The organism is Sphingomonas mali NBRC 15500, assembly GCF_001598415.1.
Taxonomy (GTDB): Bacteria; Pseudomonadota; Alphaproteobacteria; order Sphingomonadales; family Sphingomonadaceae; genus Sphingomonas; species Sphingomonas mali.
In genome coordinates, this window is the sequence record NZ_BCYX01000028.1 from 1 (window position 1) to 53,900 (window position 53,900).

Genomic DNA, 53,900 nt, shown 5'->3' on the forward strand with positions numbered 1-53,900 from the left:
AAGCCCCTCCCCTTCAGGGGAGGGGTTGGGGTGGGGCAGTCACGGGCGACGCGCTCTGCGAGGCATCCCCCACCCCATCCCCTCCCCTGAAGGGGAGGGGCTAGGATCAATCCAGCGCCCAGCGCGCGACCGGTTCGTATCGCGCGCCTTCGCCGGTCAGATGGCTTTCGTAGAGCGTCAAATGCCCGAGCTCGAACGGCTCGCTCGAAAACGCCGCGTGATCGGCGATCCAGCGCTCGATCGCCGGCCCGACGCCGGCGCTGCGCGGAATGCGGGCGAGCGTGACGTGCGGCAGATAGGCGCGTCCCTCGGGCGCCAGGCCGAGCCGGACCAGCGCCTGGTCGACCTTCTTGTGCAATCGCGCCAGATCGTCGTGCGGCGTGATGCCCGCCCATAAAGCGTCGACCCGCCCCTTCTTGTCGAACGCGCCGACGCCATGGATCGCCACGCGCGGCGACGCCGCATGGACCTGGCCCATCGCCAGCGCGACGTCCTCGGCCATCGGGCGATCGACCTCTCCGATATAGCGGATCGTCACATGGAGCTGCTCGTCATCCTGCCAGCGCGCATGCGGCACGCCGGCCATCGGCTCGCTCAGGCGGCGGCGAATATCGGGCGGCGGACGGAGCGCGACGAACAGGCGGTGCATGGCCAAACGTACTTAACCCATTTGCCGATTGTTTCCGAATGTTGCTGGCTGTCGTGTTTCGCTTGAATAGCGCACCAGGACCTACGATATTGGCCCCATCCGGCCGTTGTGGCCGGGCAAAGGAGTTTTCGATGGCCAATTGGTCTGATCCTCGTTCCGGCATGGCGCCCTTCGGCGCGGCGGTCGACACGCGCGGCGCCGCGTATGACGAGGGACTGCGGGCATATATGCTGTCGGTCTATAATTACATGGCCTCGGCCGTGCTGCTGACCGGCGTTGTTGCGTTGGGCGTCTATGCCTCTGGCGCCATCCAAGCGCTGGTCAATTTCCAGACCGGCGGATTGTCGGCGCTGGGCTGGATCGTCACGCTGGCGCCGCTCGGGATCGTCTTCGCGATGAGCTTCGGACAGCAGCGGATGGCGACCGGGACGCTGCAGGCGCTGTTCTGGGCCTATGCCGGCTTGCTCGGCGCGTCGCTCTCGACGATCTTCCTCGCCTATACCGCCTCCTCGATCGCGGGCGCGTTCTTCGCCACCGCGGCGGGCTTCGCTGGCCTCAGCCTCTACGGCTACACCACGAAGCGCGATCTGTCGGCGTTCGGGACGTTCCTGATCATCGGCCTGGTCGGCATCATCGTCGCCAGCCTGGTCAACATCTTCCTACAGTCGGGACCGCTCGGCCTGGTGATCAGCGTGGTCGGCGTGCTGATCTTCGCCGGCCTGACCGCGTGGGACACGCAGCGGACCAAGGCGATGTACAGCTATGTCGCGGGCACGCCCGATGAGGGGCGGGTCAAGATCATGGCCGCGCTCAACCTGTACCTCGATTTCATCAACATGTTCCTGTTCATCCTCCGCCTGTTCGGCTCGAACCGCAACTAAACGGCGGGCGACAGCAACGCGAAAATGGGCCCGGCGAAGCGATTCGCCGGGCCTTTTCGTTGGAACATCACCCGTCGCCCATACGTTTTGGTTGCGTAACATCAGGCCCGTGCGGGCCGAGTAGGAGGGTGACGTGACCGACATTCCAGCGACCGATCGCGATCGGCAGGGCGACAGCGCCGAGCATGTCGCACAGGACCCGCGCCAGGACGCCGGCCAGGACAAATCGATCGAAAAGCGCCTCAAGAAGGATCCGGAAAACGAGGATGCCCAGCTCGATCGCGGCCTCGACGAATCGATGGACGCGTCCGATCCGCCCTCCGCGACGCAGCCGGGCGACAAGGGCGGGCCGCCCAAATCGTCGGGATTTGACGAAGCCGCAGAGGCGGAGCGCCAGCAGGACAGCTGATCTGCCAACGCCGGGCGCGTAACAAAGCGTTGCCCAAAACCCTCACTTTCTTGTCGATTTGCGCGTCTGGCTCGCTTCGTCGCAAACTTTGTTGCGCCGCAACACGGTCTATGATTCCATGCTTAACGCAGGGCGACGAGGCGTTAAGCATGGCGTTAACCATCTGAGCGCATCATGCCCTTCCATTGGTAAGCGGGTGGGGTGTTCGAGATGAGTGCCAGCAAGAGACCGGCCGACGGCGCGATGACATTGGCCGAGATTAAAGAATTCGCGGGCTTTTCAGCAGCGACGCAGCGTTATGTGCGCCGCAGCCTGGATGTCGGGCTCGAGCGTGAGGATGCGCTGTCGCGCTGGTCGCGCGATACGGTGGAGGCGGCATCGATTCGCGCCCAGGCGCGGGTCTATGACCGGCTCGACGAGATTCGCACGATCGTCCCCGACGATAGCGGCCTCGATTCGGTCGAGATTTTCATGGCGCCGCTGATCACAGTCAGCGCGTTCGACCTGGGGCAGGGGCGGCTGACCAGCTTTTCGGCCTATCGCTTCCTCTACGAGCGCCTGATCGGTGCCGAGGTCCGGCCCTGGCTGCCCGGCGCGTTCTGCGCGGCGGCGGCATTGCCGCACCTTCACCCTGATCTGCGCCGCAAGCTGCTGCAGTCGATCAGCGAGGCCGCGGCTACCGCTTCCGGCTGGTCGAACCGTCAGCCCAGCTTCTTCCCGGCCTGGGTCGAAAAGGTCGACACCTCGGCAGCACTGCCGAACTGAATTCCTCCAGGCGGGCCTGACGCTGCTCAGCGACAGGCCCGCCACCCGCCGCGCGGCTGCTCGTCGAGATGCAGATGGTCGTGATGCGCGGCGTTATAGTCGGGCGACAAGGTGGTCGAGAACAGCCCGCACGCGCCATCGCGAACCTCGCGCAGGAACCCCGCTTTCTCGTCATCTCCCTGCCAGTCGCGCGCGACCGTGATCCGCCGCCCGTCCGCCAGCACGAACCCCGCGATGTCGATCGCCCGAGCATAGGAATGCTGGCTCAGATGCGTGCTGCCCGCGATCGGGCGACAATTATATGTCCCGAAATGCTCGAACGTCGCGACGCGGCTGCCGAAATGGCGCAACGCGGCCGGCTGGACGACATTCCATTCCCACATCGATAGCGCCGCGGCGACCGAGCACGCCATGCCTGGCTTGGCCGGATCGAACCCGATCGCGCGCGCGCCGCCGGGATCGAGCCGCACGGCATCGGCATAACCGCATTGCCCTTTCTCGATCGGCTCGAGTTCCGCGAAGTGCACGCCGGCACGCTCCAGCAACATCCGGCATTGCGGATAATCCCCGTCGAGCGCGGCCAGTTTGCTGCCCGTGAACAGCCCGACGGGCTGGCCGAGATCGAGCGGCGTCCAGGGCAGGTCCTGCGGCCGGTTGCGAAAATGGAGCACGCCGAGCACCAGGACGAACAATGCGGCGAAAAGGGCGAGCATGGCCCAGCCGCGCCGTTGGGCACGGCGCGCACGGCGCCTGCGACGGCGTGTCATCCCCGCATTGCCGAATGCAGGATTTCGCTCGTTACCGGGTACCCCAGATCGTCGGGAATGCAGAGATGCGGCACGCCCTCACGCTCTTCGCTCCACGGCGTGATCGTGCGCGGCGGAAAGGCGCGCGCGTCGGCGACCGCGTCGTCGAAGCTGGCATATTGCGCCAGTCGTTCGAGATTGCGGCGCGTCGGGAAGATCACCGTCGCGCGTCCGGCATCGCATTCGGCGAGCACCTCGGCCGCGCTCGCCCAGAAAAGGCGCGCGTTCTCGGTTGCGTCCACTGTCGCCGCGGCGACATTTTCGGGCGCACGCGCGAGATAAAAGCGCGTGTCGAAGATCCGCATATGGGCGTGCGCAGGCAGCCAGCGGGCGAACCAGGTCAGGGCGTCGAGATCGACCGACAGGCCATGGCGATCGAGCAGCAGTCCGAACGCCTCGCCGGCATGAAGGCCCTGGCGTAGCGCGATCAGCGTCGCGGCGTCGGGCGCCGGGCTGAGCCCCACCGGCACGCCCGCTTCCTCGATCGTTTCGCGGATCGCCGCGATCCGTGCCGGCGCATCCTCGGCATCGCGACTGAGTTCCGCGGCCAACGCCCGGTCACCCGGATCGACGCGCCCGCCCGGAAACACCAGCGCGCCGCCGGCGAACACCATCGCCTTGGCGCGCTCGACCATCAGGATCTCCGGCGGCATGCCGCCGCGGTCGCGCAGGAGGATCAGGGTCGCGGCGGGGATAGGTGGCTGGCTTTCGGGCATTGCGGCCAACTTAGGCCCTACCGAGCCCGTCGCAACCTCTTGCCGACCTTTCCCCCACCCGATTGCTCACGGACGGCGTCCTGTCTCCGTCAGATCCTAGAACAGCCCCGGCACCTCGCGCTGCGGCGTCGACGGCCGGTCGGGCGTCAGCAGTTCGCGCGCCTGTTCCGTCACCGGCAGCTGGGCCCTGGCTGCCAGTGGTGGCCCGCCGGCCGTGCTGGTGCTGGCACTCGCTGTGACTGCGGTACAGCTCTTGCCTTCCAGATAATCGAGCGCACGACGGGTCGATTGCTCGTTCGGGTCGCCCAGCTGATACGAAATGTCGTCGCTCGCCTGGCAACTCGCCTCCATGAAGCTGGCGAGCCCGTCATAATAGGCGCCGTTATGGGCCGCGTTCTGGATAGCGAAGGCGATCACGCGGAAACGATCGTCGCACGCGGTCTTGTCGATGGCGATCTGGCCGACCGGCTTGCCATAGGTGTTGGACCCGATCAGCGCGGCATTGGCGTGGAGGTAGGGCACCATGCCGTTGATCACGAGCTCGCTCGCCGACGCGGTCCCGCCGCCGCCGATGAACGCGATCTTGGTCGGCGCGATCGACTGCGACATCGGCGTGAAGGTGTGGTTGCTGTTCTGCGCCGATTTTTCGGGGCGGAAGGTCATATATTCCCAGACGTCGGTCGGCGCGCGGTTGGCTCCCATCAGATCGCCCATCAGATCGGCGACCGAAATCAACCCGCCGCCATTGTAGCGCAGGTCGACGATGATGTTCGTGATGCCGTTGGTCCTGAACCGCAGGAAAGCGTCCTTCAACGGCTGCTCGGCCGGATTGATGAAGGTCCTGAGGTTGATATAGCCGAATTGCTGTCCGCCATCGGAAATGATCTTGACGCCATAGCGGCTGGACACCGGATCGAGCGCGAAAGCGGTTTTGGTCACGGTGACGGTGCTGGTCGTGCCCGTCAGCGACGTTATCCGAAGCACGCGCGAGGTGCCGGCGGTGTCAGGGCCGAGCGCGTCGATCAGCCCGGCGGAGCCGGACGCCGCCATGATGTCGCTGACGTTGCGCAGATTCGAACTGCTCGTGCCGATCGCGACGATCTCGGTGCCGCGATCGATTCCGGCGTTGAGCGCGGCCCCGCCCTCGAACGCTTCGGTCACGAACAAGCGGTTGCTACTGGTCAACCCCAGGCGGACACCGAGACCGGCGCTCGATCCCGAATTATAATAGGCGTCTTCCTGCGCGATCGACGTCAGATAGGTGAAATACCGATCCTTGTGCTGCGCGCGCGCGGTCGCGGTCAGCGCGTCGACATAGTCCTCGACCGACGCATAGGGCGTCGGGTCCAGGCTGGCGGGCAGCGTATCGGGGAACAGATACCATTCCTTGAGCTGCGCGAAAGCCCAGTCCTGGCGCTCGCGCAGCGTGCAGCCCGCGGCGGTCGGAGTCGCGGTCGGTGTCGGACTCGGGGTGGGCGTCGGGGCTCCTCCGCTTCCGATCGTCGATCCGCTACCGCCACCACCACAACTCGAAACCATCGCGAGCGCGGCGATCGCGCTCAAGCCCCTGCCAAAGCGGCTATTCCTCATACGACCCCCTCTCAACACGGTGCCCTTTACGAGCCCCGGCACCATCCTGCGCCGGTCGTCGACAGTTGCCAAGGGGCTGAGGGGGCGTCATTTCGTCCATTGTGGTACGTAAGATCATCCATATCGACATGGATGCCTTTTTCGCCTCGGTCGAACAGCGCGACGATCCGGCGCTGCGCGGGCGACCGGTGGCGGTGGGATCGGCGACCGGGCGAGGCGTCGTCGCGGCGGCGAGCTATGAGGCGCGGACGTTCGGCGTGCGATCGGCCATGCCGTCGGTCGTCGCGCTGCGCCGATGCCCCGATCTGATCTTCGTGCCGCACCGGTTCGACGTCTATCGCAGCGTGTCGCGCCAGATCCGCGACATTTTCGAGGAGTACACCCCGCTGGTCGAGCCGCTGTCGCTCGACGAAGCGTATCTCGACGTCACTGCCAATCTGCGTGAGCTGCCCTCGGCGACCGCCACCGCGCGGGAGATCCGCGCGCGCATCTTCGAGGCGACGGCGCTGACTGCCTCGGCGGGCATTTCGTACAACAAGTTCCTCGCCAAGCTCGCCTCGGATCATAACAAGCCCAATGGCCAGTTCGTCATCCCGCCGGGGACTGGCGCCGATTTCGTCGCGGGGCTGGAGGTCGGGCGATTCCATGGCATCGGGCCGCGCACCGCCGAAAAGCTCAACCGGCTGGGGATCGTCACCGGCGCCGATCTGCGCGAGCGCGATCCGGCGTTCCTCCAGGCGCATTTCGGCAAATCGGGGCTGTGGTATCACAAGATCGCGCATGGCGAGGACGATCGCGAGGTCACCCCCGACCGGCCGCGCAAATCGTCGGGATCGGAAACCACGTTCGAACAGGATCTGACCACGCCGGACCAGGTGCTCGAGCAAGTCCGACGGATGGCCGACCAGGTCTGGGCATGGTGCGAGCGAACAAGGACGACTGGAAAGACCGTGGTGGTGAAGGTCCGCTACGCCGATTTCCGCATCGTCACGCGGAGCAAGACGCTGGGCGGTGCTATCGCCAGCCATGGTGATCTCATCGCGGTTGCCGAGCGGCTGGTGGCGACGTTGTTCCCGTTGCGGGCGGGGATCAGGCTGGTGGGGGTGACCTTGGCGACGCTGGAGGAAGAGGGGGCAGGGGAGCCGGAATTGGATTTGCTTTCCGACGTTTGATTAAACGCCTCCCCGGCGAAGGCCGGGGCCCAGTTTCGCGCCGTCTATTGGTGCGCGATTCATTCTCGTCGATAATTCGCCGCGGCTGGGCCCCGGCCTTCGCCGGGGAGGCGGCGATGATCTAGCCCAGCGGTTCCATTCACCGAACGAACACCCTGAACTCCGCGCCGCTTTCGGGCCCTTCGCCGACCTCGATCGTCCAACCATGCGCGATCACGATCTGGCGTACCAGGTTGAGGCCGACGCCCGTTCCCTTGGCCCGCGTCGTGAAGAACGGCAGGAAGATCTCGGTGCGCATTGCCTCCGGCACGCCCGGGCCGCGGTCCGACACCAGGATACGCGTCCCTGCGCCGTCCCCGAGCAACCGCAGCTCGACCAGCAGATGCTCGTCGCGCTCGCGCGTCGCCTGGGCGGCGTTGCGCAACAGATTGATCAATGCCTGAGCGAGCAGGTCGGGATCGGCGTCGAGTTCGAGATCGTGCGTCACCTCGGTTTCGAGCCTGATATCGGGCCATTCGGCGGCGAACAGGCGTTCGAGGTCGCGGACGAATGACGCCGCCTTGAACCGCTGGCGGCGCGGGTCGGGAACATGCGCCACGGCACGGTAGGAGCGGATGAAATATTCCAACCCTTCGGCGCGTCGCGCGAGAGTCCCGGCGGCGGTGCGCGCGAGGTCGAGATCGGGCTCCTGCTCGGCCAAGACCTCCGCCGTGCTCGACGCCAGCGAGGTCACCGGCGTCAACGAATTGAGGATTTCGTGAGTCAGGACGCGGACCAGGTCGGTTTGCGCCGCCATCTCGATCGCATCGAGCGTGCCCTGCACGGGTTCGACCGTGATCGCGCGCGTCGTCAGCCCCAGCCGCTCGAGCGACGCATTGCGCACGATGGCGCGTTGCGGCCCGGTCGCCGATCGCAGCAACAGCAGTTCGGCGGCGGGAGCGGCGCCATCGGCCAGGCGCGCGGCGAAGGTTTCGCCATAAACGGTGAAATCCTCCGGCCGGGTGCCCTGATGCGCCGCGAACAGGCGCCGCGCCGCCTTGTTGACCAAGGTCACGCCGTGATCGGCATCGACCGTCAGCAGCGCCACCGGAACATCGTCGGTCAAGGCTTCGAGGAACCTTAACTCCTCGACCGTGCGATCGCGCTGCGCTTGCAGTCCGCGCATCGCCGCGTCGAGCGCACCGCCCAAGGTATCGAACCCGGCGCCGCCGCGTCCGTCGAACCGCGTCGAAAAATCGCCATAGCGCAAGGCTTCGACGAACCGCGCAACGGTGCGATTGGTGCGGTCGATATGGTGGAGGAGGCCGGCCACCATGCCGAGTACGAGCAAGCCAGCGACGATCCTGACCGCGGCAAGACCTGGGGTTGCGATCGCCACCGTCAGGGCGATCAGCGCGAACAGGCAGGCGACCAGCCAGCCGACCAGGGTCAGCGCGAAGCGGCGGTCAAAGCCCATGCTTCTCCATTCGACGATAGAGCGCGGCGCGCGACAGGCCGAGCTCGTGCGCGGCGGACGAGATGTTGTAGCCGTGCTTCTTCAGCGCTTCCTCGACCAGCCGGCGCTCGACGCGATCGAGATTGAGATCCGACACCACCGGCTCGGCGGTGACTCGTGGTGTCGCCGCCGGGGCGAGGGCGAAGGCATCGCTCTCGAGCAGGCCGTCGCCTGCGAGGATTACCGCGCGCTCGACCGCATGACGCAGCGCGCGGACATTGCCGGGCCAGTCATGCGCGACCAGCGCTCCCAGCGCTTGTGGGGACAATTCGGGGCGCGGCCGTTTGTACCGTTCGGCATAAAGGCTGAGATAATGGTCGATCAGCGCCGGCACGTCCTCGCGGCGATCGCGCAGCGGCGGCAGGTCGATCTCGACCGTGTTGAGCCGGAACAGCAGGTCCTGACGAAACTGGCGCTCGTCGCGCAGCATCGCCGGGGTCATGTTGGTCGCCGCGATCACCCGGATATCGACCGGGATCGGCTGGTTCGCCCCAACCGGGGTGACCTTGCGCTGTTCGAGCACGGTCAGCAATTTGGGCTGCAGATGGAGCGGCAGATTGCCGATCTCGTCGAGGAACAATGTACCGCCATCGGCCGCCTGGATGCGGCCGACGCGATCGGTGCGGGCGTCGGTGAACGCCCCTTTGACGTGGCCGAACAATTCGGAGTCGATCAGCTCGGTCGCGATCGCACCCAGGTCGACCGTCACCATCTCGCGGTCGGCGCGATGCGATTGCTGGTGCAGTGCGCGCGCGACCAATTCCTTGCCGGTGCCGTTTTCGCCGAGCACCAGGACATTCGCTTCGGTCGGCGCCGCGCGCGCGATCAGCGAATGGACGCGCGCCATCGACGGTGCGCTGCCGATCAGCGGCGACGGCCCTCGGGCCGAGTTCGACGAGGCCGGCGTTGGTGCTGGCGCGTCGGCGGCGGCGCGCGATCGGCGCAGCGCGGCGGCGGTGCGCACCGTCTGGACCAGCCGCTCATTCTCCCACGGCTTGGAGACAAAATCGGTCGCGCCGCGCTTCATCGCCTCCACCGCGACGTTCACCCCGGCATGCGCGGTGATCATCACCACGATCGCCTCGGGATCGTTGGTCAGCAGCCGGTCGAGCAATGCCAGCCCTTCGCGCGCATCGGTCGCGCCGCGCGCGAAATTGGCGTCGAGCAGGATGACGTCGGGCTGGCGCCCCGCAGTGGCGGCGATCGCGCGCTCGGGCGACGACACGGTGATCAGCTCGCGGAACAGCCCGCGCAGCGCGAGCCGCGCCGCCACCAGGATATCCTCGTCGTCATCGACGATGATGCAGAGATCGAATTCCGGTGTCGCCATTGCCCGCTTCCGTACAGCCACTGTCCGAATACGGACAATCAATTTCCGTGCCAGCGTCGAGCAATGGGTTGGTTCGGAGACGAAAAGGCATTTGGCACGCATCCTGCTGAGCTGGGATCAGACCAACAAGGTGGACAGATCCGATGAAAGACACGGCAGCCAACCGCAAACTCCTCACGGTGCTCGTGTTACTCGGCGCGAGCTGGGTGCTGTTCTTTCAGCCGGCGTCGCACTGGAGCGCCGCGATCCAGATTTCCTCGGTCCGGATCGCCTTCTCGCTCCAGAGTGACACTGTCCGTTTCCGGACACCCGTGTCCGGAAACGGACACTCTTTATTCCTGCTGCAGATCGGGAGCGAGCGTTCGTGAATATCGCGTCGTTGAAGGCGGCGTCGTCCGCCACCACTGACCGGGCGGTCAGCGGCAGCCAGATGGACAAGGTGGTCGAGCGCCGCGGGCTGTCGCGCAACGTCAAGATTGCGATCGGCGCCGGCGCGGTGCTGGTGCTCGCCTCGCTGTTCTGGTGGTTCATGCCCGGCGCGGGATCGCAGACGGTGACCAAGAACCGGCTGACGATCTCGACCGTGCAGACCGGGCGGTTCGAGGATTTCATCCCGCTGCGCGCCAAGGTGACGCCGCTGCTCACCGTCTATATCGATTCGATCGAGGGCGGCCGGGTCGACAAGGTGCTGGTCGAGGACGGCACCGACGTCGTCGCCGGCCAGCCGATCGCGATGCTGTCCAACGCCGAACTTCAGCTCTCGACGCTCGCACGCCAGACCGAGGTCGAGCAGCAGATCAACAATATGCGGAGCCAGGAGCTCGCGCTGTCGCAGACCCGCTTGGCCAACGAACGCGCGATCCTGGACGCACAGCTCGCGCTCACCACCGCGCGCCGTCAATATGAGCGCGAGGCGCCGCTTGCAGCGAAGGGCTATGTGTCGGGCAAGCAGTTCAACGACACGACCGACAATTACCAATATCAGCAGCGCCGCCTCGCCGTGCTTCAGCGCAGCCAGGCAAGCGACGAACGGCTGCAGTCGGGCCAGCTCGATCAGCAAAAGGCATCGATGAAGTCGATGTCGGCGGGTCTGGGCATCGCCCGCACCAATCTCGACGCGCTCAACCTCAAGGCGCCGGTCACGGGCAAATTGTCGGGCTTCTCGATCCAGATCGGCCAGTCGCTCCAGCGCGGCGAACGGATCGGCCAGATCGATTCGCCGGGCAGGAACAAGCTCCAGGCCGGCGTCGACGAATTCTATCTCGGCCGCGTCCAGGTCAATCAGTCGGCGAGCGTCGACTGGAACGGCAAGACCTTCCGCGCGCAGGTGATGAAAATCTATCCCCAGGTGCAGAACGGCCAGTTCCAGGTCGACCTGCAATTCCTCGGCGACGAGCCGCAGGGTGTGCAACGCGGCCAGACGCTGCAGGCGAAGCTGACCCTGGGCGATCCGGCGCCGGCCAAGCTGATCCCCAATGGCGCTTTCTACAACGAAAGCGGTGGCGCCTATGTGTTCGTCGTCGCGCCCGACGGCAACACCGCGGTCAAGCGCCGGGTCCGGCTCGGCCGCCGCAATCCCGATTTCATCGAAGTGCTCGACGGGCTCGATGCCGGCGAGCGCGTCATCACCAGCCCTTACACCGGTTTCGCCGACAAGGATCGGCTCGACCTTTCGAACGCGAAGGAGTGAATACCATGCTGCATATGCGCGCGTTGTCGCGGACCTACCGCACCGACACCGTTGAGACGACCGCACTCGACGCGATCGACCTCGACATCATGCCCGGCGAATTCGTCGCGATCATGGGGCCGTCGGGCTGCGGCAAGTCGACCCTGCTCAACCTGATGGGCATGCTCGATAGCCCGACCAGCGGCAGCTATGTGTTCGACGGCAAGGAAGTTGCCGGCCTGTCCGAATCGAAGCTCGCCGACGTCCGCAAGGCATCGATCGGATTCATCTTCCAGAGCTTCAACCTGGTCGACGAATTGTCGGTGCGCGAGAATGTCGAGCTGGCGCTTCTCTATCACTCGGTCCCCGCTGCCGAGCGCCGCCGCCGCACCGAGGACGTGATGGACCGCGTCGGCATTGCGCACCGCGCGCGGCATTTCCCCAGCCAGTTGTCGGGCGGGCAGCAACAACGCGTCGCGGTCGCCCGCGCGCTTGTCGCCGAACCCAAGTTGATCCTGGCCGACGAACCGACCGGCAACCTCGACACCAATCACGGCGAGGAAGTGATGCGGATGCTCCAGACGCTCAACGCCCAGGGCTCGACCATCGTCATGGTCACGCACTCACCCTCGCATGCCGATTACGCCAGCCGCGTCGTCAACATGCTCGACGGCCGCATTCTCCAGGAACGCCGCCGCGCGGCTTGAACAGTAACGGGGAGGGAGAGGATCGGCGCCGATGCTGGGCCATTATCTGCTGATCGCGATACGCATCCTGATGCGCAACCGCGTCTATGCCGCGATCAATATCGGTGGCTTGGCGCTGGCGCTCGCCGGCTGCGTGCTGATCCTCGGCTATATCCGGTACGAGCAGAGCTATGACGGCTGGCTGAAGGACAGCGGCCGCTTGTTCCAGGTCCAGACCACGATCCGTCCGCCCGGCCAGCCCGATGTGCGGACGCAGGGGAGCCCGTTCCCGGTCGGGGAGCAGCTTGCCGCCGGATTCCCGCAAGTCGAAGCGGTCACTTCGCTATCGGCGGGCAAGACCGTGACCGAACGCGACGGGCAGCCGGTGTTCATCGACGCGACGACGGTCGATGGCAACTTCTTCAAGGTCTTCGGTCTGCCGTTCGCTTACGGATCGGCGGCGACTGCCTTGCCCGACACCAATTCGATCGTGTTGACCGAGAAGGAGGCGATCCGCCAGTTCGGCACCACCGACGTGCTGGGCAGGCGCTTCACGCTCGGCGCGGGGCCGGGCAAGCGCGACTATAAGGTGAGCGGCGTGCTGCGCGATCTCCCGCGCAACACCAGCCTGCGTATCGGCGTCATGTATCGCGGCGATATAGCCGACATTCCCATCGAGCGCCGCGGCTGGGGCAATTTCGATCAGATTCATTACGTCAAGCTGCGGGCCGGCGCCGACGCGGCGATGGTGAACGCGGCACTCCCGGGCTGGGAGAAACGTGTCGTGCCGACCGGCACGATCGACGGCAAGCAGTTTTCCATGGCCGATGTGTTCGACCTGCGATTGGAGCCGGTCACCGGCGTCCATCTGGGCAAGGCACAGGAAGCAGCGCTTACGCCGGCGGGCGATCCGCGCGCGCTGGTCACGTTCGCTGTCGTCGCGCTGCTGACGCTCGGCATGGCGGTGATGAACTTCGTCAATCTGACGACCGCGCGCGCGCTCCAGCGGACGCGCGAAGTGGCGTTGCGCAAGGTGCTCGGCGCGCGGCGGCGCGAGCTGATCGCCCAATTCATGGCCGAGAACGTACTGATTGCCGCGGTAGCGGTCCTGATCGCGATGGCGATCGCCGAACTCGCGATACCGTGGGTCGCGCGTGCGATGGGGGCCGATATGCAGCTCCACTATCTGGGCAAGGACGGCATGCTGCTTCCGGTACTGGCATTGTTCGCGATTACCGGCCTAGCCGGCGGGCTATATCCGGCACTCTATCTGAGCAGGTTCAAACCGGCGGCCGTGCTCAACGGCAATCGTGGTTCGACCGAAACCGCCGGCAGTGGACGGCTGCGTATGGCGCTCGTCGTCGTTCAGTTCGCCATCGCCATCGGCCTGGTGACCAGTACCGCAGTGATCTGGTCGCAGACTCGCTTCGTCGAGCAGGTCGATCCCGGCTTTCGCCGCGACGGGTTGATCCAGATCGCCAACGCCTGGCGCTATACCCAGGGCGGCGAATATGACGCTGCGCGACGGGCGATGCTGGCCATCCCGGGCGTGACCAAAGTAGGGCGGACCGGGCTCGGACCCGGCGATAGCGCCCCGAAAATGGTTTGGCTCGCCCGCACGCCTGGCGCGTCGCAATATGCCTCGCTGACGGCCTACAATATCGACGCGGATTTTCTGCCGACGATGGACGTCAAGCTGCTTGCCGGGCGAATGCTCGGCGATCGCCAGGCCGCCGATCGCATCGCGGACGAGACGCCGGCCCAACTCGCCACTCGAGGGATCAACGTGGTGGTCAACCGTGGGGCCGCGACCAAGCTTGGATATCGCGCCCCACAAGCCGCGATCGGCCAAGTCGTCGACGTCTGGTTCAACGGAGCGGCCAAAGTGCCCGCGACGATCGCCGGCGTGGTCGAGGACACGCGGTTTGGTACTGCCCGCGATGCGGTCGACCCGATCGTCTACGCCTATAACCCTGGCCTCACCAATCAGGTATTGGTCCGCTACGCCGCTGCGCGTCCCGGCGAGGTGATGGCTGCGCTCGCCAAAATATGGCGACGGTTCGAGCCCGAAATCCCGTTCGAGGCGCGCTTCACAGATGACGTCGTCCGCGAACTTTATGCCGCCGAACGCGCCCGCACCATATTGTTCGCGAGCTTCTCGCTGCTGGCGATCGTGATTTCCTGTCTCGGCCTCTACAGCCTCGCCGCCTTCGCCACCGAGCGCCGCACCAAGGAGATCGGGATCCGCAAGGTTCTGGGCGCACGAAGCCGCGACATCGTTCGCCTGCTCGTCGCGCAGTTCAGTCGGCCCGTGCTGATTGCCAATCTCGTCGCCTGGCCGGCCGCGTGGTGGGTGATGCGCGATTGGCTCAACGGATTCGATGCGCGCATTGCGCTCACGCCGACGCCGTTCCTCATTGCCGGCGGCCTCGCCCTTGTCATCGCGGTCGCGACGGTCGCCGGGCAGGCGATCCGCGTCGCGCGCCGCAATCCCATCCACGCTTTGCGCTACGAATAGGAGAAGCCATATGTGGCGCAACTACCTCACTGTCGGCATCCGCTCGCTGCTCAAGAGCCGCCTCTATGCCGCGGTCAATATCCTCGGCCTGGCGATCGGGCTCGCGGCATGCGTGCTGATCCTGCTCTACGTACGCTACGAGCGTAGTTACGACGCGTGGCTGCCGGGCGCCGACCAGGCGTTCCAGCTTCAGACCTATTACCACCCGACGCCGCAAGGCGGCGAGGAAATGTACCTGCAGGCCAGCTCGATCCCGGCGGGCCGGGCGCTGGCGAAGGACTTCCCGCAGGTCGAGAAGGTGGTGTTCGTACGCGCCTTCTCGCCCGTCGTGATCCAGGATGGCGATCCGTCGCAGACCAATATCCGGATGGTCGACGGCAACCTCTTCGACATCCTGCAAGTGCCGTTCGTCGAGGGTGACGCGCACACCGCGCTCAACGACACGCACTCGCTTGCGATCAGCCAGAGCGAGGCCAAGCGGCGCTTCGGCAAGGCAGATCCGATCGGCAAGACGCTGACTGTGGTCGATAACGCCGGCAACGTGGACTATCGCGTCACCGGCGTGTTCAAGGACATTCCGAAGAACAGCAGCTTCAGCGCGGTGATGGTCGCGCGCTTCGATATCGACGTGCAATATGCCGACCGCACCCAATCGCTGAGCAACTGGGACAATCAGGACGGCTATTTCTACGTCAAGCTTCGTCCCGGCAGCGACGCCGCGGCGATCAATGCGCAAATCCCCGCCTGGGAAAAGCGCAACATCCCCGACCGGGTTAGCAACGGCCAGCGCTACAATCCCGGCGATGCCCAGACCTATCGCCTGGTCAACATCCGCGACGTCCATCTCGGCAAGGCGCAGGCCAATGCGATGACCCCGGGCAACGACGCGATGACCGTCGCGACCTTCGCGGTGATCGCGTTGCTGGTGCTCGGCATGGCGTGCGTGAACTTCGTCAACCTCGCCACCGCGCGGGCGTCGCAGCGGGCGCGCGAAGTGGCGCTGCGCAAGGTGCTGGGCGCGAGCCCGCGCCAGCTGATCGTCCAGTTCATCGGGGAATCGGTGCTGGTGTCGCTGATCGCGTTGCTCGTTGCGTTTACCGCGGTCGAATTGATCCTACCGTTCTTCAACCGCTTCCTCGATGCCGATATCCGGCTCCACTATCTGGGGCTCGACGGCGTGCTGGTCCCCGGCATGGTCCTGGTGCTGCTGGTCGGCGTCTTCGGCGGGCTTTATCCGGCGATCTATCTGTCGCGGTTCGAGCCAGCGAAGATCCTCAAGGCCAACAAGTCGGCGGCCGATGCGCAAGGCTCGGGCCGGCTACGCAATTTGCTGGTCATCGGACAGTTTGCGGTGTCGATCGCGCTGATCGTCTGCACCAGCGTGATCTATACGCAAACGGTCTACGCCCGCACCGTCGATGCCGGCTATCACCGCGACGGCCTGCTGCAGATCGACAACCTCGGCTTCAAGGGCGTCAACGACCAGCAGGCGTTGTCGATGGTCGAGCAGATCCGCCGCCTGCCCGGCGTGCGTGCCGCGGCGGCGACGCAGATCGCGGTCGCCCCCGGCAACAATTCGGTGAGCGCCTATACGCTGCCGGGCAGCACGTCGTCGGTCGAACTCGGCACCTATGCCGTCCAGGAAGGATTCTTCCAGGCGATGGGCATGCGCCTGCTGGCGGGCCGCGGTTTCTCGCTCACCTACGGGCGCGATGACGCGACCACGCCGTTTCCGGTGAACCCCGATGCCGAGCGCGCACTGGTGGCGCGGGGGCTCAACATCGTGATCAGCGAAAGTGCGGCGCATCGCCTGGGATTCGCCGACGTGCGCAATGCGATCGGCAAACAGCTGTCGGGCGCGCTGACCTTTCCTGAGTTCGGATCGGTGCCCTGTACGATCGTCGGCGTCGTGTCAGACGCGCGTTTCCGGTCGCTGCGCGAGCCGTTGCAGCCGATCGTCTATGTCATGCAACGCACCGGGTTCGGCCAGATCGCGGTGCGCTATTCCGGGGTCGCCCCAGGCGCGATGCGCGATGCGGTCGAGCAGATCTGGCGGCGTGTCGCGCCCAACGTTCCGTTCAAGGCGAGCTTCGCCGACGACCTCGTGCGCGCGCAATATGACCGTGAGACCGCGCGCGGCGAGTTGTTCGCGGCCTTCGCCATCCTCGCGGTGGTGATCGGATGCCTGGGCCTGTTCGGGCTCGCCGCATTCACCGCCGCGCGGCGCACCAAGGAGATCGGCATCCGCAAGGTGCTGGGCGCGCGCACCCTCGACATCGTGCGACTGCTGGTCTGGCAGTTCAGCCGGCCGGTGCTGATCGCCAATCTGATCGCCTGGCCGGTCGCCTGGTGGCTGATGCGCGACTGGCTCAACGGGTTTGACACGCGGATCGCGCTCGGCCCGACTCCTTTCGCCGTCGCCGGCGCGCTGACGCTCGGCATCGCGCTGGCAACCGTCGCGGGTCATGCGATCCGCGTCGCGCGCACCAACCCCATCAACGCTTTGCGGTACGAATAGGAGAGTCCCGATGTGGCGTAATTACCTGACCGTCGGCATCCGTGCTCTGCTCAAGAGCCGCGTCTATGCGGTCATCAACATCGTCGGGCTGGCAATCGGCCTGGCGGCTTGCCTGCTGATCCTGACCTATGTCCGCTACGAGTTCAGCTATGACCATTGGCTGCCCGAAGCCGAGAACACCTACGAGCTGGCGACAGAATATCTGCCGTCGCCGGGCGGGCAGCAGCCCGGCACGTCGCTGACCACCGCCTATGTCGCCGGCGGCGCGCTCAAGAAGGACTTCCCTCAGGTCGAGCGCTTGGTGTGGGCGTCGTCGCAGAACGTGACCTTCCTCCAGGATGGCACGCCGACCGCCGCCAAGAAGGCGCTGATCACCGATGGCCCGCTGTTCGACGTGGTGCGCGTGCCTTTCGTGCGCGGCAATGGCGCGACCGCGCTCGATGATCCGCATTCGATCGTGCTGAGCGAGAGCGAGGCCGGTGCGCGGTTCGGCGACAGCGACCCGCTGGGCAAGACGATCACCGTCTCCAGCGGCGACATGACGGCCGATTACCGCGTGACGGGCGTGTTCAAGGACCTCCCCAAGAACAGCCATTTCGACATGACCACGGTCTTGCGGATCGACCCGGTGGATTATTTCCGAAAGACACCCGATGTGGTCACCTCCTGGACCTGGTCGAACGGAGAGATCTACGTCCGGCTTAAGCCGGGTAGCGACCCCAAGGCGATCCAGGCGCAATTGGCCGCCTGGAAAAAGCGCAACATCCCCGACGATGTCGGCAGCAATCCGGTGACCAATCCCGGCCAGTTCGAGGATTTCCACCTGATCAATGTGCGCGATCTCCACCTTAGCAAAGGCACCGGGCAGGGGCGGCCCAACGGCAATCGCCAGTCGGTACTGACCTTCGGCGTGGTCGCGCTGCTGATCCTGGCGATGGCCTGCATGAATTTCACCAACCTGGCGACCGCCCGTGCTTCGCAGCGAGCCCGCGAAGTCGCGTTGCGCAAGGTGCTGGGCGCTAGCCGCCATCAGCTCATCACCCAATTCGTCGGCGAATCGATGCTGGTTTCGTCGATCGCGATGTTGATCGCGCTGGCGCTGGCGGAACTCGCCATCCGGCCGCTCAACGCCTTTCTCGATGCCGACATGACGTTCCGCTATTTCGGTCTGTCGGGCATCCTGCTTCCCGTCATCGGCCTGACAGTGCTGGTCGGGCTGGCGGGCGGCCTATATCCCGCTTTCTATCTGTCGCGCTTCGAGCCGGCGCGCATTCTAAAAGCCAACAAGTCGGCGGCCGATGCGGAAGGCAGCGGGCGGCTCCGGAGCCTGCTCGTCATCACCCAGTTCGCGGTGTCGATCGGGCTGATCATTTGTACCTCGGTCATCTACGCCCAGACCGAATATGCCCGTAATCTCGACGCGGGATACAAGCGTGACGGGCTGCTCCAGCTCAACGGCATCGCCCGCGCGCCGGTAGAGGCGGCCGCGCCGACGCTGCTCCAGGAACTGCGCAAGCAACCCGGTATCGTCGACGCCGCGCGCGTGTCGCTCGGCATCGCGTCGGGCAACAATTCGACCACCGACGTCAACGTGCCGGGCGGCAAGCCGGTCACGTTGGGCGTCTATGGCGTCGACACGCATGCCTTCGATACGTTGGGGATGCGCGTACTTGCGGGGCGCAATTTCTCCGAAGCGGTCGCGATGGACGATTCGACTCTGCCGAATCCGCCCGATCTCAACGCCGAAAAGGCGCTGACAGGGCGCGGCGTCAACGTGGTCCTGTCCGAATCGGCCGCCCGGCGTCTTGGCTTTGCCTCGCCCGCAGCGGCGGTCGGCAAGCAGGTCCAGTATATCATCGCCAGCAACGAGGCGGGGGCGGTCACTGCCAATGTCGTCGGCGTGGTTAGCGATGTCCGATATCGCTCCGCGCGCGATCCGGTGCAGCCGATCATCTATTATTACATCACCAGCGGTGCCTTCAATCAGCTGATGGTGCGCTTCAGCGGCGATCCGCGAACGGCGCAGGCGACGGTCGAGCGGGTGTGGAAGCGCTCGGTGCCTGGCTTGTCGCTCAATTCGCGCTTCGTCGAGGACATCATCCATGACCTCTACAATATCGACGAGAAGAGTGCGCAATTGTTCGGGATGTTCGCCATCCTGGCGGTGGTGATCGGCTGTCTCGGCCTGTTCGGCCTGGCGGCGTTCACCGCCGAACGCCGCACCAAGGAGATCGGCATCCGCAAGGTGCTCGGCGCACGCACTCGCGACATCGTGCGGTTGCTGGTCTGGCAGTTCAGCCGGCCGGTGCTGATCGCCAATCTCGTCGCCTGGCCGATCGCCTGGTGGCTGATGCGCGGCTGGCTCAACGGCTTCGATACGCGAGTGACGCTGACGCCGCTGCCGTTCGTCGAGGCGGGTTTGCTGGCGGTAATCATCGCGGCGGGGACGATCGCCGGGCATGCCGTGCGTGTCGCGCAGGCGAGCCCGATCAAGGCATTGCGTTACGAATAGGGTTCAGGGGAGGGCCTGAAAACTGCGGCGCCGGGGCGGAAACGTCCCGGCGTTTTCTTGTGCCGGTATCGGGATGTTGAGGAGCGGCGGGCTTCCCGCACTCGCTGTCGCTTGTGAATTTTCCCGGCGAACGTCCCCCGGACGTTCGCTATGTCGGGAAAATTGGTCGGGGAAAGAGGATTCGAACCTCCGGCCCCTGCCTCCCGAAGGCAGAAAAATGGGCCTTTCTGGGACTTAATGAAATCAATAAGCCATTATAAAATATTGACATTTGGTCCCATCCGATCCAGCGTTTTCCAACCATGTTTTCCGTACTTTTTCCGTACGGAATGAACGAGGGGGTCGGCGATGGCGCTGGATTTGAGCAGGGTAAAGGAACGCGAAGCACTTCCCTCACGGCGTGAGCCGCATTGGCAGCGCATTCGACCCGGTTGTTTCTTGGGCTATCGGCCATCGGCGCGCGAAGGCCTCGGTACGTGGATTGCACGTGCTTATGATGAGGATCAGCGCGGTTATCGGCTCAAAGCGTTGGGAGATTTTGGCGATCTGCCGGGGCGTGATCGGTTTGCGGCTGCGAAGAAGGAAGGCGAGGCTTTCGCGGAGTTAGTCGAAGCGGGCGGCCAGACAGAGGAGACGGTCGAGACCGTCGAAGACGCCTGCCGCCGCTATGCCAAGATGAACCCCGAAGCCGAGGGGAGATTCAGGCGGCACGTTTATTCTGACGCCATCGCCAAATTGAAGCTGGCGAAGGTAAGGCGCAATCATTTGAAAAGTTGGCGTGATCGACTGGAGGCAAAGCCAGCGCCAGTCAGCCGGCGAAAAAAGGGCCATCCGCTTACCCGCCCACGCGCGCCATCGTCGGTCAATCGCGACATGGCGATGCTCCGGGCGGCGTTGAACAAGATACTTGCACCCGGTGCTCCCGATACGGAGGCTGCGTGGCAGGAAGCGTTAAAACCGATCAGAAATGCTGATCGGCAAAGGACCCTCTATCTGGATCGCGATCAGCGCCGCGCGTTGCTCGCAAATGTTGAGGCCGAAGCCGAGCCGTTTGTACGAGCGCTCTGTTTGCTTCCCTTGCGACCTGGCGCCGTCGCCAATCTCACCGTCGCCGATTTTGACGATCGAACCTCGGAACTGAGCATCGGGAAGGACAAGAGCGGAAAACCCAGACGCATTCTGATTCCATCGGCGGCGGCCAAACTATTTGCCGCACAGGCGAAGGGCAGGTCGCCCAGTGCCCCCTTGTTCGCGCAGGCTAACGGTAAGGCATGGAACAAGGACGCCTGGAAAAAGCCGATTACCGACGCTGTGATCGTGGCGAGGTTGCCCATGGGTGCCACCGCCTACACGTTACGGCATAGCACGATCACGGACCTCGTAAATGGCGGACTTCCGTTACTGACCGTGGCGCAGATCAGCGACACAAGCGCCGAAATGATTGAGCGGCACTACGGCCACCTTAGCCGTCACGCCGCAGCAGAAGCGTTGGCTGGGCTCGCACTTTAGCCGCCCATTACCGGACCCGGCGGAGGGGATTGGGAACCTAAGGGCTTGGATGATCGGTGACGGTGTAGAACATACGATGACGCATCCAGCGGCGACGGCGGCCTCTGGCCAGCCGGTGCAGCGCGCGGCGTGTTCTCGTCCTGTCAGCTCGACAACTTGCGTTTCTCGATCTTGGTCAGCCGCCAATTGATATCGTGATTGCCTCTCGCTGCTGCACGCAAGAGCGGGAGGGATTCGAACCAATTCAATAAATGGCTGATTTACCTTGGTTCTGATCGATCCGCTTTTTACCGATACCTGGGAATATACCCCGGAAAGGCCAAAAAACTTTTCCGCCTGAAAACCGATACTTGTCAGCTCAGTTCGACGGAGTGCACGGTATTCGAACCCACGATACAAAGCAAGTTTCGGCCATACGGGAATGACCGGCTCTGGGACATTTCTGCCGGTCACCGGTAATGTGGCGAACGGCGGCTCTTATCAAATGCCGACGTTCAGTGATCGCACCTCATGATATCATGCGCCGACTGAAATTGGGCCGCTTGCCGACCGGCAGCTTTGGACGAGCAGGCTGCTAAAGCTGACGACGCTCTTCCTGGCTAGACAACATAGGTAACGGAGTTGCGGCTAGTATTACGGCAACCGTTTCGTCTGGCTGGTCCCACATAGGGAAATGTCCGCTGGCTTCGAACCAGTGCAGATCGGCGGAGGGGAAGGCGCGTTTTGCCCGAGCTGCCTGCCTCGGCAGACACAGCCGATCATGGCGGCCCCAGCCGATAACAATTCGGCGAGAAGGATCGGCGGCCGGACCAGGTTGCTCAGGACCGCCTGCAAGGTCACGGACCAACGCGTCAAACGTCGGCGTTCTGCTCAGGCCCTCTAACTCCGTCGCAACGACGGTCGGATCGAGCGCCCAAGGGCGCGCGGACAGCTGTGCCAGCAACGCGGTGCGCGACGCGGCGTTCTTGCTCAGCATCGGCAAGGCCGGCCGGATAGCGCGAAGCAGCCGCCCCGAAACGCCTATGGTAGTCTTGAAGAATGTGCGTTCCCAGCCGCGCCAAAAGCCGCCCGGATCGAGTGCCACAACGTTGCCGACGCGGCCCCGCCGAGCGAGTTCAAGCACGATCCGTGCGCCCATCGAGCTGCCGACGACATCGATCCCGTCCAGTCCTTTATCGGCAATGTAGCGCTCGACGCTACCGACGAGACCGTTAAAGGTCCCGCTATCGCGTTCTTCCGGCGTAGCGCCATGTCCAGGGAGGTCGATCGCAATAACCGTACGTTCGGCGCCGAGGGCCTCCAAGATCGTGCTCCAGGATTGCCAGCTTCCGCCGAGACCGTGAACAAGTAGCAGCTTGCGGCCGGAGCCGCGTTGGACCTCGTACATTCAGGGGATACTCCGGGTGATGGAGACGCTGAACGATCAGGATCAGCCTTTGGGGCCGACCCGCGCCCTTCGGCGGCTTGCAGCACACAAAAGTCCGGCCGCAATGACCGAGATCGAGGCGCTTAGCCGCCGCCTCGCGGTCTCGAGTGAGCGGCCGCTCATCGCATTTTAGCGCTTATGAGCGACCGCTCGTCAAAGACACTCAAGCCAGACCCGACTTATCCAGCCCAAAGGCCTTGTCCTGCGAACCAGGCACCGACTGGAACGCGATCGAGGCGCGGTTCCAGGCGTTGATCACCATCACCATGTACGTGAGGTATACCAATTCGTCTTCCGTGAATTGGGCGCGAGCCTGCGCGTAAATCTGGTGCGACACGCCATATGGCGACAGGCGAGTGAGTGCTTCGGTCCATTCCAATGCAGCGCGCTCGCGGTCGCTGAACAAGGGTGACTCTCGCCAGATCGGGACGTGATGAAGGCGAAGCTCGCGCTCGCCATGCAGCTTGGCCTGCTTGACATGCATGTCGAGGCAGAAGGCACAGCCATTGAGCTGTGACGCGCGGATCTCGACCAAGCTCAAGACTGCCTGCTCAATTGTCCCCTTCTTAAGCGCGAAGGTAAGCTCAGTCAGCTTCTGCGTAAGCGCCGGCACTTGGCGCATGTGATTTAACCGTTCGGACATGGGGTAACTCCAATATGTTGCGAGTGGGTCAGGCCTTGGCTTTCACCGGCAAGCGGAACGGCGCGCCGAGCCGGTTGAAGGCGTTCATCGCTGCGATCGCAATTGTCAGGTCGACAAGATCACGCGGTTCGAACATCGCTGCCGCGGCGGCATAGGCCTCGTCGGAAGCATGGGTCTCGCTGACCCGCGTTACCTCTTCTGCCCAGGCGAGCGCCGCGCGATAGCGGGGCTCGAACAGGTGCGGCACTTCCGCCCAGACCGGCAGCAACACGACCTTGTCGAGCGGCATGGTCTTGAGCAGGTCGCGGGTGTGCAGATCGATACAATGCGCGCAGCCGTTGATCTGCGACACCCGCAGGAAAACGAGGTGGATCAGTTCTTCCGGCAGGCTGGTGCCGGTCATTAAATAGTGGTGTACACCGAACAGCGCCTGTGCGCCTTTGGGCGCCACCTCGTGCCATACGAGCCGCTTGATATCGTTCATGCCGTCATCCTTTCGCTGCAGCGTCCAATCGACGCTCGCTGCACTGACGACGCGGACTGCGGCGGCGTGACATGGCGCATGAAAAATTTCGAATTTTTCGAAGGCATGTCACATTGCGCCTGCCTGTCTCGTCACATCAGGCAGGCTAAGGAGGCGGCACACGATGACGAGCAACGAAGGCGAGGCGACGGCTGGTCGGCCGGTCAATCAGGCCGCGCGCCTTTCCGATTTTCAGCGTGAGCGTAAGCGGCTGATCCGCCTGGCGTACCGGATGCTTAGCTCGTTCAGCGAAGCCGAAGACGTCGTGCAGGATGCCTGGTTCCGATGGGAACAGGTCGACGGGCGCGTCGATTCACCGGCCGCCTATCTGACCCGGGTCGTCACCCGACTGTGCCTCGACCGCCTGAAATCAGCGCGTGCGCGACGCGAGCTTTATATTGGCCCGTGGCTGCCCGACCCGATGATGGAGTCCGGCAATCCTGAAGAGACGATCGCCGACGACATCACCGTGACCCTGATGTTGGCCATGGAACGCCTGTCGCCGCTCGAACGTGCAGCCTTCCTGTTGCACGATGTATTTGACACGCCGTTGAATGAAGTCGCCGTGACGCTCAACCGAAAGCCGGCCGCGGTCCGCCAGCTGGCCTCGCGTGCGCGCAAGCATGTTCAGGCTGCCCGGCCGCGCTTCAATGTCGAGGCGGCCGAGGCGAGGCGGATAACGCAAGCCTTCTTCGATGCCAGCCGCGACGGCGATACCGCGGCGCTTGCATCGCTGCTCGCCCAGGATGTCGAGATCCATTCGGACGGCGGCGGCAAGGTCCTGGCCTTCCGCAACATCATTCGTGGCCTTGACCGCGCGCTGCGCCTGTTCGCCGGGCTGCGACGCAAGAACGCGCCCACACCGCGACTACTGCACACCGCTGAGATCGATGGCCTGCCCGGCTATGTCAGCATCGATAGGGGGGTGGCTCAAACGACCGCCCTCGATATACGCGACGGCAAGATCACCGCGATTTACATCGTCCGAAACCCCGAAAAATTGCAGCATCTGACCCGCGATATGATCGACGGCGCGACGTCGGCTTCCGGGGCGGGTGAGACTAGTCCGCAGTGACCGCTATTGGGGCGCATTGCTGCCAAACGGTGTCACGCCGACCGAGCGGCAGGTTTGGGCAGAAGCTGCCGTTAAAGCGCGACCCGCGAGCGACGCATCTTGGTCGAAAGCAGACGAGGCTGACCCTGAGGCATCATCCGAGGCATGCTTGCGGCACTGCCGAGAAAATGTCTTCCTCGATCGGACACTTATGATCCGAAAGCGACAGCGGGCATGTCTTTCGAACTCGGCAGTCAGAGCTTCCGTTTCTTTCCCTCGAAGCCGTCCTTCACGTCGTCAATCCAAGAGGTGATCTCCCGATCGCTCCAACGGGAGGCGAAGGGCGAGACTTGTAAGGTGCGGGGAATTTCCCTTCTGAGATCAGTCTGTAGTTCATCGACTTACCAAGGCCGACGCGGCGTTTCACCTCATCCAGCTTGATGAAACGATCCGATGATGGGCCGGCGCCGTTCATCACGTCGCTCAGCGGTCCGGGTTTTCCACGGAATAGAACATCGGATTGCGTAGCCAGGCGTTGATCGCAGATTCGCGCCAACCGGCGCAACGAGTGCTGATTTGGACGTTTTTCGGGAACGTGCCGTCCTGCATCTTGCGGTACATGGTCGAGCGGCTGAGGCCAGTCCGGTCCAGGACAGCATTGATCCTCAGAATCCGGTCGGGGTTGTCAGTCTGCATGATTTCACCTCGTATCGAATGCGGCGTCGTGGTGTTCTCTCGGGCACCACTAGAACTCCGCACAGTCACCCGAACAACGGCGCTATTCGGCGCGTAAGGGAGTGCTGCGGCCGGATACGGCCAGCTTTGGCGGCCGAGGCGATCAACGTTGCGCAGCAAGAACGATGACAGGGGTCTCAAGGCGTCTCAGGCCTGCGGCCTGACCGCGCTCTATGCCGCTTTGCGCGGCACCGAGCCGCTGTTCGCGTCTCGGCCCATGCGGGTGACGATCACATGACGTGAGCGCCGGAGCTATGCTCCGGCTTGATGGTCATCGCGCTGGCGCGATGGCGTGTGCCTGCCGGCACCGGTGTGGCGGGATGGGCGTCGCTGCCCTGTGGTCCCGCCGCGGCGTGCCGCAACCCCTTCGGGGTCTTCCACTTCGTTCCAGCCTGAAGGTGCTGCCCGCCTCGTTCGGCGGGACCTTTGGTCCGCTCCTGCCGCCCATCCCGCCCTTCCGGCGCCGGCTGCGGTGGTCTGAGAAAGGAGCAAGGAAGATGAAGGATCGTCAGAGCCTCTACGCGCAAGTGACCGACCGCGTGATCGTTGAACTCGAGCAGGGACGGCTTCCCTGGGTGAAGCCATGGGATGCCGCCGCTTGCGGGTGCGCCATGCCCGCCAATGGGGTTACTGGGCGACGCTATTCGGGGATCAATGTGTTGATCCTTTGGGCAGCGGTGATCGAGGGCCGCTACGCCTCGCAGCGCTGGCTGACCTATCGGCAGGCCGAGCTTGTGGGTGGCCATGTCCGCAAGGGCGAGCGCGGCACAACCATCTGTTATGCCGACCGCTTCACGCCGAAGGGTGAGGAACAGAAAGCGCGCGATGAGGACCGCGACGCGCGGCAAGTGGCGTTCCTCAAGCGGTTCACCGTGTTCAACGTCGATCAGTGCGAAGGCCTCCCCGAAGACCTGACCCGCATCATCGCGCCGACCGAGCTTGCCGACCTGCTGCCGTCAGTGCAGGCGATCATCCGCGACAGTGGTGCAGACATCCGGTTTGGCGGGGGCGAAGCCTATTACGCGCCGTCCGCGGACTATGTCGCGGTACCGCCGCAGGCCGCATTCCCCGAGCCGATCAACTGGTATCGCACCATGCTCCACGAGCTTGGCCATTGGACCGGTCACCCGTCCCGGTTGGACCGCAATCAGCAGGGGCGTTTCGGGAGCCCGGATTATGCCCGCGAGGAGCTGGTCGCGGAGATGGCGAGCGCCTTTGCCTGCGCGTCGCTGTCGATCCAGCCGACCGTGCGACATGCCGATTATATCGGTAGCTGGCTTGCCGTGTTGCGTGAGGATGAAAAAGCGATCTTCCGGGCGGCAAGTGCTGCCAGCAAGGCGGCGGACTTTCTTCTTCGCTTCGCTCCGAACGAAGGGGAGGCGGGGCAATGACCTCCCGCAGCAAGCGAGCGTTGGAACGGACTCTGGCCCTCCATGAGGAAACGGCGGAAGGCACGGCTGACCCAGCCGAACTGGCCAGGCTGGACCATGCAGTGCGGCGCGTGCCGCGAAGGCAGCGCGAGATATTCCTGGCGGTTCGCCTCGATAACCTCAGCTATGTCGAGATTGCCGATCGCACCGGCCTGACCGTCGCCCAGGTCGAGCGGCTGTTCGCCGAAGCGCTCACCAATCTCTCTCGCAATCTCGACGATTCGCGCCGCCATTGGTGGCGCCGATGGCTCGGCTGATCCGCATGACCTCGCCCGGCATCGTGCCGGGCGAGGTTGGCGCCATGCTCCTCTATCTGTAGGACGAAAGCGTGAAGACCGATCTCGATCATTTGCCGCAATCCAAGCAGCAGGAGCTGGAGCGTATCCAGCGCATCCTGCTCGAGGAATTCGAGGTCGCGATCGGCCAGGCGACCAAGCTGCACAAGCGCGACGGCAAGGTCTACAAGATCATCCTGTTCGGCAGTTACGCGCGCGACGACTGGGTCGACGAGCCCGAGAACGGCTATCAATCGGACTATGATCTGCTCGTCGTCGTCAGCCACGAAGACCTGACCGACATCGCGCATTACTGGTATGTCGCCGAGGATCGGATCCTGCGCGATCCCGCCATTGCGCGGCCGGTCAACATCATCGTCCATTCGCTCGACGAGGTGAATTCGGCGCTCAAGCGGGGCGAGTATTTCTGGGTCGATATCGCGCGTGACGGCATCGCACTTTACGAACTGCCCTGCCATCCGCTTGCGACGCCGATGCCGCTGACGGCGGCAGACGCATATCGGATGGCGAAAGAGTATCTCGAACACTGGCTCCCCAGCGCTGATACCTTTTTGCAGAACGCTCGTGACAACGTTGCAAGAGGTCGGCCGGTCGAAGCGGCCTTCTTGCTGCACCAAACGGCCGAGCGCTTGTACATCTGCTTCCTGCTTGTCCGGACGCTGTATTTCCCGCGCTCGCACAACATCAAATTCCTGCGCTCCCTTAGCGAGGATAAGGAGCCTCGCCTTGTCGACGCTTGGCCGCGCGCAACGAGGGTTGATCGCAGCCGGTTCGAGCGCCTCAAGCGCGCCTATGTGGAGGCGCGATATTCGACGAGCTACGCAATCACCAATGAGGACCTGGACGCGCTCGCAGCATCGATTGCGCGCCTGCGCGGCATCGTCGTCGAGGTATCCGAAGAACGGCTCACAGAGCTAAAATCGCAAGCCGGCGCCTGACCGGTCGCGACGGCGTGCCGCGAGGTCTAGACGAGATGGACCGCCGCCCATAATGCGCCGCCGCCAATTAGGGAGCACCATTGATGAACACGACTGACCTCGCTGAACACATCGCCGCCGCGCACGACGTTTCGAAGGCCGACGCGCGCAAGATCGTCGATGACGTGATCGCAGCGATTGCTGACGCGGCTGCGAAGGGCGACGAGGTCGCGCTCAACGGATTCGGCAAGTTCAAGGTCAAGCATTCGCCCGCTCGCCAGGGACGTAACCCTTCGACCGGCGAGCGCATCGATATTGCGGCGTCCAAGAAGCTGACCTTTGCGCCTGCCAAGGCGCTCAAGGACAAATTGAACGGCTGATGGGGATTGATGCGGTCCGAGCCTTTCTGGAGGCTCGGGCACCCGACATCGCCATTATCGATCAGGCCTCGAGCACCGCGACCGTGCTCGAGGCCGCTGCCGCGCTTGGCGTGGCACCAGGACAGATCGCCAAAACGCTCTCGCTGCGGGTCGGCGATCGCGTCGTGCTGGTCGTCGCTTCGGGCAACGCACGGCTCGACAATCGCAAGGTCAAGGTCGCGCTCGGCGGTCGGCCGCGCATGCTTGCCGCCGACGAGGTCGAGCGGCTGACCGGACACCCTGTTGGCGGGGTTTGTCCGTTCGGATTGGCCGAGCCGCTTCCCATCTATTGCGACCTGTCGTTGCGACAATTCGCGGAAGTCTATCCGGCCGCCGGCTCGCGAACCGCATCGGTGCGCTTGAGCCCCGACCGCCTCGCCGAACTGGTCGATGCGGAATGGGCCGATCTCTGCTCGCTGCCGTCACCGGTCTGACGTCCGGGCCTCAGCCTGATCGGCTGCGGCATCGCCAAACGCACGCTTCCCGCGTCGACGCCAGAGCAACAATTGTGACCCGCGATCCTCGCCGCGCAGTCTGGCGGCTGCTTCAACCAGGACGCCGAGTAGGACCGCGCGGTCGTCATCGGTCAGTTCAACCAGACCGGACTTGGCAACCAGGCCGCCAAGCTCGATCAGTTGCCGCGTCCGCTCGCGCCGCTTCACTTGCCAGTCTCGCGTATCGCTACGCGCCCGGCGCGCCAGCAGGCGGTTTCGTGTGACCGTCATTCGCCGCGCCGCCGCCCGCGTCGCGATCAGCGCCGCCAGCATTGCGCCGCGACTGCTGAAAGAACGCAGCGCCGCGCTTGCGCCAGCCCTCCTTGATCGCTGGGTCCTTGCTTTCGACCGCAGCGATCAGCGCGCCGGCCAGTTCTTCGACCGGAAACGCGTCGGCGCCGGTTGCGATCACCAGTTCGCCGAGTTGGTCGCGCTTGCGGTCCCGGAGCTGCCTGGCCTTGTCGTTCAGTGCTTTCAGCTCTGCGTCGAAATCGCGCGGTTTGCGCATCGTCCGTCCTTTCCATTGCATTGGTCGGACGGCCCAGTTATCGCTCAGCTCGATCAGCCGCAATGCGTTGAAATGTCCTGGGATTACCGCGTCCCGAGATAGATGAAATCTTTCGAGGGCGCGCTTATACGTCGTGCCGACGTGCTCGAATGGGAGTAATTGGACGATCGCCATGGCGATCTACCATTTCTCCGCAAAGGTCATCTCCCGCGCCAACGGATCGTCGGCGCTTGCGGCTGCCGCGTACCGCTCGGCGTCGCGATTGCACGACGAGCGCCTCGACCGACATCACGACTTCTCGAACAAGACCGGCGTCGTCCATTCCGAGGTGATGCTGCCCGACGGCGCGCCGGAACACCTCTCCGATCGCGAGAAACTGTGGAACGAGGTCGAGGCGGCCGAGAAGCGGATCGACGCACAGCTCGCACGCGAGATCGAGTTCGCCATCCCGCGCGAGATGACCCAGGAGCAGGGGATCGAGCTGGCCCGCGACTTCGTCCGCGAGGAGTTTGTCGACCGCGGCATGATCGCCGATCTCAACGTCCATTGGGACATTGGCGCCGATGGGCTCGCCAAGCCGCACGCGCATGTCATGCTGACCATGCGCGAGATCGGCGAGGACGGCTTCGGCCCCAAGGTCCGCGAGTGGAATCGCACCGACCTATTGGAGAAATGGCGCGCGCGCTGGAGCGAGCACGTCAACCAGCGATTGGCCGAGCTCGATATCGACGCGCGGGTCGATCATCGCTCGCTTGAAGCCCAGGGCATCGACCTGGAGCCGCAGCACAAGATCGGGCCTGCCGTATCGCGGATGGCGGCGCAGAGCCTGACCTCCGAGCGGCTCGAAGAACATCATGCGATCGCTCGCGCCAATGGCGAGAAGATCATCGCCAATCCCAATATCGCGCTCGATGCGATCACGCGGCAGCAGGCGACGTTCACTCGTCGCGACCTCGCGATGTTCATTCACCGCCATAGCGAGGGGAAGGACCAGTTCGATCGGGTGATGGGTGCGGTGCGCGCAGCGCCGGAGCTCGTCGCTCTCGGCAAGGATGGGCGCGGGGAAGAACGGTTCACCAGCCGCGACATGATCGAGACAGAGCGCCGGCTGGAGCGCGCCGCTGACCGCTTGGCCGAACGTGTCAGCCATGGTCTCCCGGCGGCCATGAAAGGGGGGATTATCGCGGCCGCCGGGAGTGACGGCCTGCGTCTTGGGGAAGAGCAACAGGCCGCGCTCAAGCACATAACCCGGCCGCATGACCTGGCAATCGTCACGGGCTATGCGGGTACCGGCAAGTCAGCCATGCTGGGCATCGCGCGCGACGAATGGGAGCACGCCGGCTATCGCGTCCTGGGTGCGGCGCTCTCAGGCATCGCCGCCGAGAATCTCGAAGGCGGATCGGGGATCGCGTCGCGCACGATCGCCAGTCTCGAGCATCAATGGAGCAGCGGACGGGAGTTGCTCGACGAGCGCTCGGTCCTGGTCATCGACGAGGCCGGGATGATCGGCACGCGCCAGATGGAGCGGATTGTCTCCGAAGCCGAAAAGCACGGCGCGAAGGTCGTGCTGGTTGGCGATCCCGAACAGCTCCAGGCGATCGAGGCCGGAGCTGCGTTCCGCGCGCTTGCCGAACGTCACGGGAGTGTTGAGATCACCCAGGTTCGCCGCCAGCGCGACGACTGGCAGCGCGATGCGACCCGCCATCTCGCGACCGGCCGTACGGCTGAGGCGATTGCGGCATATGATGACCGCGGGCAAGTCCACGCAACTGATACTCGCGAGCAAGCGCGTGGCGACCTGATCGATCGCTGGGATCGCGATCGCGCTGCCTCGCCGGGCGCGACACGTATCATCCTTACTCACACCAACGACGAGGTCGGCGCGCTCAATATCGCAGCGCGCGAGCGGCTTCGGTCGCGACGCGCGCTTGGCGAAGACGTAGCGATCCGCGTCGAGCGGGGCGAACGAACGTTCGCTCGCGGCGACCGTGTCATGTTCCTCAGGAACGAACGCAGCCTGGGCGTGAAGAACGGTACGCTTGGAGAGGTGCGATCGGCCACGCCAAGCCGGATGGCGGTCTTGCTCGACGATGGCCGATCGATCGCGTTCGACGTCAAGGACTATGCCGCCGTCGATCACGGCTACGCCGCCACCGTGCACAAGGCGCAAGGAATGACGGTCGACCGTGTCCATGTGTTGGCGACGCCGGGGATCGATCGCCACGCCGCCTATGTCGCGTTGTCGCGGCATCGGGACAGCGTCGACCTACATTATGGCCGAGACGACTTTGCCGATCGGGGCAAGCTGATCGCCACGCTGTCGCGCGAGCGCGGCAAGGATATGGCATCGGATTATCTCGACCTTGGGAATTCCACACCAGTTGCTGCCTCTCCCTCGCGTGCGTACCCAGCGCCGATCGAACCGCGCGAGCAGCCGCGCTCGACGCTTACCCGCCCGGGTCATGAAAGATCTGACGTTCCCGCGCTATCCGACGCGGTCGCTCGACATGGCAGGATCGTCAGTGCGATGCGCTTCGCGCACCGGGTCGGCGATCCCTATTCCGCCGAACAGCGGAGCGAACTGGCTGCCAGTCGCGCGGCGCTCGAAAGCATCGCGCAGCATGGCGCGAACGACCTCGAAGCGGCGTTCTCCGCCGACCATCGACTGATCGGCGAGGCGTCCGCGGGGCGGACGCAATCGGTCATCCGCGCAATGCAGCTGGAGACCGAAATGCGCAACGATCCCAATTTGCGCGCCGATGTATTCGTGCAACGCTGGCATGCGCTTGATCGGCAGCGCCGGCTGTTGATGCGCGAACAGGAAACGGGCAAGGCAGCGAGGGTTGCGGACTCGATGATCGGTATGGCCAAGGGCCTTGATCGCGATCCCCAGGTGGAGTCGATCCTGCGCAATCGACGCCAGGCACTCGGTCTGCCCAGTGCCGTCAAGCAGGGGGTGGGGAGAGAGCTTGCCGACATGATGGCGCGAACACGATCACGTGGTCTGGATATCGGCATGTGATGACGAACGGCCGCTACGCGCCCCAATTTGGTCGTTAACGCGCGTCCGCCGGAGCCCGAAAGCGGTCCTTCGCTCAGCGCATCGCCTAATGTCGCTAGCGCCCTATTTCTTGCCGTCAGCGCCGTCATTGCGTTGCCCGCCCGCGGGCAATCGTTCACCGTCTGCGGCAAAGGGTGGCACGCGCCACATGTTCGGACGTTGATACGACCCATCGGCAGCCGCAGAATCAACGACGCTTCGATTAGAGAGACCGGTTATGAAACTTGCGCAAACCGGCGCACTGCACATTGCGTATGATGAGGTTGGCTCCGCTGATGGTTGGCCGGTCGTGCTTTCCCACGGTTTTCCTTACGACATATGCGCCTACGAAGCCGTTGCGCCGCTCCTTGCCGCCGCGGGAGCGAGAGTATTCATGCCCTATCTTCGGGGCTTTGGGCCGACGCGGTTTCGACATGCCGAAACGATGCGGTCCGGACAGCAGGCAGCATTGGCTTCAGACCTGATCGGCCTGCTGGATTCGATTGGAGTCGAACGGGCGATTCTCGCCGGCTATGACTGGGGCGGTCTCGCCTCCTGTGTTGCGGCAGCCCTTTGGCCCGAACGCGTGGCGGGCCTTGTGTCGCTCGCCAGCTATGACGTGATCGACATCGAACGAATGCGGCACCCGTTTCCGCCCGCTCTGGAGTCGGTGATGTGGTATCAGCATCTCTTCCAGACCGAGCGGGGTCGCGAGGGTCTCGCCGAGAATCGGCGCGACCTTTGTTGGCTCTTGTGGCGACAATGGTCCCCGAACTGGAACTTCGATGAAGCGACGTTCGAGCGTACCGCGCTATCGTTCGACAATCCCGACTTTGTCGACGTTGTCATTCATTCCTATCGTTTCGACTTCGGACTTGCGGCAGGGGACCCGGCCTATGAGGACCTCGAAGTGCGTCTTCGGAAGAAGCCGAAGATCTCGGTTCCGGCGGTGACGCTCGACGGCGAAGATGATCCGCTGAAACCGGGCGGGACGGCGGATCAGGCAGACATGTTCACTGGGCCGCATGAACATCGGACGATCGCCTCGGGCCACAACCTTCCTCAGGAACGCCCGAGTGCTTTCGCTGACGCCGTGCAAAAGGTCCGCAAAATGTTGATCGAAAGCGGCTGAGACCGGAAGCTGCCGGGACGCTTCACCATGCTCAGTCGTTCGCGTCGATATCTGTCAGGTGGGTGCCACCGAACGGCGGGAATCGGGTGGTTGGAAAGCAGTTCGGCGGCTTTGCGGCGGACGACTCGGCGAAGCCGCCGTTGACAGATCGCCTCAACGAAGCACGGTATTAGGATCCACCAGACGAACGTCATGCATCTGGTTGAGATACGCCTCGTAATATCCTTTGTGCGAGGCTCCCACAATCGCCAGCAGCCGCATACCGGGGTAGCGGCCGAGCACGTCGCGGATGTTCGCCACCATGCGCAGGTTACGCGTTTCCCAATAGCCTATATAGTGCCGTCCGAATTGTTGCGGCGAGGGCTCGGCGAGCGCCGCACCGAAGTCGGATCGGTACGTCAGAGTGGGGGCGGCCGCAGCATTGTACGCACGATACATGTTCAAAATGCCGTCCGGCCGCGCCAAGTTTTTCTTCAATCGAGCGTCTTCGGCCTGTCGGGCATGGGTCGCCGGATTGTCCCATGCGCGTCCGATCGCGTCGGCGGAGGCCTTTCGCTCCGCTGGATCCGCGCTGTCGGGCGTGTCGGCAGAATGATCGTCCACGCTCCAAAGGCGCTCCAATCCCAGGCGAGCAGCGAGCACAGCGGACACCAAGTTCGTCTCATTAGGACGACTTTCGGCCTTGTTGAGCATGTCTACCAGTTCATCGTTCAGTCCGTCACCCGCGCGTCGTTCGGCCAGAGGCAGCCTGAGCCACTGCACCAGTGCCGAGCCAGGTTCCCCCGCCGCCAAAAAGACTGCCGCTAAATGCCGACGCTGCGCAGGTGACGGCGCAGGCGGCCAAGCGGTAAGGAGGCGCTCAACTTCAGCATTGGCACCGGGCACATCCAGGCCAGTCGCCCGACCCGCCGGACTAGGGTCGGGACAGTATCTCTGGACCGTCTCTGCATATCGCGATGGATAGCGGCGCAGATTGTCGCATTGAATGCCCGAGAGGTTCTCGGTGGCAATCCCTGTCGGACGCCACGACGCGAGCCGATCGAGAAGCGGCGACAGCATCGCCGGCGATAGCGTTTCCGAAAGTCCTGATAGATGGCCTGTTCCCAGGACAAGCACTTCGTTCGGGGCGCCGACGGGCGGCCCTTTCAACGTCTCTGGACGAAAGGATGGCCTGTAATCCTGCGCACGGGCGGCACCTAGCGAAAGGAGTAGGAAGACGATCGCTCCGGCGAGCGAAAGATATGCCGAGCGGCCGGAGATGAAGCATCTGGGAAGTGACATAGATCCTTACTACACTTAGTGAGTTGCTTGCGCAACACACCGAGCCTGCATGCGATCCTCGGAGCAAGAGGACCGTCTGGTCCTGGCAAGGCACCAATTCTCGCCGCAGTGGCTCGCTAAGATAAAACCGCCACCCTGCCGGAGGGAAGGTGCGAGGGAAGCTCAGGCCGGTTCGTCAACCCGCGCTTGCAGGAAAGTAGATTTGCAACTGGAACACTGCCGGCGGCAGGCTGGCCGGTTGGCCCGCTAGATCGACCAGCGGACGATGGCTTGCTGCGAGCAGGGGTGCCGCAGCGTCGCGGAAAAAGCCGCTATGGACAAGCGGTGACCGGAACGCACCAGCCCCGGTTTGGCCCTCGACGACCCCGATCCCAGTGTACCCGGCCGCACCAAGACGCGCCGCCAAGACGTCGATGGTCAACGCGTTCAGCCGCTGAATATATTGAGTGACGCAATCGGAGCACTGCACTTCTGTGGTGGTGCGCCATCGCGCGAAGGTCTCAATGCGGAGTTCGTCATACCGGGTCACGCCCGGCTTGCAGAATCGGGTTTCCGCCCATTGGCGCAAGGTACCATCCGCTCGGCCGCACGCGCGAGTCGATACCACCACTTGGCTCGGAAACAGGGGGTTGGACGCAGCGGACCTAGCCCCGGCGGCTTCGATGAATTCGGCAAGTGTGGCGGCGCCTCCCGGCGTGGCGGCTCTGTCCAGGCGCTCGATCAGGAGCGGAATGATCTGGTGTAATTCGAGATTGGTTTCGAATCGACGCTCGGTCGAGATAGCATTAGCAGCCGCGCTCTGTGTCGTTGGGCGAGAGGGCCCAGCGCTCGACAAAGCGGCGTCAGGAATGTCGATCGCGATCGGGTTGGGTTGGCTGCCCGGCGCATAGGGCGAGTATGCCCAAGTCCGTCCAGGCGAGGCTGCCGGCTCGACCGACATACAACCACTCGCCGCGAGCCCCAGTATTACGATCGTCAGCAAACCTCGCGCCCGCTGGAGGTTGGTGCGGAGTGGAACGGTATGTCCGATTACATACGACCGATTCGAAGAAATACTCTGGCCCACCAACACCCTCGCGAAGAAGCAATGCAAAACCCCATGAGATCGTGACGATGTACTCGCTCTCTTCTGGTAGCACTTAGTCGAGCCCGAACAAAGATGACCATGCAAACTTTCAAGCGTTAAGGTGCGACCGTTTTGGGCCCGCGTCACGGCGGAGTGCAGACCGCTAATAGGTGCTAGCTCCCGTTCGGGTGAGTCTGATCCCGAAGGGCAACTATCGCGCATTCGGCTCCCGAAATCGGACTGGCAACTAACGGCCCAAGTTCCGCCGTTAGAAATGTGCCGCGGCGAAGGGCTGCTTCTGGGCCGCTTGCGGACTCGCGGCTTTTAGGTTCGAACCTCCGTAAAGCCGACAATGATTACCGCCTTTGCACGAGCGTTGTGGCCAACGCACGGCCTGCTAAAACTGAGACTGCGAACAGGCACAAACCAAGATGCATGCGGGGTGCGCGACTTTCATATGATTCACCCACATCAGAACGGCGGCCCCAAACAGCCGCGTTCCATCCGGCTTCCGTCGAATCGCGCGCTAATCCAGTCGACGATCTGGTTCGCACTTGGCTGCGTAGACGGCAGATGAGAGGGCGCCAAACAATCGCTACCTCCCGGCACGCTTAGCACGCGTTGGAACAACGCCGTTGACTCAAGGCATACAACGGCCCGTAAAAAGGCATGGTCTGTTATGGTGAAAAAAACTTCTACTTGGAGTCAGCATGTCCCACCGACCCACGAACAACATCGTCGTCGAGCCGAATACGCGCCGTCAGGGAACAACCCGAGCAACTATCCCGAGCCGTTTGCCTCTATGATGAGCGGTCGAACTAAGGGAAGCGGGCTGCCAGTGATATAGACGCGATACCCGCATTGAATGAGGACCTGTAACTCCTCAATATCTACGTGAATTGTAGGTCCGTTCAGAACATTCGCGACCAACACGTGCGTGCTAACGCATCGGTAATGTTGCGGGCGGTGCGACCTTCTTAACCACGCTGCGGTATTTGGCCGATGCAAGGAGATAGTCGTGCTAGGCCAATTGAAGCTGTTGCATGCACAAATGCTGGCGTGCCTCGATGAGTTGGAATCGCTGACCAAGCAAAGCGACCCGCCTATTGATCGGTTGCCGGCAGTGAGGCTCGCACTCACGCGCGCGAGTCGAAACCGCACGGCATTGTTGGATCGCCTTCATGGACAGGTTGTCATGCTGGCAGCGCCCAAGCACAAGAAGGAACTGGAAGCGCTCAAGGGCGAGGCAAACGACAGTCTGATCCTCTCATCACAACATATCGGATTATGGACGTTGCGCGAAATCGTCGCGCGATGGCCCGATTATTGCGCGGCGTCGAAAGACCTGCGGGCGGCGATGCGTCGGCGGATTTCGCGTGAGGCCGAACTGATCTATCCCCTCCTCGATAAGATCGCGTCACCAATCGAATGACCCTTGCTCGGTGCGCCCGACGCGGACGATGCACCGGTGGCAACTGCCGCTCATCGATCACCGCAATCCGCCGGGCACCGCCGAGAGCACCGCCGGCCGCAGACCGAGTGCGCCCGATGTGGACGCCCATGATTTGGATGCCGTCGGGCTGGAAAGCAGATAAATTGGATGGAGCCAAGGCTCGCCGCTGTTAAGCCCGTGCCGGCTAGGCGAGATTTGCAGGGTCTGCTTGGAGTTGCGGTCGATAAACAGCGCACAAACCATCACGCTGTTGGGAACTCGCCATCGCCAGCCGCGTAATCTATCGGCGGCCGGTTGCATCATGCCTGGCATCGGCGAGAGCGACAGAACCACGCCGAACACTACCTCAGGCATGGAGAGGACTTCCCGTGCGGGTAAGTGACTGTACGACTGGAGCGGCGCGTTTCATCGATCGTAAAGAGACGCTCGAACAGGTTGCACGGATGATGGCGGAGATCAAAGTCGACGCTCTGCCTGTCGGCGAAAATGACCGCATAGTTGGTATAATCACTAATCGCGACATCGCCATCCACTGTATCGTTCAAGGACACCCTTCCGATACCAAGGTGGGCGATGTGATGAGTAGCGAGTTCCTTTGTTGCTTCGATGACGACGATGCCGAAGGTATGCTCGATAAAATGGCCGAAGCCCGACTCCACTGCATACCAATGCTGAATCGCGGGAATGAACTGGTAGGGATGATTTCGATCAGTGATCTGGCGAGGGCCCGGACGCGCTTATTAGCAGTTGTTGAGTGAGATCGCTCGATCGAGCGGCTCGAACAGGTTTACGGGAGATCGCCTCTAGCGTTCTGTTAAACGACTGCGGATTAGCGTTATCCGGTCGGCCTCCTCAACGAGTTTCTCGTATGAATCGGCAAGCTCGTTGAGCGCGGCCAGCGTCTTGGAGTCTTTCTCGGTCTTGGCGAGCGCCCGTGCTTCTGCAGCACGGCTGGCATAGTAATCCCGCTGCTCGGTCGTTGGCATAGACGTCGAATATCATTGAGACTGCGTAGGGTTCAAGCAGGGCGACTGCTCTTGTGGAGATTGCAGCGGAAGCGTGCTGGCCACATTGATCTACTTTAATGGCAATGCGCGGGAAGGGGGTCATGAAAACGCGCGAAGTCGGCGCCGATTCCCAATTCCCGGTGTCGGCTTCTTTTTCAGCTATATTCAGCCAGAGTCCTGACATGGAGCTGTGGTTAGGGTTGGTGAGACCATTAATGAGCCGCTAGCGTTGGTGCCCCGGCAAAACGTTGGGGGATCGCCGAGGCACCGAGCGGAAGCGCGTCGCGCTTCCAATCTTGGTAGGTCTACCTTTAATTGGCGACGACTACGAGGAATGGTCCAAAAGGCGCTCCCGACGTTCGCCTATTGTCGATAAAATAGAATCGATACTGGCTCCTGCTACTCTTCGAGACGGGTGGCTCACAGAAGTGGGCTGTGCAACTACGAGGGTTATCCTCTTTTTCGTTGCGCCCTCCGTTCATATTCCTCAGCGAACTTGAGGTGTACGGCGGCTGCGACAGTGCCGTCGCAGATACCTGCTTTTTGCCGTTCCTCGTTTGCTCGGCGTGTATAATATGCCCGATCGTCGATCTCGCTTCCACTAGACATCTTACTCTCCCAAGCAAGATTCCGCAGTCGAACCCCGCGCCGATATGAGTATGCCCTGAGCTATCAAGAAAGGGTTGAGATCACATGGCATATTTGGAATAGTCGCGTTGAGATCGCTTGGTTGCTACTATTGTCCATCTTCTGGTGGTTCATTGAGGTGCCACAGGCGCCCGAATGCGGGAATACAACCATGACGAAGCTTGTCTGCCTTATTGGGCTGCATCGACGCGACCCCGCAACGTCCAGGGCCGAGGATGGGCGCTATATTGCCGAATGCATCGGATGCGGCCGGCGCATGGTCTGGAACCTATCGGGCTGGAAGCTGGATAGATCTCGAGCGCGGCAGACGGATAATTGACTGGCGGTTTGGTCTCAGGGCGCGCTAACGAAATACCAGTTAGACGAAATGACGAAGATCGCGCGAGGCGCCAGAAGCCGGCTACGAGGCTCGTTTTATACCCTGGAGCCGGAGTGGCTAGCGATCCGAGTGCCAATTGGGGCCAGGGAGCCAGCTTCGTGAGCTTGATGCGCGTCCCCACGCTTTGCTTCGTTCCTATGGCGATTGGTGTGAGGTGAGGGCCTCGTTTCGATGCCCCCTTGCCACTCTTTGCGCTCGACATAGATCCCAGGCGTTTCGCCGAGCATCAAGTTTCCACAGGCCGGACGGGACGGACGGGACGATAGGGGCGGCGGCTCGCGCCACTTGTTTTGCGAAGAACCATTGCAGACAGACCCAAGGCGAGGCGGGGACGAGGGGGGACTTGCCCCCGCCTCTAGACCGGTTCGGTATCACTGGGTCGGCTGAGCTGCTACCCATTTTGGTCAATACGGACGCTATTTGTCGTGATCGCCCAGTTCAGACGTGTCGACGTCGAACCAGCGCACCAACCACTTGCGATTCGTCCATTCTCGCGCTGTCCTCGTTGCATATCGCGCAACGCCGTCAGTTAGTGAAAGCTGACAATTGTCTAGGGCGAAATAAAAACTTGGTATTCCGAGCCAATTCGAGAAAGTAAACAATTGTTCGGCACTTGCCGCGTTTTTGATCCGCCAGTGATTCCGTGGTATGTCTACGCATCAATTGCCCCTCGGGAGGCGACATGGACATTGAACAACCAGCATCGCTTTGGCGCGACATATGCTCTACGCCCGCAGGTCAAACGCGCCATCAAAAGGAGGTCGCGCATGGCCCCTTATTCGTCATGGCGGCGGGATATTTAGCACTACAGCCTCCTTTCCGAACAGAGTTCCACGTCCGCACAAAGCATGGTGAAATCGACCCAACTGGAATTGAAGAGGTGGTCGACGAATGGCGCCGCCGTCTGCTCCATTGAACGCGCATCTGCCCGTCACGGGAAGACCGTGAGCGCCAAGGCCGCCAACGGGCAATAGTCGCACTTAGTCGTCAGCTGCCATCCAGGAATACGTCCACTTTCGGCCGTTCCTGGCGGCATCTATTGGCGCCACAGGCTGTCGTTCGTCCAGGCAGGTGTCGCCTGCATTTTTATGCGACGGCGCGGTTTAACGGGCATCCGATGACCGTCAGTTCACATGCGTCGAGCGAGCGAGAGCAGTCATCATAGGCTACAGACCATTGTCGGGGTCGCGACTCCGGAGGCGTCGGATAGGCGAAGCCGAACCACATTGTACCACTTCCGGCCCAGCGGCTTAATGAGTTCACAGCCTAGTTCTCTATGATCTCTCGGATACGATCCGCTAGGATTTCCATTTGGAACGGTTTGGTCAGGACAAACATGCCGTTGTCGAGACGGCCTCGGCCGATGACGGCGTTCTCCGCATAGCCCGTAATGAACAGCACTTTGAGGCTGGGCCGGTTGACCCGCGCCGCATCTGCGACCTGTCGGCCATTCATTCCGCCCGGCAAACCGACGTCAGTGATCAGCAGGTCGATCCTCGCGTTGGACTCCAGCACCTTGAGGCCTGCAGGGCCATCCTGGGCCTCGATCACGGCATAGCCTGACTCCGCGAGAACTTCAGCGATGAGCATGCGGATCGTAGGTTCGTCGTCGATGACGAGAACTACCTCCCCGTCGCCAGCGGCTTCCGCGGCCGCCATCTGGGCAGGTTCCTCCTCGGGCGGGGCATCCCCGGCATGCCGGGGCAGGTAGAGGCACATGGTCGTACCTTGGCCAATCTCGGAATAGACTCTGACCTGACCGCCCGATTGACGGGTAAAACCGTACACCATTGAGAGTCCGAGCCCGGTACCTTCGCCCAGTGGCTTGGTCGTAAAGAAGGGGTCGAATGCCTTGGCGATGACGTCGGGTGACATTCCCGTTCCCGTGTCGGTCACGCAAACGGCGACATATTGACCCACCGGCAAATCGTGCTTGCGCGCCGCCCGCTCGTCGAGCCACTTGTTGCTGGCCTCGATCGTCAGCTTACCGCCGTCGGGCATTGCGTCGCGGCCGTTGATGCAAAGGTTGAGAATGGCGTTTTCCAGCTGGTTTGAGTCGACCAGCGTCGGCCACAATCCACTCGCACCGACAACTTCGACCTCGATGTCCGGCCCGACGGTACGTCGGATGAGCTCCTCGACGTCTGCTAGAAGACGGTTCACGTTGGTCGGCTTGGGGTCGAGGGTTTGCCGCCGAGAGAACGCCAGGAGGCGGTGGGTCAGCGCCGAAGCTCGTCTTACCGCGCCTTGGGCTGCCATAAAGTATCGATCGAATTCTGCGGTGCGCCCCTGCGCCATTCGCACCTGCATCATCTCCAGGCTACCGCTAATGCCGGTCAGCAGGTTGTTAAAGTCGTGCGCGATCCCCCCGGTGAGCTGGCCGACCGCTTCCATTTTCTGGGACTGGCGAAGCTGTTCTTCGATTGCCCGTTTCTCGGTGAGATCACGCGTGACCTTGGCGAAGCCGATCAACTCGCCAGCTTCGTTACGGATCGGGTCGATGACTACGCTAGCCCAGAAGCGCGATCCGTCCTTTCGCACGCGCCACCCTTCGGCCTCGAAGCGGCCCTCCCGGCGAGCCGTTTCTAGTGCGAAGCGCGGTACGTCTGCGGCCCGGTCCTCGTCCGTGTAAAAGCGCGAGAAGTGCTCGCCCATTATTTCATCGGCAGCGTAGCCCTTGAAGCGCTCGGCTCCCGGGTTCCAACTACTTATCTTCCCGTCCGGGTCCAACATATAGATCGCGTAGTCGGTGACGCTTTGAACGAGCAGACGGAAGCGCTCCTCGCTTGCGCGCAACTCCAACTCGGCTGCTCTGCGTTCCGAGAGGTCGCGCGTGATTTTGGCATAGCCAACCAGTGTGCCGGCGGGATCGCGAATGGGGTCAATGACAACGTTTGCCCAGAAGCGAGTCCCGTCCTTACGCACGCGCCAGCCTTCTGCCTCGAACCGGCCCTCGCGCTCGGCCCTTTCAAGCGCGATCCTGGGGATTTCCTGTTCGCGCTCCTCGGGCGTGTAGAAGCGGGAGAAGTGGTGACCGATTATCTCATCGGCTTCATAGCCTTTGAAGCGACGCGCGCCCGCATTCCAGCTCGTCACCCGTCCTTCCAGGTCGAGCATATAAATCGCGTAGTCGGTGACACTTTGAACCAGTAGTTCGAACCTGCTGCTCGTACTGGACGGATGTTCGGATTGTGCCATGGCCCCCAAATCTCTAATCTTTGCGTCCTAAACGGAGGCGATCACGCGCCGTTCCCTGGCTCCCACGGTGCTGGGTTGCGCTCACGTCGACGCGCACCAACAAATCGCGAGGGCCATGGCCCTTCCCCAAGAGTCAGATAAGACGCTTGGCTATTTCCCGGTGTATTCTAAGGTCGAGCAGTGTTTCCCGAGCCAATCCACATGCGGCGAAGCCGGCTGACGCGTTATCCGGATGGCAAATCGGGCTTGGCCTCTCGCGCTTCGGGCTCGCTCCGCCTGAGTCTTGAAATGGGCAGCGTCGGACATCCTCTATTAGCGGTCGAGGGGCCGCCCAGTTCCCTGCTACAAAATTGACAGCTGCGCGCCGTCGTCGCGGGTGGTCGATTAAGCGATCAGCGGCGACGCTCGGCGTGGACGAAGCTACCTTTGGACGGTGGGAGAGGGGCAGCGAACCGGCGCGGCAACACGGCGCTGCAGTGGAGGAATTTGTTGGATAGATATGTCCGATTTGGGCCGCCAGCGGTCTGTTCGCTTTCGGGTGACGCACTTGGGAAAGCTGCCGTTCGCTCAGCCCGCTTATAAATCCAGCTCGTGGCATCGACGCTGCAGCGCTGCCCCTGACTCATCCTGCCTCTCCGCGAAGGACTTGTTTGCCCAGCTAGCGGCCAGCAATCTCCCAATGAGCCCGCGCTTTTTGCCGACCGTTGATGTAATGGTAGGTCGCGCTGACGCTTTGACCTAGAGCGCTTCGCGCACTGCCGTCGCACCCTTACCAGCTCGCGATAATAACGAAGACTGCGCTTGTTTTGGCGGTCCTCGCCAGTGTCGCGTCCGCCGTGCCCAAGTCGCATCGATGTCGGGCTGAACGACCGCACCGACCCGATCGTGTTGATCAAACTCTGCCGACAAGAAAAATGGCACATGGATATTCCTTGCAAGGGGATGCGATCGCCAGCGCGGTTGGGACGCGCGAGGCACACCCGCATTGTGAAGGGAGTGAGTAGGAGAATAGAGGCGAATTTCCGCCTCGAGCTCTGGACGCCGCAACAACCATCGCGCGATCGCACCGATTTGGTGGGATATTAAATTGCTCGGAGGTCGAAAGGGCAATAGCGTCTTTGCATCCTAAGTGCGCACCCGCGCGGTCCCGGCCGTATCCCTCCCGCGGTCGGGACCTCTTTTTTGCTTATCGCATCGGCTGAAACGCTGCGCAAATGTCCCACCGAGGTACGTAGCCAATCTGCCGAATGCCCGGAAGTCATTCCAGTCACATCCGATCGCGCAATCATGCGAATGCGAGGGTAGGTGTTCGGTCGCTGGTTTTGTCTAATTAGGCGGCACTCTCCAGATGCGTCGGCAATGCAATGGGGGTGACCTGCTCCCCGGAATTCATGCCATTGATAACTTAGTTCTATTGAGTGTCCGGCCAAAAGGTAGCCTCCTGAGGCGCCCTACCAATCGAGACGGGCGGCGGAGCCGGTCACGCTCGCGCCTTACCCCTGAGCGCCGTTGGAACGCGCGAGCCATCGTAGCCGTTTTGACTGCATGAGCGGCACCAACTCACAGCGCTCGCGCGATATGCAGGCCACCTGGGGCCCAGCGGCTGTGGGTGTTCTCGCTGCGACATGTCTCGGCATTGCCGCGGCAAGGGATACTTTATCCGCCGTGAATCCTTTTTACTTCAGCCACGCGCAGGATCGGGGCACCAGGGCGGTATCGGATGCGTCCGACGGGGCCGATGTGATACCGTCCACCCAACTTCCCGTCGATAACGGCGCCGGTGCGCCTCTATATGCCGAAGCCCGATTCGCGGCTCAGCCGAGTTCCGAACTAGCACCGTCTTTCCTATCTCCGGGCTTCGATCGGAACACGCCCCCGGCCCGCGTAGAGAGTGAAGCCGTTGACGAAGAGCGGAGCGTAGAGCCGGGACAAGTACCGGCATCAGCGGTCTCCGAAACCGCGGCTGCCGACGAGACAGGTCAATCGCTGCAGCGTGATGCGGTCGCCGAACAGGACGCTGCGGATACATCTTCAGACCCATCAGTTTCTCGAGATCCATCAAATTCAGCCGCCGTTGAATTTACCGCCGCCACTGACCGCTGACCGGTCATAGCACGGACGAAAAATCGCATGTTACTGCCGTTCCGCGGACGGTGAGCGCAAGGCGGCGTCAACGCCGGGTCACGACGGATCGGTCTTAGTTGGAATCAGCAGTCCCGTTCGGCGACAGTCAAGACCGCAAACGACTGAGGTCAAGCTTCTGCATTCAGCTGCAACATAAGTCGGCAACCGGCGTTTCGGCATCGCAACAGCGGTGGAGAGCGGTGGTGAACAGGGCGACGACAGGCCTGTCGGGGGCGGGGACCTCGCTTTGAAGTTGCTGAAGAAGCTCGAGCGCCTAGGACCCGGGCTCGTAACGGGCGCGGCTGACGATGACCCCAGCGGTATCGCTACCTACTCACAGGCTGGTGCCCAGTTCGGCACCGGCCTGATGTGGACCATGACGCTCACCTACCCCCTGATGGTCGCGGTGCAACTGGCGAGCGCGAGGGTCGGCAGGGTCACTGGCCATGGTCTCGGCAAGAGCCTCGATAGAGTCCTTCCGCGATGGCTGGTGATAGGGCTTATCGCCCTTCTGTTCGTCGCCAACACGATCAACATCGGTGCCGACCTGGCCGCAATGGGCGAGGCGGCGGCGCTGGTAGTCGGCGGCGGCAAACACGTCATCACCGTCGCCTTCGCGATCCTCTCCCTACTTCTACAGCTGTTCGTCCCCTATCATCGCTACTCGTCGGTCCTGAAATGGCTGACCTTAGTCCTCTTAGCCTATGTGGCGCTCTTGCTGATGGTGAAGGTCGACTGGGCGATGGCGGCTAAAAGCCTCATCATTCCAACGATCGCCGGCAGCGGCGCCGTCACGACCATCGTCGCCATCTTCGGCACGACGATCAGCCCTTACCTCTTCTTCTGGCAGGCAGCCCAGGAAGTCGAGGAGATCGACCAGGTCGATGAGCGGAAGCCACTGAAGCAAAAGCGCTCGCAAGGGCCAGACGCGCTGAGCCGCATCCGCTGGGATACTTTCGCGGGGATGGCTGTTTCCAACATCGTCGCGCTGGCCATCATCCTCGGTACCGCGACCACATTGCACGCGACCGGCAAGACCGACATCCAGAGCGCGTCCGATGCTGCCCAGGCGCTCAAACCGATAGCTGGCAACCTTGCCTTCGCGGTCTTCAGCCTCGGTATCATAGGGACGGGGCTGCTTGCTGTGCCGGTGTTGGCGGGATCGTCCGCCTATGCAGTGTGCGAGATCGGCGGATGGACCGCGAGCCTTGAGCGGCAGCCAACCCGTGCGAAAGCGTTCTACGCCGTTATTGCGCTCGGTATCCTGCTCGGCCTGGCGATCGATTGGTCCCCGGTCAGCCCGATGAAGGCATTGTTCTGGAGTGCGGTCATCAACGGCGTCGCCGCCGTGCCGGCGCTGGTCGGGCTGATGATCGTGGTCTCTAAGCGCAGCATCATGGGCGAGTTCGTAGCCTCTCCTGCGTTGAGGTTCTTCGGATGGCTGGCCACAGCGGTGATGGCGGCCGCGGCGGTGGCAATGGTCGTGGTCTAGGCGAGCAAGTGGTGGCGCGCCTTCCCAATTGCCTGCCGCTTGAAGGATTGGTCGCGGCCGGTCTCGCCCTTGTCGCTGCGCCGGCCGTCGCCAACGACGCTCCGCCGACCTTCTCGCTGTCCGCTCGCAACACGCTCGACGGCTTGGTCGTGGCCGGCGTGCGGCGGGATGCTGTGCTTCTCGACAAGCTGCAGCTATCCGCGACCATTGCCGGCGACGATCTGGGGCTCGCTGGCGTCAGCGTCCATGGCCAGATCTTTCGGGTGGACGGGGCGAGCCCTTCGGCGCGGATTGGCGACATCCAGACGGTCGACAATATCGACGCCGCACCCGTCACGCGGCTGTTCGAGGCTTGGGTGGAAAAGAAGTTCGGCAATGCAGACCGATCGCTCGCCGTGCGCGCCGGGCTGATCGATCTCAATGCCGATTTCGATTCGATTCAGACCGCGGGCCTGTTCCTCAATTCCTCGCACGGCATCGGCGCCGATCTGTCGCGTAGCGGTGTTGACGGACCGTCGATCTACCCGGTTACCGCGACCGGCCTGCGCATGAGCTGGCTTCCGTCCAAGGCCTGGACGGTCCGCGTCGCGGCGTTCGACGGTGTCTCCGGTGACCCCGGCCACCCTAATGCCCTTGTCCGCGAGCGCCTCGTGGGAAGCGACGGCGCGTTGCTCATCGCGCAAGTCGACTATCATCTGAGCGATACCGCCAAGGTCGAGGCGGGCAGCTGGCATTACACGCGCGCGCGCAGTGACATCGGATCCAGTGGCATGGGGCGGGGGCAGGGCGTCTATGTCTCGATCGAGGGCCCGCTGCCGGGCGCGAAGAAATGGAGTGCCTGGGCGCGTGCCGGTGTCGCAAACGGCGACGCTCAGGTCGTCGACGGCTATCTTGGCCTTGGCGTGGTGCGTACCGGAACGTTCAAAGGGCGAAAAGATGATCGCGTCGGGCTGGCGATCGCGCGGGCCTCCATCGGCGAAGCGGCGCGGACCGCCTTCAATCTGCCACAGGCCGAGACCAGCATCGAGGCGAGCTATCAATGGAAGATGGGCACGTCGTTCGCGGTGCAGCCCGACGTGCAATATGTGCGGCACCCCGCCGACCTTGCGCGTGCCCCCAGCGCGCTGGTTTTCGGATTGCGAATCGTTGCCACGGCCGGTTTCCCGAAACAGGCGCCAGCGGATGCGGCGTCGGACCCCACGGTCCCGGCCGACGGGCCGCCCGGAAGCGATGCCGACACCAATCCGTGATCGGTGCGGGGGCGCCGGTTCGACGGATGGAAGACCTAGGCGGGTGAGCTTGGATGTTGCCGGGGTTTGCGAAGGCGAGGTGCGCTCTTATCCGGGTGCGTTTGTGGAATGTCGCTCAAGCGATTGGCACGATCATGCCCCTATCGTCAGGCCGATAAAGCGGCCTGTTGTCGCGCGTCGGCTGGGTAGTGATGGAGGGCATAAGCCCTCCATCAACCGGTTAGATCGCTGCAGCCATTTTCGGGCGGCTCGAACTGTGGCCACCACTACGATAGAGGATGTCTTCCACCTGGTCGCTCTGTACGCCGCTCGCGGTAGCATCGACCGAAACAAAAATGCCGCCGTGGTTAACGCTGTTTTCGTAATAGGTGGCGTCCTCTTCGCCGACGCCATGATCGCCGAGCACCTTGGCCAGGCCACCGGCCGCGCCACCGATCGCCGCGCCAGTAATCGCGGCGCCGGGGATGGCCGACGATGCAATTGCACCCGCTGCTACCAAAGGCCCCACGCCTGGGATTGCGAGCGCCGCGATACCCAGCAGAGTGCCAATACCCGCGCCGGCCGCGACTTTCCCAACGAAGTCTGTTGTCTCTTCGGCGCCGCTGCCGTCGGTGGTAGTGTTTTTCCCGTCCTGCTGGGCGACAATCGAAATAGCGGAATCATTGACGCCGGCGGCACGCAGCTCAGAAACAGCACGTTCTGCTTCAGCTCGGTTGTCGAATACGGCCGATATGATGTTCTTATTCACGGATACTCTCCTACTGCGACCACGCGGCCGGGACTGCTCTAACCCCTGCCAAGTCCCGGCGTTCCACGCCGCCGAGCGGTTTGTGCGCGGCCTTGGTGAAAGCCGTTTACTCCGGTCGGGATGATGGCTTCGGACTTCGGTCGGTGAACTATCTGGCTCCGCGGTGACGCACGCCTGAGGCGCGCATTCTGTATTTGTGAAAGATGAGATGCCTAATAAGCGCTTAGGTCTCTTTCTGCGGAACCCGCACAGCGCCCGCGCCTTTCTGCGCAATGCGTTCGCGAAAGGGGGGATTAGTGGAGAGTCGACTTGATGGGGCGCATCATTTGCGCGCGACACCACGCTACAAATTATTTCATCCGACCGAGATGAACGCAGGTAGCGCGGCAAGGCGCGTCCACATTTTAAATTTGTCGGCAGGCGGCGCGCTAGTCTACGCGAACAATCCGCCTAATCCCGGCACGACGCTCCGGCTGCGCTGCGGCGGTCGTTCACTGCCGGCGCGCGTGGCCTGGCGCGATGAACGGCGATTTGGCGTCGCCTTCCTATCTCCTCTCGCCGACGCTGACATTAAAGAAGTCATCGCGGCCCATGATGCTCTGGTGTGTCCAAAGTCGCTCAGCCCGTCCTTGGCCCGAAGCGCGTCCGGGTAGTTGTGTCAATCCGCCGTGCCATTCTGGGTGGGGCAGAGCTGGCCGCTTCTGCGCATGAACCTTCTACGTTTTTGACGGTTGTTTTGCGACTGCATCAAGGAGGCTAGCTTGGCGGGGAGCGGATCACCACAATCGCGAGACCTGCACGAGCTCGGACAGTTGCTCCGAAAGACTTATGACGAAAGGCTTCCGCCTGGGGTTGAGCCCTCTGTCATCCCGTTAATGCTTGAGCTGTCTCACCAGTCGGACAAAATTGAGCGTCAGAAGGATGTTCCAGCGTCCGTGTCGGCGCGATCGTCGTTCCTCGTTAGTCTGCGGGCATACGGGCGATCGGTAATAGTTTATTTGACAGCTACCGTCGTTCGACCGCAATAATGGTCGTGCAATCGCACGTCGGATTGCGGCTGTATGGTATTGCGCCCCGCGCGCTACTGCGGAGATCGAGGACGGCGTTCTGCAGTTGATCGGCTCGTCAATCGCGCAAAGCTAAAGCGGTATTGCGCTCTGCATTGATCTAGCGAAATGCCAGGACAGGAGACACGTAAGAACCGCTCTGGCCTCGGGGCGCGCGATGCCGATCGCCCAGAATGTCAAAAATCGCGGCTGGCGGCTTCCTTCGCTTTTCGGTCATATTCTTTGGCCATTTGGAGATGTACGGAAGCGACGGTCGGATCTGTGCAGGCAGCCGCCAGGGTTTGTTCGACCACCGCGCGCCGGCTGAAATATGCGGCGTCCTTGGTCGGTTCGTGTAGCATGGCACCCCCTCCGATACAGAGTCGGAACGCCCGACACTCAGCCCAACACTGTTAAGGTCTGGTATAGTTGAACATGAACATATTGGAGCGATCACCCACAGGGCAAGGTGTCGGGAACTCTCCGACGAACTGATCATTTCGTTCTGACTACCGGAAGCTCTTGCGCTCGGGGTCACTCCCGGGCGCCTTTTTATAGCCGGCGGAGTTCGCGCCACTGGCGGCAGCGGCGGAGTGTCCGCACCAATCCTGACGTGTGAGCAGTCGCTCGGTTGACACCCTCAAGCTTTCGGCTGGCAGTAATAGAAAGCCAGGGTAAGCAGTGGCACCTTCACCGGCGCGCGCAGGCGCCCGGCCTCCTATATAGCTGCTATCAGCCAAGAAACGATCAGATGATGTCACGCTGACATAGCTAGCGAGACAAAAGCGCCCCGCCGATGTCAGCGGAGCGCTCCTTACGAAAACGACCAAAAAACCGACGGCTTACTTGTTGCCGTTGTCCTTCACGCCGACGGTCGGGACGTCGATCGCCTTCTTCTCGGTCTTCACCGTAGGGACGTCGACCGTCGTCTTTGACGTGCCAACGACGACTTCCTTCGATTTCACGTCGACGTCGGGCAGCGCGCCACCCTTGGCGCTGACGTTGACCTTCGGCAGTTCGCCGCCTTTGATATTAGCGCTCCAGAACCCCGTGGCGAATAGCAGACCGATGATGACGATGGCCAACAGAACGACCGCGCCAACGATCATTCCAGTATTGCTCTTCCGCTCGACATATGTCGTGTTCCCTGCGTTATCGCGATACTCTGCCATGATCATACTCCACTTTGTTGGTAGACTCGAAACAGGCTTGCGACAAATATGTTCCGTTGGCGCAACGTCTATACGATGACTAGCGCTTATCAGCCGTACCGGACCTTAAGGGCTTGCTAGCGAGTTGGGTGCGTGAGCCAACGCTCGTGGCTGGGGATACCGCGTACTGGGGAACGTCAGTTATGGCTCGGAGGAGGTCAGGTCACTTTTCAGAGTCTGCAGCTCATTTATGCGACACTCGATCGCGAACCGGCACCAAGCATATATTCGCCTGCGCAACCGAAGCGTAGAGCAGCGTTACGATAGCCATCGCACGTGCTCGTTGGATCATCGGCCCGCTCCAAGGGGGATTAACGGCTGCAATAATATCCTCTCAGCTCCAAAGTGCCAGCGGAGTTCGTTGGCTGCCTGGACGAACGGCAGCTTTTGGGATCGCGGTGATCGCGCACGAACGGCGGCTATTGGGGCGTATTGTGTTGAAAAACTCCGCCAGCGCCAGCCATGGTCGGAACGCTGACAATGACGTATCAGGAACGTCGCCTTTGTTGAACGATTACGAGAAAAATGATTAGTTGTGCGACTGATTATTACCTGCTCCGCGCGTTCAACGCGCCTCTCGGGAGTTTTTCAACAGAATAAGGCGCAATGCCGCCCAAAGTCGCAGTCGCGCGTTGGTCGGTGATGACCGACACAATCGAGGATCTGCAACGCCAGATGGACGCTGCGGCGAGTGCTCTCAATTTCGAGGAGGCGCGGCGCATTCGTGACCGCATCAATCTGATGCGAGGCGGAGCGAGCGCTACAGAAGCAGCACAGGCCGATACGTCGGGCCTAGTTCGTCAGCAGCCGGGTGCCATGGGACTTGGCACGAGCCGGCAGCGGCCGGTTCCTCCGCCAGGGTGGAAGCCGCCGCCGAAACCCGATCTCATGACCTCCGGCCGGAAACGGAAGTGAGAATCCGCGTCGCTACTGCGGCCGTGGTTACCTACTGCCGAACGTGAGCCACGAGCGGCGATACGTCCAAGCGGCGAGGTCGCACGAAGATCGCGGCAGAAGCCTTCGCAAACGATGCCGCCTGGCACACCGCGATGCCATCCTCCACGCTGCGGTCGATCACTTGGTAGATTGAGAGAATATCAGACCAAGTTGGAAAGGTACGCCGTTATCGGCGCAATCCGGGCAGTGTGCGGTCGGCGAGATGAACCCGGCCGCACTGACGAATCCCCGGCGGGAGTTCATTTCATCGCATTTCGTCCGATGATGTTTTCCGTACGTTTTGCGTACATGACTGGGCGTCGCGCCCTAAGTCATTGTAATTTGGTCGGGGAAAGAGGATTCGAACCTCCGGCCCCTGCCTCCCGAAGGCAGTGCTCTACCAGGCTGAGCTATTCCCCGACCGGCGCAATTCCGGGCGAGCCCGGCCGTGCGAGGGGGCGCCTATAACCATGCCGGGGGAGTCGCGCAAGCCTGCGTTGGCCGGGTTGGGCAGGCATCGTAACTCTCAATCGTCATGCCGGGCTCGTCCCGGCATCCACCGTGCCGCGAACGCGACGCGAAAGCTTCTTGTCCGGCGCTTGCTGCCCGTTGGATCCCGGCACAGGGCCGGGATGACGAGCGGGCTAGACTCCCCGCGCCGCGAGCATGGCATCGATGCTGGTGAACTTCTCGCGTGGCGACCCGTCGCGCGCCGCGGCGGTCTCGGCCGCTTCGATCTTCTGCCAGTCGCGGAAGGTCACGACGTCGACATTGCGGTCGCGCAGCAGCATGTCGAGCCCGGCGCGTCCTTCCTTGCCGTAATCGTCGGGCGTATCGGCGGCGATCTGTTCGGCGATCATGAAGCCGTCGGGGCGGTTGGTGCCGATCGTGCCGGTCGGCCCGCGCCGCGCCCAGCCGACCGCATAGAGACCGGGTGCGATCCGCCCTTCGTCGTTGGCGAAGCGGCCGAGCTTGGCATCATAGGGCACGCCCTCGATCGGTGGCGTGCGATAGCCGATGCAGCTCACGACCAGCGCCGCGGGAACGACATAGGTCTCGCCCGTGCCGTTGGCGCGGCCCTCGGCATCGATCGCGGTGCGTTCGACGATCACGCGTTCGACTTTGCCGTCGCCCTCGATCGCGATCGGCATTGCGTAGAAGTCGAACTCGATGGTGATCGGCTTCGCCAGGTCGAGCGTCGCGAAATTACGCAAATGGCTGACCGACTTGCGCAACCCCGGGTCGAGCGCGGCGTCCTCGGCCTCGGGCGGCAGGTCGGCCGGATCGACATGCGGTACTGCGCGTTCGAGATGGCCGAGCTCGCCGAGTTCCTTGGGCGTCATCGCGATCTGATGCGGACCGCGCCGCGCCAGGATGGTGATCCGCTCGTGCGTAGCGCCGTCGAGCAAATCTAGCGCATGGCCGACGATATCCGATCCTGTGAACTCGGCGCCGGTCTTGGCCAGCACGCGGGCGACGTCGAGCGCGACATTGCCCGCGCCGACGATCACCGCGCCGGGGCCGCTCAGCACGGGCGCCAGATCGGCGAAATCGGGATGGCCGTTATACCAGCCGACGAATGCCGCGGATCCGACCACGCCGGGAAGGTCGTCGCCCGGAATGCCCAGCGTGCGATCGGCCGGCGCTCCGGTCGCCAGCACGATGGCGTCGTAAAGGTTGAGCAATTCGGCGATCGAGACGTCCTCGCCCACCGTCACGTTGCCGACGAAGCGGACATTGTCCGATAGCGCGGTGGCTTCGTAGCGGCGCGACACGCCCTTGATCGACTGATGGTCGGGCGCAACGCCGGTGCGGATCAGGCCATAGGGGACGGGCAGGCGGTCGATGATGTCGACCCGGACCTGGTCGCCGAACTGTTTCTGGCACGCTTCGGCGGTATAGTAGCCGGCGGGACCCGATCCGACGATCGCAACGTGACGCATGTCCCCTCCTGATAGGTCAGGAGGGGATGCTTAGGGCGTGTATCCGCCATCGGCAACGCCTTGGTCGCGCTCGGAGGGCTGAAGCTGCACTAACCCTCTCCCGCAAGCGGGTGCACCGGGTCGGTCATGCCCCCGGCATGACCTGAACAGCGCGGGGCGCTGTTCACCCGGTGCAGGCTGGGTGAGGGTCTTCTTTCTTCTTCCAGGCGTGTGCCGAAACAGAAGAAAGAAGACCCTCACCCTCCCGCCGCCTTTGGCGGCGGGCCCCTCCCTCTC

The 53,900-nt window shown here is 63.0% G+C and carries 47 protein-coding genes and 1 tRNA gene; 25 read left to right on the forward strand and 23 right to left on the reverse strand.

The annotated features are described in order from the left end of the window. Positions 1 to 106: 106 nt before the first annotated feature. Positions 107 to 649, reverse strand: a complete 543-nt coding sequence (thpR, locus tag SMA01S_RS17350) for an RNA 2',3'-cyclic phosphodiesterase (protein WP_066825249.1) — start codon at positions 647 to 649, stop codon at positions 107 to 109. 131 nt (positions 650 to 780) lie between these two features. On the opposite strand from thpR, the gene SMA01S_RS17355 reads away from it, so the two are divergent. The 3 genes from SMA01S_RS17355 to SMA01S_RS17365 all read left to right on the forward strand — a co-directional run bounded on the left by SMA01S_RS17355 (position 781) and on the right by SMA01S_RS17365 (position 2,704). After that, positions 781 to 1,530, forward strand: a complete 750-nt coding sequence (locus SMA01S_RS17355) for a Bax inhibitor-1/YccA family protein (protein ID WP_066825258.1) — start codon at positions 781 to 783, stop codon at positions 1,528 to 1,530. 133 nt (positions 1,531 to 1,663) lie between these two features. Continuing rightward, positions 1,664 to 1,939: a hypothetical protein gene (locus tag SMA01S_RS17360; RefSeq protein ID WP_066825261.1), complete on the forward strand. Its 276-nt coding sequence runs from the start codon at positions 1,664 to 1,666 to the stop codon at positions 1,937 to 1,939. A 210-nt stretch (positions 1,940 to 2,149) separates the two neighbouring features. Beyond that, positions 2,150 to 2,704 (forward strand): hypothetical protein, encoded by a 555-nt coding sequence (locus tag SMA01S_RS17365; RefSeq protein ID WP_066825348.1) that lies wholly within the window; start codon positions 2,150 to 2,152, stop codon positions 2,702 to 2,704. Between the two features lie 26 nt (positions 2,705 to 2,730). On the opposite strand, the gene SMA01S_RS17370 is transcribed toward SMA01S_RS17365, so the two are convergent. From SMA01S_RS17370 to SMA01S_RS17380, 3 genes are all read right to left on the reverse strand, one after another. Then, positions 2,731 to 3,417, reverse strand: a complete 687-nt coding sequence (locus SMA01S_RS17370) for an extensin-like domain-containing protein (RefSeq protein ID WP_066825267.1) — start codon at positions 3,415 to 3,417, stop codon at positions 2,731 to 2,733. A 50-nt stretch (positions 3,418 to 3,467) separates the two neighbouring features. Continuing rightward, positions 3,468 to 4,226, reverse strand: a complete 759-nt coding sequence (locus tag SMA01S_RS17375) for an NUDIX hydrolase (protein WP_066825268.1) — start codon at positions 4,224 to 4,226, stop codon at positions 3,468 to 3,470. A 96-nt stretch (positions 4,227 to 4,322) separates the two neighbouring features. Next, positions 4,323 to 5,816, reverse strand: a complete 1,494-nt coding sequence (locus tag SMA01S_RS17380; protein ID WP_174543164.1) for a S41 family peptidase — start codon at positions 5,814 to 5,816, stop codon at positions 4,323 to 4,325. A 101-nt stretch (positions 5,817 to 5,917) separates the two neighbouring features. Here SMA01S_RS17380 and dinB point away from each other — a divergent pair, with 101 nt between their 5' ends. Continuing rightward, positions 5,918 to 6,988, forward strand: a complete 1,071-nt coding sequence (gene dinB, locus SMA01S_RS17385; protein ID WP_281179193.1) for a DNA polymerase IV — start codon at positions 5,918 to 5,920, stop codon at positions 6,986 to 6,988. Positions 6,989 to 7,127: 139 nt separating this feature from the next. Here the strand turns inward: dinB and SMA01S_RS17390 are convergent, their stop codons facing one another. Together SMA01S_RS17390 and SMA01S_RS17395 are read right to left on the reverse strand one after the other, a co-directional pair. Further along, entirely contained in the window at positions 7,128 to 8,444 is a 1,317-nt protein-coding gene (locus tag SMA01S_RS17390) for a sensor histidine kinase (protein WP_066825272.1), read from the reverse strand. Beyond that, the gene (locus SMA01S_RS17395) at positions 8,434 to 9,813 is read right to left on the reverse strand and encodes a sigma-54-dependent transcriptional regulator (protein WP_066825275.1); all 1,380 of its coding nucleotides are present in this window, start codon (positions 9,811 to 9,813) and stop codon (positions 8,434 to 8,436) included. Before SMA01S_RS17395 ends, SMA01S_RS17390 begins: the two co-directional genes overlap by 11 nt. Before the next feature lie 143 nt (positions 9,814 to 9,956). Here SMA01S_RS17395 and SMA01S_RS17400 point away from each other — a divergent pair, with 143 nt between their 5' ends. From SMA01S_RS17400 to SMA01S_RS17430, 7 genes are all read left to right on the forward strand, one after another. Next, the gene (locus SMA01S_RS17400; RefSeq protein ID WP_066825277.1) at positions 9,957 to 10,181 is read left to right on the forward strand and encodes a hypothetical protein; all 225 of its coding nucleotides are present in this window, start codon (positions 9,957 to 9,959) and stop codon (positions 10,179 to 10,181) included. Further along, positions 10,178 to 11,503, forward strand: coding sequence for an efflux RND transporter periplasmic adaptor subunit (locus SMA01S_RS17405; RefSeq protein WP_066825280.1), 1,326 nt, complete (start codon positions 10,178 to 10,180; stop codon positions 11,501 to 11,503). Before SMA01S_RS17400 ends, SMA01S_RS17405 begins: the two co-directional genes overlap by 4 nt. Before the next feature lie 5 nt (positions 11,504 to 11,508). Then, complete coding sequence (locus tag SMA01S_RS17410) at positions 11,509 to 12,189, forward strand: ABC transporter ATP-binding protein (protein ID WP_066825360.1); 681 nt, start codon at positions 11,509 to 11,511, stop codon at positions 12,187 to 12,189. Positions 12,190 to 12,220: 31 nt separating this feature from the next. After that, a complete protein-coding gene (locus tag SMA01S_RS17415) occupies positions 12,221 to 14,686 on the forward strand; it encodes an FtsX-like permease family protein (RefSeq protein WP_066825286.1) in 2,466 nt (821 codons plus the stop codon). A gap of 10 nt (positions 14,687 to 14,696) precedes the next feature. Further along, positions 14,697 to 17,204 (forward strand): ABC transporter permease, encoded by a 2,508-nt coding sequence (locus tag SMA01S_RS17420; protein WP_066825289.1) that lies wholly within the window; start codon positions 14,697 to 14,699, stop codon positions 17,202 to 17,204. Between the two features lie 10 nt (positions 17,205 to 17,214). After that, complete coding sequence (locus SMA01S_RS17425; protein WP_066825291.1) at positions 17,215 to 19,716, forward strand: ABC transporter permease; 2,502 nt, start codon at positions 17,215 to 17,217, stop codon at positions 19,714 to 19,716. A 348-nt stretch (positions 19,717 to 20,064) separates the two neighbouring features. Continuing rightward, a complete protein-coding gene (locus tag SMA01S_RS17430; RefSeq protein ID WP_066825293.1) occupies positions 20,065 to 21,225 on the forward strand; it encodes a tyrosine-type recombinase/integrase in 1,161 nt (386 codons plus the stop codon). A 574-nt stretch (positions 21,226 to 21,799) separates the two neighbouring features. Here SMA01S_RS17430 and SMA01S_RS17435 read toward each other — a convergent pair. The 3 genes from SMA01S_RS17435 to SMA01S_RS17445 all read right to left on the reverse strand — a co-directional run bounded on the left by SMA01S_RS17435 (position 21,800) and on the right by SMA01S_RS17445 (position 23,778). After that, positions 21,800 to 22,612 carry an alpha/beta fold hydrolase gene (locus SMA01S_RS17435; RefSeq protein ID WP_066825295.1) on the reverse strand — a complete coding sequence of 271 codons (813 nt, stop codon included), beginning with the start codon at positions 22,610 to 22,612 and terminating at the stop codon, positions 21,800 to 21,802. 202 nt (positions 22,613 to 22,814) lie between these two features. Then, positions 22,815 to 23,294, reverse strand: coding sequence for a carboxymuconolactone decarboxylase family protein (locus tag SMA01S_RS17440; RefSeq protein ID WP_066825299.1), 480 nt, complete (start codon positions 23,292 to 23,294; stop codon positions 22,815 to 22,817). Between the two features lie 28 nt (positions 23,295 to 23,322). Beyond that, positions 23,323 to 23,778, reverse strand: a complete 456-nt coding sequence (locus SMA01S_RS17445) for a carboxymuconolactone decarboxylase family protein (protein WP_174543165.1) — start codon at positions 23,776 to 23,778, stop codon at positions 23,323 to 23,325. A gap of 163 nt (positions 23,779 to 23,941) precedes the next feature. Between SMA01S_RS17445 and SMA01S_RS17450 the strand changes: the two genes are divergently transcribed. Continuing rightward, positions 23,942 to 24,892, forward strand: coding sequence for a sigma-70 family RNA polymerase sigma factor (locus SMA01S_RS17450; protein WP_066825303.1), 951 nt, complete (start codon positions 23,942 to 23,944; stop codon positions 24,890 to 24,892). Positions 24,893 to 25,160: 268 nt separating this feature from the next. Here the strand turns inward: SMA01S_RS17450 and SMA01S_RS24265 are convergent, their stop codons facing one another. Beyond that, the gene (locus SMA01S_RS24265) at positions 25,161 to 25,346 is read right to left on the reverse strand and encodes a helix-turn-helix transcriptional regulator (protein WP_084250404.1); all 186 of its coding nucleotides are present in this window, start codon (positions 25,344 to 25,346) and stop codon (positions 25,161 to 25,163) included. Positions 25,347 to 25,354: 8 nt separating this feature from the next. Beyond that, positions 25,355 to 25,567 (reverse strand): helix-turn-helix transcriptional regulator, encoded by a 213-nt coding sequence (locus SMA01S_RS17455; protein ID WP_066825305.1) that lies wholly within the window; start codon positions 25,565 to 25,567, stop codon positions 25,355 to 25,357. Between the two features lie 536 nt (positions 25,568 to 26,103). Between SMA01S_RS17455 and SMA01S_RS17460 the strand changes: the two genes are divergently transcribed. The 5 genes from SMA01S_RS17460 to SMA01S_RS17480 all read left to right on the forward strand — a co-directional run bounded on the left by SMA01S_RS17460 (position 26,104) and on the right by SMA01S_RS17480 (position 29,102). Continuing rightward, positions 26,104 to 26,997, forward strand: a complete 894-nt coding sequence (locus SMA01S_RS17460) for an ArdC family protein (protein WP_066825309.1) — start codon at positions 26,104 to 26,106, stop codon at positions 26,995 to 26,997. Next, entirely contained in the window at positions 26,994 to 27,293 is a 300-nt protein-coding gene (locus SMA01S_RS17465) for a sigma factor-like helix-turn-helix DNA-binding protein (RefSeq protein WP_066825315.1), read from the forward strand. The genes SMA01S_RS17460 and SMA01S_RS17465 overlap by 4 nt, the downstream gene beginning before the upstream one ends. A gap of 71 nt (positions 27,294 to 27,364) precedes the next feature. Beyond that, positions 27,365 to 28,270, forward strand: coding sequence for a nucleotidyltransferase and HEPN domain-containing protein (locus SMA01S_RS17470; protein ID WP_066825317.1), 906 nt, complete (start codon positions 27,365 to 27,367; stop codon positions 28,268 to 28,270). 83 nt (positions 28,271 to 28,353) lie between these two features. Further along, the gene (locus SMA01S_RS17475) at positions 28,354 to 28,629 is read left to right on the forward strand and encodes an HU family DNA-binding protein (RefSeq protein WP_066825320.1); all 276 of its coding nucleotides are present in this window, start codon (positions 28,354 to 28,356) and stop codon (positions 28,627 to 28,629) included. Then, positions 28,629 to 29,102 carry a YbaK/EbsC family protein gene (locus tag SMA01S_RS17480; RefSeq protein ID WP_066825323.1) on the forward strand — a complete coding sequence of 158 codons (474 nt, stop codon included), beginning with the start codon at positions 28,629 to 28,631 and terminating at the stop codon, positions 29,100 to 29,102. Before SMA01S_RS17475 ends, SMA01S_RS17480 begins: the two co-directional genes overlap by 1 nt. On the opposite strand, the gene SMA01S_RS17485 is transcribed toward SMA01S_RS17480, so the two are convergent. Both SMA01S_RS17485 and SMA01S_RS25390 read right to left on the reverse strand, forming a co-directional pair. After that, positions 29,091 to 29,393, reverse strand: coding sequence for a conjugal transfer protein TraD (locus SMA01S_RS17485; RefSeq protein ID WP_066825326.1), 303 nt, complete (start codon positions 29,391 to 29,393; stop codon positions 29,091 to 29,093). The genes SMA01S_RS17480 and SMA01S_RS17485 overlap by 12 nt on opposite strands. After that, entirely contained in the window at positions 29,350 to 29,844 is a 495-nt protein-coding gene (locus tag SMA01S_RS25390) for a conjugal transfer protein TraD (RefSeq protein ID WP_369405673.1), read from the reverse strand. Before SMA01S_RS25390 ends, SMA01S_RS17485 begins: the two co-directional genes overlap by 44 nt. Here SMA01S_RS25390 and traA point away from each other — a divergent pair. Further along, entirely contained in the window at positions 29,843 to 32,692 is a 2,850-nt protein-coding gene (gene traA, locus SMA01S_RS17495) for a Ti-type conjugative transfer relaxase TraA (RefSeq protein WP_066825329.1), read from the forward strand. The genes SMA01S_RS25390 and traA overlap by 2 nt on opposite strands. 256 nt (positions 32,693 to 32,948) lie before the next feature. Beyond that, on the forward strand, positions 32,949 to 33,842 hold the full coding sequence (locus SMA01S_RS17500; RefSeq protein WP_066825331.1) for an alpha/beta fold hydrolase: 894 nt from the start codon (positions 32,949 to 32,951) through the stop codon (positions 33,840 to 33,842). Between the two features lie 153 nt (positions 33,843 to 33,995). Here the strand turns inward: SMA01S_RS17500 and SMA01S_RS17505 are convergent, their stop codons facing one another. Continuing rightward, positions 33,996 to 34,901 carry a DUF5694 domain-containing protein gene (locus tag SMA01S_RS17505; protein ID WP_369405674.1) on the reverse strand — a complete coding sequence of 302 codons (906 nt, stop codon included), beginning with the start codon at positions 34,899 to 34,901 and terminating at the stop codon, positions 33,996 to 33,998. A gap of 397 nt (positions 34,902 to 35,298) precedes the next feature. Then, complete coding sequence (locus tag SMA01S_RS17510; protein WP_157094010.1) at positions 35,299 to 36,105, reverse strand: hypothetical protein; 807 nt, start codon at positions 36,103 to 36,105, stop codon at positions 35,299 to 35,301. 1,114 nt (positions 36,106 to 37,219) lie between these two features. Here SMA01S_RS17510 and SMA01S_RS17515 point away from each other — a divergent pair. Then, on the forward strand, positions 37,220 to 37,621 hold the full coding sequence (locus SMA01S_RS17515) for a hypothetical protein (RefSeq protein ID WP_157094011.1): 402 nt from the start codon (positions 37,220 to 37,222) through the stop codon (positions 37,619 to 37,621). 57 nt (positions 37,622 to 37,678) lie between these two features. On the opposite strand, the gene SMA01S_RS24660 is transcribed toward SMA01S_RS17515, so the two are convergent. Then, positions 37,679 to 37,996 (reverse strand): hypothetical protein, encoded by a 318-nt coding sequence (locus SMA01S_RS24660; RefSeq protein ID WP_157094012.1) that lies wholly within the window; start codon positions 37,994 to 37,996, stop codon positions 37,679 to 37,681. Between the two features lie 14 nt (positions 37,997 to 38,010). Between SMA01S_RS24660 and SMA01S_RS17520 the strand changes: the two genes are divergently transcribed. After that, a complete protein-coding gene (locus SMA01S_RS17520; protein ID WP_157094013.1) occupies positions 38,011 to 38,400 on the forward strand; it encodes a CBS domain-containing protein in 390 nt (129 codons plus the stop codon). Between the two features lie 45 nt (positions 38,401 to 38,445). On the opposite strand, the gene SMA01S_RS17525 is transcribed toward SMA01S_RS17520, so the two are convergent. Together SMA01S_RS17525 and SMA01S_RS17530 are read right to left on the reverse strand one after the other, a co-directional pair. Further along, positions 38,446 to 38,628 carry a hypothetical protein gene (locus tag SMA01S_RS17525; protein WP_066825339.1) on the reverse strand — a complete coding sequence of 61 codons (183 nt, stop codon included), beginning with the start codon at positions 38,626 to 38,628 and terminating at the stop codon, positions 38,446 to 38,448. A gap of 2,314 nt (positions 38,629 to 40,942) precedes the next feature. Continuing rightward, a complete protein-coding gene (locus SMA01S_RS17530) occupies positions 40,943 to 42,874 on the reverse strand; it encodes a hybrid sensor histidine kinase/response regulator (protein ID WP_066825363.1) in 1,932 nt (643 codons plus the stop codon). Positions 42,875 to 45,245: 2,371 nt separating this feature from the next. On the opposite strand from SMA01S_RS17530, the gene SMA01S_RS17535 reads away from it, so the two are divergent. Both SMA01S_RS17535 and SMA01S_RS17540 read left to right on the forward strand, forming a co-directional pair. Beyond that, positions 45,246 to 46,490, forward strand: a complete 1,245-nt coding sequence (locus SMA01S_RS17535; protein WP_066825372.1) for an NRAMP family divalent metal transporter — start codon at positions 45,246 to 45,248, stop codon at positions 46,488 to 46,490. Further along, the gene (locus SMA01S_RS17540) at positions 46,436 to 47,740 is read left to right on the forward strand and encodes a carbohydrate porin (protein WP_066825340.1); all 1,305 of its coding nucleotides are present in this window, start codon (positions 46,436 to 46,438) and stop codon (positions 47,738 to 47,740) included. The genes SMA01S_RS17535 and SMA01S_RS17540 overlap by 55 nt, the downstream gene beginning before the upstream one ends. A 220-nt stretch (positions 47,741 to 47,960) precedes the next feature. Here the strand turns inward: SMA01S_RS17540 and SMA01S_RS17545 are convergent, their stop codons facing one another. Beyond that, complete coding sequence (locus SMA01S_RS17545) at positions 47,961 to 48,488, reverse strand: hypothetical protein (protein ID WP_066825341.1); 528 nt, start codon at positions 48,486 to 48,488, stop codon at positions 47,961 to 47,963. 272 nt (positions 48,489 to 48,760) lie between these two features. Here SMA01S_RS17545 and SMA01S_RS25395 point away from each other — a divergent pair, with 272 nt between their 5' ends. Further along, the gene (locus tag SMA01S_RS25395; RefSeq protein ID WP_084250405.1) at positions 48,761 to 49,141 is read left to right on the forward strand and encodes a PilZ domain-containing protein; all 381 of its coding nucleotides are present in this window, start codon (positions 48,761 to 48,763) and stop codon (positions 49,139 to 49,141) included. Between the two features lie 590 nt (positions 49,142 to 49,731). Here SMA01S_RS25395 and SMA01S_RS24665 read toward each other — a convergent pair. Together SMA01S_RS24665 and SMA01S_RS17550 are read right to left on the reverse strand one after the other, a co-directional pair. Further along, positions 49,732 to 49,896, reverse strand: a complete 165-nt coding sequence (locus SMA01S_RS24665) for a hypothetical protein (protein ID WP_157094014.1) — start codon at positions 49,894 to 49,896, stop codon at positions 49,732 to 49,734. Between the two features lie 480 nt (positions 49,897 to 50,376). Then, positions 50,377 to 50,706: a hypothetical protein gene (locus SMA01S_RS17550; protein WP_066825374.1), complete on the reverse strand. Its 330-nt coding sequence runs from the start codon at positions 50,704 to 50,706 to the stop codon at positions 50,377 to 50,379. Between the two features lie 681 nt (positions 50,707 to 51,387). Between SMA01S_RS17550 and SMA01S_RS17555 the strand changes: the two genes are divergently transcribed. Next, positions 51,388 to 51,660 (forward strand): UvrB/UvrC motif-containing protein, encoded by a 273-nt coding sequence (locus SMA01S_RS17555; RefSeq protein ID WP_066825376.1) that lies wholly within the window; start codon positions 51,388 to 51,390, stop codon positions 51,658 to 51,660. Positions 51,661 to 52,024: 364 nt separating this feature from the next. Here the strand turns inward: SMA01S_RS17555 and SMA01S_RS17560 are convergent. Continuing rightward, a tRNA-Pro gene (locus SMA01S_RS17560) sits at positions 52,025 to 52,101 on the reverse strand. Positions 52,102 to 52,325: 224 nt separating this feature from the next. After that, positions 52,326 to 53,624: an FAD-dependent oxidoreductase gene (locus SMA01S_RS17565; RefSeq protein WP_066825342.1), complete on the reverse strand. Its 1,299-nt coding sequence runs from the start codon at positions 53,622 to 53,624 to the stop codon at positions 52,326 to 52,328. Positions 53,625 to 53,900: the final 276 nt, after the last annotated feature.

Coding starts and splice junctions, on each gene's coding strand:
- SMA01S_RS17420 (WP_066825289.1), top strand. CDS start 14,697: ATGTGGCGCAACTACCTCACTGTCGGCATCCGCTCGCTGCTCAAGAGC.
- SMA01S_RS17410 (WP_066825360.1), top strand. CDS start 11,509: ATGCTGCATATGCGCGCGTTGTCGCGGACCTACCGCACCGACACCGTT.
- SMA01S_RS24665 (WP_157094014.1), bottom strand. CDS start 49,896: ATGCTACACGAACCGACCAAGGACGCCGCATATTTCAGCCGGCGCGCG.
- SMA01S_RS17565 (WP_066825342.1), bottom strand. CDS start 53,624: ATGCGTCACGTTGCGATCGTCGGATCGGGTCCCGCCGGCTACTATACC.
- SMA01S_RS25395 (WP_084250405.1), top strand. CDS start 48,761: ATGCGTTCGCGAAAGGGGGGATTAGTGGAGAGTCGACTTGATGGGGCG.
- SMA01S_RS17355 (WP_066825258.1), top strand. CDS start 781: ATGGCCAATTGGTCTGATCCTCGTTCCGGCATGGCGCCCTTCGGCGCG.
- SMA01S_RS17380 (WP_174543164.1), bottom strand. CDS start 5,816: ATGAGGAATAGCCGCTTTGGCAGGGGCTTGAGCGCGATCGCCGCGCTC.
- SMA01S_RS17400 (WP_066825277.1), top strand. CDS start 9,957: ATGAAAGACACGGCAGCCAACCGCAAACTCCTCACGGTGCTCGTGTTA.
- SMA01S_RS17525 (WP_066825339.1), bottom strand. CDS start 38,628: ATGCCAACGACCGAGCAGCGGGATTACTATGCCAGCCGTGCTGCAGAA.
- SMA01S_RS17435 (WP_066825295.1), bottom strand. CDS start 22,612: ATGTACGAGGTCCAACGCGGCTCCGGCCGCAAGCTGCTACTTGTTCAC.
- SMA01S_RS17555 (WP_066825376.1), top strand. CDS start 51,388: ATGACCGACACAATCGAGGATCTGCAACGCCAGATGGACGCTGCGGCG.
- SMA01S_RS17375 (WP_066825268.1), bottom strand. CDS start 4,226: ATGCCCGAAAGCCAGCCACCTATCCCCGCCGCGACCCTGATCCTCCTG.
- SMA01S_RS17550 (WP_066825374.1), bottom strand. CDS start 50,706: ATGGCAGAGTATCGCGATAACGCAGGGAACACGACATATGTCGAGCGG.
- SMA01S_RS17390 (WP_066825272.1), bottom strand. CDS start 8,444: ATGGGCTTTGACCGCCGCTTCGCGCTGACCCTGGTCGGCTGGCTGGTC.
- thpR (WP_066825249.1), bottom strand. CDS start 649: ATGCACCGCCTGTTCGTCGCGCTCCGTCCGCCGCCCGATATTCGCCGC.
- SMA01S_RS24265 (WP_084250404.1), bottom strand. CDS start 25,346: ATGAACGGCGCCGGCCCATCATCGGATCGTTTCATCAAGCTGGATGAG.
- SMA01S_RS17455 (WP_066825305.1), bottom strand. CDS start 25,567: ATGCAGACTGACAACCCCGACCGGATTCTGAGGATCAATGCTGTCCTG.
- SMA01S_RS25390 (WP_369405673.1), bottom strand. CDS start 29,844: ATGGCGATCGTCCAATTACTCCCATTCGAGCACGTCGGCACGACGTAT.
- SMA01S_RS17415 (WP_066825286.1), top strand. CDS start 12,221: ATGCTGGGCCATTATCTGCTGATCGCGATACGCATCCTGATGCGCAAC.
- SMA01S_RS17485 (WP_066825326.1), bottom strand. CDS start 29,393: ATGACGGTCACACGAAACCGCCTGCTGGCGCGCCGGGCGCGTAGCGAT.
- SMA01S_RS17460 (WP_066825309.1), top strand. CDS start 26,104: ATGAAGGATCGTCAGAGCCTCTACGCGCAAGTGACCGACCGCGTGATC.
- SMA01S_RS17370 (WP_066825267.1), bottom strand. CDS start 3,417: ATGCTCGCCCTTTTCGCCGCATTGTTCGTCCTGGTGCTCGGCGTGCTC.
- SMA01S_RS24660 (WP_157094012.1), bottom strand. CDS start 37,996: ATGCCTGAGGTAGTGTTCGGCGTGGTTCTGTCGCTCTCGCCGATGCCA.
- SMA01S_RS17505 (WP_369405674.1), bottom strand. CDS start 34,901: ATGCTGTCGCCGCTTCTCGATCGGCTCGCGTCGTGGCGTCCGACAGGG.
- SMA01S_RS17445 (WP_174543165.1), bottom strand. CDS start 23,778: ATGAACGATATCAAGCGGCTCGTATGGCACGAGGTGGCGCCCAAAGGC.
- SMA01S_RS17530 (WP_066825363.1), bottom strand. CDS start 42,874: ATGGCACAATCCGAACATCCGTCCAGTACGAGCAGCAGGTTCGAACTA.
- SMA01S_RS17450 (WP_066825303.1), top strand. CDS start 23,942: ATGACGAGCAACGAAGGCGAGGCGACGGCTGGTCGGCCGGTCAATCAG.
- SMA01S_RS17395 (WP_066825275.1), bottom strand. CDS start 9,813: ATGGCGACACCGGAATTCGATCTCTGCATCATCGTCGATGACGACGAG.
- SMA01S_RS17465 (WP_066825315.1), top strand. CDS start 26,994: ATGACCTCCCGCAGCAAGCGAGCGTTGGAACGGACTCTGGCCCTCCAT.
- SMA01S_RS17480 (WP_066825323.1), top strand. CDS start 28,629: ATGGGGATTGATGCGGTCCGAGCCTTTCTGGAGGCTCGGGCACCCGAC.
- traA (WP_066825329.1), top strand. CDS start 29,843: ATGGCGATCTACCATTTCTCCGCAAAGGTCATCTCCCGCGCCAACGGA.
- SMA01S_RS17500 (WP_066825331.1), top strand. CDS start 32,949: ATGAAACTTGCGCAAACCGGCGCACTGCACATTGCGTATGATGAGGTT.
- SMA01S_RS17430 (WP_066825293.1), top strand. CDS start 20,065: ATGGCGCTGGATTTGAGCAGGGTAAAGGAACGCGAAGCACTTCCCTCA.
- SMA01S_RS17425 (WP_066825291.1), top strand. CDS start 17,215: ATGTGGCGTAATTACCTGACCGTCGGCATCCGTGCTCTGCTCAAGAGC.
- SMA01S_RS17475 (WP_066825320.1), top strand. CDS start 28,354: ATGAACACGACTGACCTCGCTGAACACATCGCCGCCGCGCACGACGTT.
- SMA01S_RS17365 (WP_066825348.1), top strand. CDS start 2,150: ATGAGTGCCAGCAAGAGACCGGCCGACGGCGCGATGACATTGGCCGAG.
- SMA01S_RS17440 (WP_066825299.1), bottom strand. CDS start 23,294: ATGTCCGAACGGTTAAATCACATGCGCCAAGTGCCGGCGCTTACGCAG.
- SMA01S_RS17540 (WP_066825340.1), top strand. CDS start 46,436: ATGGCTGGCCACAGCGGTGATGGCGGCCGCGGCGGTGGCAATGGTCGT.